The 56,287-nt window shown below is 69.0% G+C and carries 50 protein-coding genes and 1 tRNA gene (1 of these 51 cut by a window edge); 35 read left to right on the forward strand and 16 right to left on the reverse strand.

The genetic code is table 11. From position 1 onward, the window contains the following. Positions 1-91: 91 nt before the first annotated feature. The 5 genes from ACFU7D_RS01325 to ACFU7D_RS01345 all read left to right on the forward strand — a co-directional run bounded on the left by ACFU7D_RS01325 (position 92) and on the right by ACFU7D_RS01345 (position 3,741). Positions 92-994, forward strand: coding sequence for a hypothetical protein (locus tag ACFU7D_RS01325; RefSeq protein WP_378862272.1), 903 nt, complete (start codon positions 92-94; stop codon positions 992-994). Positions 995-1,017: 23 nt separating this feature from the next. Continuing rightward, positions 1,018-1,881 (forward strand): SURF1 family protein, encoded by an 864-nt coding sequence (locus ACFU7D_RS01330; RefSeq protein ID WP_378862275.1) that lies wholly within the window; start codon positions 1,018-1,020, stop codon positions 1,879-1,881. Beyond that, complete coding sequence (locus ACFU7D_RS01335) at positions 1,878-2,249, forward strand: DUF3817 domain-containing protein (protein WP_218131261.1); 372 nt, start codon at positions 1,878-1,880, stop codon at positions 2,247-2,249. The genes ACFU7D_RS01330 and ACFU7D_RS01335 overlap by 4 nt, the downstream gene beginning before the upstream one ends. A gap of 70 nt (positions 2,250-2,319) precedes the next feature. Beyond that, positions 2,320-2,829: a peptidylprolyl isomerase gene (locus ACFU7D_RS01340; protein ID WP_091044367.1), complete on the forward strand. Its 510-nt coding sequence runs from the start codon at positions 2,320-2,322 to the stop codon at positions 2,827-2,829. A 105-nt stretch (positions 2,830-2,934) separates the two neighbouring features. After that, on the forward strand, positions 2,935-3,741 hold the full coding sequence (locus ACFU7D_RS01345; RefSeq protein WP_378725071.1) for a rhomboid family intramembrane serine protease: 807 nt from the start codon (positions 2,935-2,937) through the stop codon (positions 3,739-3,741). A gap of 144 nt (positions 3,742-3,885) precedes the next feature. On the opposite strand, the gene ACFU7D_RS01350 is transcribed toward ACFU7D_RS01345, so the two are convergent. Then, positions 3,886-4,347, reverse strand: a complete 462-nt coding sequence (locus ACFU7D_RS01350) for a cell division protein CrgA (protein ID WP_378862282.1) — start codon at positions 4,345-4,347, stop codon at positions 3,886-3,888. A gap of 43 nt (positions 4,348-4,390) precedes the next feature. Here ACFU7D_RS01350 and ACFU7D_RS01355 point away from each other — a divergent pair, with 43 nt between their 5' ends. After that, entirely contained in the window at positions 4,391-5,179 is a 789-nt protein-coding gene (locus ACFU7D_RS01355; RefSeq protein WP_378862285.1) for a DUF881 domain-containing protein, read from the forward strand. Between the two features lie 25 nt (positions 5,180-5,204). Here ACFU7D_RS01355 and pknB read toward each other — a convergent pair whose 3' ends face one another. The 7 genes from pknB to ACFU7D_RS01390 are packed head-to-tail and all read right to left on the reverse strand — an operon-like array spanning position 5,205 to position 13,977. Beyond that, complete coding sequence (gene pknB, locus ACFU7D_RS01360) at positions 5,205-7,013, reverse strand: Stk1 family PASTA domain-containing Ser/Thr kinase (protein WP_378862288.1); 1,809 nt, start codon at positions 7,011-7,013, stop codon at positions 5,205-5,207. After that, complete coding sequence (locus tag ACFU7D_RS01365) at positions 7,006-8,550, reverse strand: protein kinase (protein ID WP_378862291.1); 1,545 nt, start codon at positions 8,548-8,550, stop codon at positions 7,006-7,008. Before ACFU7D_RS01365 ends, pknB begins: the two co-directional genes overlap by 8 nt. Beyond that, positions 8,547-10,016: a peptidoglycan D,D-transpeptidase FtsI family protein gene (locus ACFU7D_RS01370; protein ID WP_378862294.1), complete on the reverse strand. Its 1,470-nt coding sequence runs from the start codon at positions 10,014-10,016 to the stop codon at positions 8,547-8,549. The genes ACFU7D_RS01365 and ACFU7D_RS01370 overlap by 4 nt, the downstream gene beginning before the upstream one ends. Further along, positions 10,013-11,443, reverse strand: a complete 1,431-nt coding sequence (locus tag ACFU7D_RS01375) for an FtsW/RodA/SpoVE family cell cycle protein (RefSeq protein WP_378725060.1) — start codon at positions 11,441-11,443, stop codon at positions 10,013-10,015. The genes ACFU7D_RS01370 and ACFU7D_RS01375 overlap by 4 nt, the downstream gene beginning before the upstream one ends. Before the next feature lie 13 nt (positions 11,444-11,456). Continuing rightward, positions 11,457-12,791, reverse strand: a complete 1,335-nt coding sequence (locus ACFU7D_RS01380) for a PP2C family protein-serine/threonine phosphatase (protein WP_378862299.1) — start codon at positions 12,789-12,791, stop codon at positions 11,457-11,459. Then, on the reverse strand, positions 12,788-13,273 hold the full coding sequence (locus ACFU7D_RS01385; protein ID WP_091043923.1) for an FHA domain-containing protein: 486 nt from the start codon (positions 13,271-13,273) through the stop codon (positions 12,788-12,790). The genes ACFU7D_RS01380 and ACFU7D_RS01385 overlap by 4 nt, the downstream gene beginning before the upstream one ends. Then, positions 13,270-13,977, reverse strand: coding sequence for an FhaA domain-containing protein (locus tag ACFU7D_RS01390; protein ID WP_378725056.1), 708 nt, complete (start codon positions 13,975-13,977; stop codon positions 13,270-13,272). Before ACFU7D_RS01390 ends, ACFU7D_RS01385 begins: the two co-directional genes overlap by 4 nt. A gap of 243 nt (positions 13,978-14,220) precedes the next feature. Between ACFU7D_RS01390 and ACFU7D_RS01395 the strand changes: the two genes are divergently transcribed. Further along, positions 14,221-14,307, forward strand: a tRNA-Leu gene (locus tag ACFU7D_RS01395). 340 nt (positions 14,308-14,647) lie between these two features. Then, positions 14,648-14,941 (forward strand): hypothetical protein, encoded by a 294-nt coding sequence (locus ACFU7D_RS01400; RefSeq protein WP_378862303.1) that lies wholly within the window; start codon positions 14,648-14,650, stop codon positions 14,939-14,941. A gap of 36 nt (positions 14,942-14,977) precedes the next feature. On the opposite strand, the gene ACFU7D_RS01405 is transcribed toward ACFU7D_RS01400, so the two are convergent. From ACFU7D_RS01405 to ACFU7D_RS01415, 3 genes are all read right to left on the reverse strand, one after another. Then, entirely contained in the window at positions 14,978-15,214 is a 237-nt protein-coding gene (locus tag ACFU7D_RS01405) for a hypothetical protein (RefSeq protein ID WP_378862306.1), read from the reverse strand. A gap of 173 nt (positions 15,215-15,387) precedes the next feature. Then, positions 15,388-18,156, reverse strand: coding sequence for a hypothetical protein (locus tag ACFU7D_RS01410; RefSeq protein ID WP_378862309.1), 2,769 nt, complete (start codon positions 18,154-18,156; stop codon positions 15,388-15,390). Between the two features lie 8 nt (positions 18,157-18,164). Then, complete coding sequence (locus ACFU7D_RS01415) at positions 18,165-21,473, reverse strand: UvrD-helicase domain-containing protein (RefSeq protein WP_378862312.1); 3,309 nt, start codon at positions 21,471-21,473, stop codon at positions 18,165-18,167. Between ACFU7D_RS01415 and ACFU7D_RS01420 the strand changes: the two genes are divergently transcribed. Both ACFU7D_RS01420 and ACFU7D_RS01425 read left to right on the forward strand, forming a co-directional pair. After that, the gene (locus ACFU7D_RS01420; protein WP_378862315.1) at positions 21,472-21,630 is read left to right on the forward strand and encodes a hypothetical protein; all 159 of its coding nucleotides are present in this window, start codon (positions 21,472-21,474) and stop codon (positions 21,628-21,630) included. The two genes, ACFU7D_RS01415 and ACFU7D_RS01420, sit on opposite strands and share 2 nt — an antisense overlap. Positions 21,631-22,754: 1,124 nt before the next feature. After that, on the forward strand, positions 22,755-24,143 hold the full coding sequence (locus tag ACFU7D_RS01425; protein ID WP_378862317.1) for a DNA cytosine methyltransferase: 1,389 nt from the start codon (positions 22,755-22,757) through the stop codon (positions 24,141-24,143). 312 nt (positions 24,144-24,455) lie between these two features. Here the strand turns inward: ACFU7D_RS01425 and ACFU7D_RS01430 are convergent, their stop codons facing one another. Then, positions 24,456-25,784 (reverse strand): hypothetical protein, encoded by a 1,329-nt coding sequence (locus tag ACFU7D_RS01430; protein ID WP_378862320.1) that lies wholly within the window; start codon positions 25,782-25,784, stop codon positions 24,456-24,458. On the opposite strand from ACFU7D_RS01430, the gene ACFU7D_RS01435 reads away from it, so the two are divergent. The 3 genes from ACFU7D_RS01435 (at position 25,783) to ACFU7D_RS01445 (ending at position 29,516) form a co-directional block, all read left to right on the forward strand. Beyond that, complete coding sequence (locus tag ACFU7D_RS01435; RefSeq protein WP_378862323.1) at positions 25,783-26,163, forward strand: very short patch repair endonuclease; 381 nt, start codon at positions 25,783-25,785, stop codon at positions 26,161-26,163. The two genes, ACFU7D_RS01430 and ACFU7D_RS01435, sit on opposite strands and share 2 nt — an antisense overlap. A gap of 528 nt (positions 26,164-26,691) precedes the next feature. Further along, entirely contained in the window at positions 26,692-29,064 is a 2,373-nt protein-coding gene (locus tag ACFU7D_RS01440; RefSeq protein ID WP_378862326.1) for an arylsulfatase, read from the forward strand. Positions 29,065-29,144: 80 nt separating this feature from the next. Further along, positions 29,145-29,516 carry a DoxX family protein gene (locus ACFU7D_RS01445; protein WP_378862329.1) on the forward strand — a complete coding sequence of 124 codons (372 nt, stop codon included), beginning with the start codon at positions 29,145-29,147 and terminating at the stop codon, positions 29,514-29,516. Positions 29,517-29,519: 3 nt separating this feature from the next. Here the strand turns inward: ACFU7D_RS01445 and ACFU7D_RS01450 are convergent, their stop codons facing one another. Next, positions 29,520-31,040, reverse strand: a complete 1,521-nt coding sequence (locus ACFU7D_RS01450; protein ID WP_378862332.1) for a glycerol-3-phosphate dehydrogenase/oxidase — start codon at positions 31,038-31,040, stop codon at positions 29,520-29,522. Further along, positions 31,037-31,636, reverse strand: a complete 600-nt coding sequence (locus tag ACFU7D_RS01455) for a TetR/AcrR family transcriptional regulator (RefSeq protein WP_378862335.1) — start codon at positions 31,634-31,636, stop codon at positions 31,037-31,039. The genes ACFU7D_RS01450 and ACFU7D_RS01455 overlap by 4 nt, the downstream gene beginning before the upstream one ends. Before the next feature lie 17 nt (positions 31,637-31,653). Between ACFU7D_RS01455 and ACFU7D_RS01460 the strand changes: the two genes are divergently transcribed. From ACFU7D_RS01460 to ACFU7D_RS01485, 6 genes are all read left to right on the forward strand, one after another. Beyond that, complete coding sequence (locus ACFU7D_RS01460) at positions 31,654-33,216, forward strand: FAD-binding oxidoreductase (protein WP_378862338.1); 1,563 nt, start codon at positions 31,654-31,656, stop codon at positions 33,214-33,216. Continuing rightward, the gene (locus tag ACFU7D_RS01465) at positions 33,213-34,166 is read left to right on the forward strand and encodes a diacylglycerol/lipid kinase family protein (protein WP_378862341.1); all 954 of its coding nucleotides are present in this window, start codon (positions 33,213-33,215) and stop codon (positions 34,164-34,166) included. The genes ACFU7D_RS01460 and ACFU7D_RS01465 overlap by 4 nt, the downstream gene beginning before the upstream one ends. 9 nt (positions 34,167-34,175) lie before the next feature. Further along, the gene (locus tag ACFU7D_RS01470; protein ID WP_378862343.1) at positions 34,176-36,725 is read left to right on the forward strand and encodes a LuxR C-terminal-related transcriptional regulator; all 2,550 of its coding nucleotides are present in this window, start codon (positions 34,176-34,178) and stop codon (positions 36,723-36,725) included. A gap of 66 nt (positions 36,726-36,791) precedes the next feature. Beyond that, complete coding sequence (locus ACFU7D_RS01475; protein WP_378862346.1) at positions 36,792-37,253, forward strand: cupin domain-containing protein; 462 nt, start codon at positions 36,792-36,794, stop codon at positions 37,251-37,253. Positions 37,254-37,277: 24 nt separating this feature from the next. Next, the gene (locus ACFU7D_RS01480; RefSeq protein ID WP_378862349.1) at positions 37,278-38,471 is read left to right on the forward strand and encodes a cytochrome P450; all 1,194 of its coding nucleotides are present in this window, start codon (positions 37,278-37,280) and stop codon (positions 38,469-38,471) included. Next, positions 38,468-39,007, forward strand: a complete 540-nt coding sequence (locus tag ACFU7D_RS01485) for a TetR/AcrR family transcriptional regulator (RefSeq protein WP_378862352.1) — start codon at positions 38,468-38,470, stop codon at positions 39,005-39,007. Before ACFU7D_RS01480 ends, ACFU7D_RS01485 begins: the two co-directional genes overlap by 4 nt. A gap of 5 nt (positions 39,008-39,012) precedes the next feature. Here the strand turns inward: ACFU7D_RS01485 and ACFU7D_RS01490 are convergent, their stop codons facing one another. Further along, positions 39,013-39,951: an AraC family transcriptional regulator gene (locus ACFU7D_RS01490; RefSeq protein WP_378862355.1), complete on the reverse strand. Its 939-nt coding sequence runs from the start codon at positions 39,949-39,951 to the stop codon at positions 39,013-39,015. A 140-nt stretch (positions 39,952-40,091) separates the two neighbouring features. Here ACFU7D_RS01490 and ACFU7D_RS01495 point away from each other — a divergent pair, with 140 nt between their 5' ends. The 4 genes from ACFU7D_RS01495 to ACFU7D_RS01510 are packed head-to-tail and all read left to right on the forward strand — an operon-like array spanning position 40,092 to position 44,125. Further along, positions 40,092-41,324 (forward strand): cytochrome P450, encoded by a 1,233-nt coding sequence (locus ACFU7D_RS01495; RefSeq protein ID WP_378725025.1) that lies wholly within the window; start codon positions 40,092-40,094, stop codon positions 41,322-41,324. Between the two features lie 3 nt (positions 41,325-41,327). Next, positions 41,328-42,374, forward strand: coding sequence for a 2Fe-2S iron-sulfur cluster-binding protein (locus ACFU7D_RS01500; RefSeq protein ID WP_378862359.1), 1,047 nt, complete (start codon positions 41,328-41,330; stop codon positions 42,372-42,374). A 42-nt stretch (positions 42,375-42,416) separates the two neighbouring features. After that, a complete protein-coding gene (locus ACFU7D_RS01505; RefSeq protein ID WP_378862362.1) occupies positions 42,417-43,517 on the forward strand; it encodes an S-(hydroxymethyl)mycothiol dehydrogenase in 1,101 nt (366 codons plus the stop codon). Continuing rightward, positions 43,517-44,125 (forward strand): MBL fold metallo-hydrolase, encoded by a 609-nt coding sequence (locus ACFU7D_RS01510; protein ID WP_378862365.1) that lies wholly within the window; start codon positions 43,517-43,519, stop codon positions 44,123-44,125. Before ACFU7D_RS01505 ends, ACFU7D_RS01510 begins: the two co-directional genes overlap by 1 nt. Here ACFU7D_RS01510 and ACFU7D_RS01515 read toward each other — a convergent pair whose 3' ends face one another. Next, on the reverse strand, positions 44,126-44,716 hold the full coding sequence (locus tag ACFU7D_RS01515; protein WP_378862368.1) for a PadR family transcriptional regulator: 591 nt from the start codon (positions 44,714-44,716) through the stop codon (positions 44,126-44,128). A 16-nt stretch (positions 44,717-44,732) separates the two neighbouring features. Here ACFU7D_RS01515 and ACFU7D_RS01520 point away from each other — a divergent pair, with 16 nt between their 5' ends. The 12 genes from ACFU7D_RS01520 to ACFU7D_RS01575 all read left to right on the forward strand — a co-directional run. After that, on the forward strand, positions 44,733-45,548 hold the full coding sequence (locus tag ACFU7D_RS01520; protein WP_378862371.1) for an alpha/beta hydrolase: 816 nt from the start codon (positions 44,733-44,735) through the stop codon (positions 45,546-45,548). 102 nt (positions 45,549-45,650) lie between these two features. Then, positions 45,651-45,755: a mycofactocin precursor MftA gene (gene mftA / locus ACFU7D_RS01525; RefSeq protein ID WP_378725014.1), complete on the forward strand. Its 105-nt coding sequence runs from the start codon at positions 45,651-45,653 to the stop codon at positions 45,753-45,755. Then, positions 45,755-46,039 carry a mycofactocin biosynthesis chaperone MftB gene (mftB, locus tag ACFU7D_RS01530; RefSeq protein ID WP_091043883.1) on the forward strand — a complete coding sequence of 95 codons (285 nt, stop codon included), beginning with the start codon at positions 45,755-45,757 and terminating at the stop codon, positions 46,037-46,039. The genes mftA and mftB overlap by 1 nt, the downstream gene beginning before the upstream one ends. Next, positions 46,036-47,268 carry a mycofactocin radical SAM maturase gene (gene mftC, locus ACFU7D_RS01535; RefSeq protein WP_378862376.1) on the forward strand — a complete coding sequence of 411 codons (1,233 nt, stop codon included), beginning with the start codon at positions 46,036-46,038 and terminating at the stop codon, positions 47,266-47,268. Before mftB ends, mftC begins: the two co-directional genes overlap by 4 nt. Next, positions 47,265-48,467: a pre-mycofactocin synthase MftD gene (gene mftD, locus ACFU7D_RS01540; protein ID WP_378862378.1), complete on the forward strand. Its 1,203-nt coding sequence runs from the start codon at positions 47,265-47,267 to the stop codon at positions 48,465-48,467. Before mftC ends, mftD begins: the two co-directional genes overlap by 4 nt. Continuing rightward, positions 48,451-49,146 (forward strand): mycofactocin biosynthesis peptidyl-dipeptidase MftE, encoded by a 696-nt coding sequence (gene mftE, locus ACFU7D_RS01545; RefSeq protein WP_378862381.1) that lies wholly within the window; start codon positions 48,451-48,453, stop codon positions 49,144-49,146. Before mftD ends, mftE begins: the two co-directional genes overlap by 17 nt. Further along, entirely contained in the window at positions 49,143-50,540 is a 1,398-nt protein-coding gene (mftF, locus tag ACFU7D_RS01550; protein ID WP_378862384.1) for a mycofactocin biosynthesis glycosyltransferase MftF, read from the forward strand. The genes mftE and mftF overlap by 4 nt, the downstream gene beginning before the upstream one ends. Positions 50,541-50,637: 97 nt before the next feature. Continuing rightward, the gene (gene mdo, locus ACFU7D_RS01555) at positions 50,638-51,930 is read left to right on the forward strand and encodes an NDMA-dependent methanol dehydrogenase (RefSeq protein WP_378725002.1); all 1,293 of its coding nucleotides are present in this window, start codon (positions 50,638-50,640) and stop codon (positions 51,928-51,930) included. An 87-nt stretch (positions 51,931-52,017) separates the two neighbouring features. Beyond that, positions 52,018-53,208, forward strand: a complete 1,191-nt coding sequence (locus ACFU7D_RS01560; RefSeq protein WP_378862387.1) for an AAA family ATPase — start codon at positions 52,018-52,020, stop codon at positions 53,206-53,208. Between the two features lie 19 nt (positions 53,209-53,227). Continuing rightward, the gene (locus ACFU7D_RS01565) at positions 53,228-54,748 is read left to right on the forward strand and encodes a VWA domain-containing protein (RefSeq protein ID WP_378862390.1); all 1,521 of its coding nucleotides are present in this window, start codon (positions 53,228-53,230) and stop codon (positions 54,746-54,748) included. Then, complete coding sequence (mftM, locus tag ACFU7D_RS01570) at positions 54,745-55,665, forward strand: mycofactocin oligosaccharide methyltransferase MftM (protein WP_378862393.1); 921 nt, start codon at positions 54,745-54,747, stop codon at positions 55,663-55,665. The genes ACFU7D_RS01565 and mftM overlap by 4 nt, the downstream gene beginning before the upstream one ends. A gap of 242 nt (positions 55,666-55,907) precedes the next feature. Further along, positions 55,908-56,287, forward strand: the 5' portion of a protein-coding gene (locus ACFU7D_RS01575) for an acetate uptake transporter (RefSeq protein WP_378862396.1). Its footprint extends 226 nt past the window's final position; only the first 380 of its 606 coding nucleotides appear in the window; it begins with the start codon at positions 55,908-55,910; the stop codon falls past the right edge of the window.

Here is a 56,287-nt window from a genome sequence, read left to right on the forward strand (position 1 = left end):
GAGGATCAAGGAGGCCGCAGGCGCGTTCCGCCTGCGGCCTCCATCTATTTCGCCACCCACACCGTGACAGGGATCGGGAATACTCGTTGGGGTGAACGTGAGGCGATGGGGCATGTGCGTGCTGGCCGCAGGGCTGGCCCTTGCGCTGGCCGGCTGCGGTGACGACAGCGAGCCGAAGAAGCCGGAGGCGGCGGCGTCGGAGGACACCTACCCCGTGTACGCCGCGACCATGGACCCCGTCGAGGCAGCCATGACGTTCGTCCCCGCCGGCGCCAAGACGCTGGCGGTGACCGACTACGACGAGGTGAAGTCGCTCTTCGGGCTCGACGACATCACCAGCCGGTCGAGCCCCGCGGGCCAGAGTGACCTGTGGAACCGCGCTGACAAGGAGGCCGCCCAGGTCAGCGGTGGTCTGCTGCGTGGGGTCGACCAGCGCCTGCGCGACATCTACAAGTGGGGCGCGGCCGATGTGACCTGGGAGGCCAGGTTCACCGGCGGCGGCAAGGACGGGTACGTCATCAAGGTCTCCGACCGGGTCAAGCCGGAGAAGGCGATCAAGGCGGGCGTCGGCCCGCTGAAGGGCGCGAAGTTCGACCCGGAGACCCACCTGATCACCAAGAACACCGCGACCCCGGACGTGGAGAGCTGGGCCGCACAGGAGGTGCTGGTCGCGGTCACCGGAGGCCCCGCCACCTCGACGTACGTCGTCAAGGGCTGCGCCGCGGGCGGGCCGAAGGAGAAGACCAGGCTGGCGCCGGTCGAGGCCTACTCGGTCGAGTTCGGCGGAGGGCTGGCCACCCTGCGTCTCGGCGAGGACCGTGACGACCTGTTCTACCGGCTGAAGCTGGGCGATCAGGTCGCGGCGTACAAGGAGGTCTTCACCAACGGTGTCGCGGATCCGGCCACGGGGCGGATCGGGTTCCGGGTGGCGAGCCCGGTGACCGCCGCCACGCTCGTCACCACCGAACCCGTCCCATTCGCGGTCTGCGACTAGGCCCCCGTACTCTGGGAGCTGCTATGGCCGCCCAGACGAGTCCCCCGCGAAGTATCTTCTCCCCCAGGTTGTGGGGTGCGCACGCGCTGGTGGTGATCTTCGTGACCGGGGCGGTGCTGCTCGGGGTGTGGCAGTACCAGTCGAGCCAGCAGGACAAGCAGGACCAGGTCGCGCAGCTGGTGCATGCGAAGCCGAAGGCGTTCACTGACCTGATCGGCCCCAACGACGCCTTCCCGTGGGAGCAGATCGGCCGCCCCGTGACCGTCTCCGGGATCTGGATGCCCGAGGAGACCATCTTCATCGACGGGATGGAGCGAGGCTCTCAGGTCGGCTTCTGGGCCGTCACGCCGGTGCTCGTCGAGGACACCGAGTCGGCCGTCTACGTCGTGCGTGGCTGGACCCCCGAGGTCGGCACCGCGCCGCCCGCGCCGCGCGGTCACGTCACCGTCACCGGTTGGCTGCAGCCCAGCGACTGGACCGACGTCGCCGACGACCGCAAGTCCGACAACGTCTTCCCGCAGCTGGATGTCTCCGACCTGATCTCGCGCACGAGCTACGACCTCTACAGCGCCTACATGGTGCGCTCGCCGGCCGAGGACGACTGGCCGGCCAGCGCGATGCCGGTCAACGACGGCGCCACGGACGTCGCCGACGTGCCCGCCCCGCAGCTGCCCGAGCCGGAGGCCACGACCGGGCTGCGCAACCTCCTCTACGCGATCGAGTGGTGGCTGTTCGGCGTCTTCGCGATCTACGTGTGGTGGCGCTACGTGCGGGACACCCTGCGCCGACCCGACGACAGCGACGAGAGCGACGACGAGGACGGCGAGGACACGATGCCGACCCCTGAGAAAGCGCCTCAGGAAAGCCACGTACCCTCCAAGGCGTGAGTCTTTCCGGCAATCTGACTGCCTATCGGATCATGGCCACCATCGTGGGTGTGCTGCTCGTCGTACTGTGCCTCATCGGCCTGCCGCTCCACTACGGCTATCTGGTCAGCGATGCGGCGTGGCTGGCCAAGGACAGCGGCGCCGGCTGGCAGCTGGGTGCCGACATCTCGCAGTACCTCGGTGTCGCGCACGGCTGGCTCTACATGATCTTCCTGCTGACCGCGTTCCTGCTGTCACGCAAGGCGGCCTGGCCGATGCCCTTCACCATCGTCACCGCTCTGTGCGGCACCATCCCGGTGCTCAGCTTCTGGGCCGAGCACCGCGCCACCAAGCTGACGCGGGTCGCGATGGAGGCCTCAGCCGCCTGATCTCGACCCTCTGTGTGGGAGGATCGAGGAGTTACATCCCGTACCAATCCCAATGTCGGAAGGGCAGGTCATGGCTGACCAGAAGGCCATCCTCCACACCAATCACGGTGACATCACGATCACCTTGTTCCCCAACCATGCTCCGGAGACGGTCGCCAACTTCGTCGGCCTCGCAACGGGGACCAAGGAGTACACGGACGACGCCGGCCGCTCCGGTGTTCCCTACTACGACGGTCTCGGCTTCCACCGGGTCATCGACGGGTTCATGATCCAGGGCGGTTGCCCGCTGGGCACCGGTACGGGCGGCCCGGGCTACACCTTCAAGGACGAGCCGCACCCCGAGCTCACCTTCGACAAGCCCTACCTGCTCGCGATGGCCAACGCCGGCCCCGGCACCAACGGCTCGCAGTTCTTCATCACCACCGGCCAGGCGCCGTGGCTGAACTTCAAGCACACCATCTTCGGTGAGGTCGCCGACGAGGAGTCGAAGAAGGCCGTCGACTCGATCTCCAACACCAAGACCGGGGCGATGGACCGCCCGGTCGAGCCGGTCGTCATCGAGACCGTCGAGATCGTCTAGTTGTCCGACTCGACACCGGTCGGGGTGCCGGTCTGCTACCGCCACCCCGACCGTGAGACCCACATCAGCTGTCAGCGCTGTGGGCGTCCCATCTGCCCTGACTGCATGGCCAGCGCCTCCGTGGGCTTCCAGTGCCCCGAGTGCGTGAAGGAAGGCCACAAGTCCGTACGCCAGCCCAAGCGCTTCACCGGCGCGCGGGTGAGCTTCCGGGCGCTCCCGGTGACCTTGTCGCTCATCGGCGTCAACGTCCTGGTCTGGCTGAGCATCATCCTGACCGGTGGATCCGGGTCGAGGATCGCGGACTTCTTGGCGATCCGGTTGCAGGGCTACTGCCTCACGCCCGACGGTGGGTTCGCGGTGCCGAACGACGTCTGCCGGGCGAGCGGCTACACCTGGATGCCAGGTGTCGACGACGGCGCGTTCTGGCAGCTGCTGACCTCGACGTTCACCCACGTCTCGCTCATCCACCTGGCTGTGAACATGCTGTCGCTCTACATGCTCGGCTCGTTCCTCGAGCCGATCGTCGGCCGGCTGCGGTTCCTGGTCTTCTACCTGATCTCCGGCCTGGCGGGCTCCGCCCTGGTGGTCTGGGCGTCGGCACCGGCCGGTTCGACCGTCGGCGCCTCGGGCGCCATCTTCGGTCTCCTGGGTGTCCTGGTGGTGCTCTTCGTCAGGGCGGGCCAGTCGCTCTCTCCACTGCTGCCGGTGCTCCTGATCAACGCGGGCATCACCTTCTTCGGCAACGGCATCTCCTGGCAGGGCCACGTCGGTGGCTTCATCGGAGGTCTCGTCGTCGCGGGCATCTTCACCTCGCTCCGGGCCGACCGGAAGGCGCCGTTGCAATGGGCTGCTCTTGGTGGCTTCGCGTTGGTGCTGCTTGCCCTGATCGGCGTACGGATCGCGCTGTTCTGATGCCTTCGAGGTAGGTGTTTTCGGGGCGTTTTCACGTCGTGGACAAATCCACAGGTGTGGATGGGCCTGTGGAGAACTACACCCGTGTAACGCAAAGCGGCGCAAACCAAAGGTTTGCGCCGCTTTCGAGGTCTACCGAGAGGGTCACTCCCATTTCGTGGCGAAGGTGAAGCCCACCGCCATGAAACCGATGCCGACCAGGAGGTTCTTCTGACCCAGGTCGTTGAAGACCCAGATCTTGTCCAGGTGGTCGTTGGCGAAGATGTAGAAGACGCAGATCCAGATCAGGCCGATGACGAAGCAGCCGAGCATGCCGACGACGACGCCGCGACCGCGGCCCAGCGGTGTCTTCGGGTGGGCAGAGACGGCCAGGCCCAGGAAGAGCAGGACGAAGCCGATCAGGTAGTTCCAGTCCTCGAGCTTCTGCATGAACTTCGGCCCGGTGAAGTCGCCACCGACCTCGTTGGGGCGAACCCCGACGTAGTAGTAGGCGATCCAGCCGATGCCGAGGGCGATCAGCAACAGGGCGACCCCGAAGCGGGGAGTCAAGAGTGGCTCCTTGGGAAGGTCGAGATCACTCTTCTTCGAGAGCTTGAGCTTGGCCACGGGTGATGCTCCTCAGACAAATGTGATTGCTGCGCATACCCTAATGGTCGTGAGCTCCGGAACCCAGGGTAACCCCACCTCTAGACCAAAGCGCTGGTCCCGCCTGACCTCGTGGAGGGTCGGCACGCCCGTCGTGGTGCTGCTCTGTGGCGGCCTGCTGGCGGTGAGCTTCGTGAACGCCGACGGCACCGACCTGCGTCCGGGACGCTACGAGGACCTGGCGACCCTGGTCGACGGGGAGAGGATCCGCTACAACCGCCTCGAGGCCCAGCTGGCCGACCTGCAGAGCCAGGTGGACCATCTCACCAGCGGCGTCACCGACAAGGACGTCAAGAAGCTCCAGCACCAGTCCGCGCGGCTCGCCGACCCGGCCGGCACCTCCGACCACAGCGGCGCCGGCATGCAGATCGTCCTGGGCGACGCGCCCTCGGAGGTCCAGGAGAGCTACACGGGAGACGACCCCAACTCGCTCGTCGTGCACCAGCAGGACATCCAGGCAGTCGTGAACGCGCTCTGGGCCGGTGGCGCCGAGGCGATCACGATCGCCGGCAAGCGGATCATCACCACCACCGGCATCAAGTGCTCCGGCAGCACGGTGCAGCTCGACGGCGTCCCCTACCCCCAGCCGTACGTCATCGAGGCGGTCGGTGACCCCGACCGGCTGCAGGCCGCGATCGACCGGGACAACCACGTGCAGAACTACCAGGCCGACGCCCGCGACCCCAACGTCCAGATCGGCTGGTTCCTCAAGCCGCTGACCTATCTGACCGCTCCGGCCTACGACGGCCTGCTCGACGTGAAATACGCGAAGCCCCTGCCTCAGGAGGACTGAGGCAGGGGCTTCGGCGAGGGCCGGGCTACGGAGCCGACGGGGCGCTCGGGGGGAGCGCCGGGTCACAAGTCGGCGGGTCGCCCGGGTCGGCGGTCTGAGTGGCCGACGCCGACGGGTTGGCCGGGTCCGTCCCGGGCACGAGTGTCTGACAGCTCGGCAGGGCCTCCTCCTTCGTCGAGACGAAGATGATCACCTGGCCGTCCTGCGCGAGCGGAGTGCCCTTGGCCGGCGTCTGCTCGACGACGGTGTCCTTGGGCTTGTCCGTGTTGGGCTCGTCCTTGCGGACCGGTGTGAAGCCGGCGTTGCGGAGGATCTCCTCCGCCTGCTCGGCCGTCTTGCCGACGACGTTGGGGACCTTGTTCGGGCCCTCGGAGACGGTGAGGGTGACGACGGTCGACTTGCCGGTGGTCACGCTCTCGCCGTCGACGGGGTCGGATTCGATCACGGTGCCCTTGGCCTCGTCGGACTCCTCCGTCTCGACCTTGACCGTGAAGTTGTAGGGGTCCCCCTCGAGGAGCTCCTTGGCCGTCTTCTGTGGAGACCCGATCACGTTGGGCATCTCCCGGTTGGGCGGACCGGTGGAGACCGTCAGGGTGACGGTGCTGCCCTCCTCGACGTCCTGACCGGCGGACGGGTCCTGGGAGATCACGACGCCGACCGCGACGGTGTCGCTCGGCTCCCGCTTGACCTCAACCTTCAGCTTGGCCGCGCTCAGCTCGGTCCTCGCCTTTTGCTCGGTCAGACCGGTGACGTCGGGTGCGGGCGTGGTCTGCGGGCCGAGGGCCGCAGGCAGGTAGTAGGCACCCAGTCCGATGAGGCCGATGATGACCAGACCGAGCAGTACGAGCACCCATGGGCGCGGGCCCTGGGGCTGGTCGTCCTGAGGCGGGTAGTAGCCACCGTTGGTGGGATCGCCGTCATAGGGGCCGACCGCGCGGTTCTGGGCGACCTGGGTCTGGTCGAAGCTCGGCGGCACCGTCGCCTGGACTGGACGCCCGGCGAGGTAGCGCTCGATGTCGGTGCGCATCGCCTGCGCGGACTGGTAGCGATCCTCGACCCGCTTGGCCAGCGACTTCATCACGATCGCATCGAGCTCACGGGTCAGCGTCGGGTCATGGGCCGAGGGAGGCTGGGCCTGCTCGCGGACGTGCTGATAGGCCACCGAGACCGGCGAGTCGCCGACGAACGGCGGACGACCGGTGAGCAGCTCGTAGAGGAGGCAGCCGGCCGAGTAGACGTCGGACCGGGCGTCGACCTGCTCGCCACGGGCCTGCTCGGGGCTGAGGTACTGGGCGGTCCCGACCACCGCCGCGGTCTGGGTCATCGTGGACTGGGCGTCGTTGAGCGCCCGGGCGATGCCGAAGTCCATCACCTTCACGTCACCGGCCGGCGTCAGCATGACGTTGCCCGGCTTGATGTCGCGGTGGATGATCCCGTTGCGGTGGCTGTAGTCGAGCGCGTTGAGTACGTCGGAGCTGATCTCCAGCGCCCGCTCGGGCAAGATCTTGCGACCCTCACGGAGTACGTCGCGCAGCGTGCGGCCGGCGACGTACTCCATCACGATGTAGGGCTGGGCGACGCCGTCGTCGGACTTCTCCTCGCCGGTGTCGTAGACCGACACGATCGAGGGGTGGTTGAGCTTGGCCGAGGACTGCGCCTCGCGCCGGAAGCGCGCCTGGAAGGTCGCGTCGCTGGCGAGATCGACCCGCAGCCGCTTGATCGCGACCACGCGGCCGAGCCGGTGGTCGGTGCCCTTGCGGACCTCCGCCATGCCGCCTCGGCCCAGGAGCTCGCCGACCTCGTAGCGACCGGCGAGGAGAGCTCCCTCAGCCATTGCCGCCCCCGTTGCCGTTGCCGTTGCCGTTGGTGTTCTCGTCGCCCGGGAGCTCAGGGAAGACCCAGCCGTCGGAGGACTCTCCGTCGGTCGGCTCCTCCTCGTCGCTCTCTTCCTCGTCGGGCTCCTCGGCGGGAGGCTGCTCGACCACGGGGCGCTCGCCGTAGTAGCGGATGGTGATCGGGTCGCCCTCGTAGAGGTTGCGGGTCGGGTCGAGGCCGGAGACCGTGTCGGGCTCGTAGCTGCCGTCGTTGTCCTGGACCGCCACCTTGACCTTCAGCCCGAGGTCGCCCAGCTCGGCGCGCACCTCATCGACGTTGCGGCCGACGTAGTCGTCCTCGTTGATCTCGACGGCCTTCGGCTCCTCCTCGGGCTCCTCAGACGGAGTGGGCTTCGCGGAGGCCGATGGGGTGGTGGACGTGTCGTTGGCCGGAGTCTTCGGATCCCCGGCGAGGGTCGCGATGATCCAGATGACCGCGATGATCACGGCCACGAGCATCAGGATGACGACGATGTTGAACGGCTTCTTGTACCAGGGCTTCTGCTCGTCGTCCTCGTCGTAACGGTCGTAGGGGTCCTGGTAGCGAGGCGGAGGCGGGCCCTCGGGACCGCCGGCGGCGCCCTGCATGCCGACATAGTTCCGAGTGGGCGATGGCACCGGGTCCATGACCGACGTGGCGGTAGCGTCGCCGGGCACCGCCGCGGCGACGACGGTGGCATCGGCGTCCGGGTCGGCGGCGCCGTGACCGACCATCGCGCTGGTGAACGCGGCCGCGTCGGCGTAACGGAGGGTCGGGTCCTTCTGGAGGCTCCTCATCACGATCGCGGCCAGATCGGCCGGGACGTGGTCGGGCAGCGGCGGGACCGGGTCGTGCAGGTGGGCGATCGCGGTCGCGACCGGGGTCTCCTTCTGGAACGGCCGGTAGCCGGCCAGGCACTCGAAGGCGACCACACCGAGGGAGTAGACGTCGGAGGCCGGCGTGGCCTTCTCGCCACGGGCCTGCTCGGGGCTGAGGTACTGCGGCGTGCCCATCACCTGGCCGGTGCCGGTGATACCGGTCGAGGCCTGCGCGCGGGCGATACCGAAGTCGGTGACCTTCACCTTGCGCTGCGGGGTGATCAGGAGGTTGGCGGGCTTCACGTCACGGTGCACGATGCCGGCCCGGTGGGCGGCGGCCAGCGCGTCGCCGGCCTGACCGAGCAGGTCGCGGACGACCTCGGGGGCCAGGGGCCGCCCATCACGGATGAGCTCCGAGAGCGGCTTGTGGTCGACGAGCTCCATCACCAGGAACGGCCGCATCAGGCCGGAGGCGGTCGGCATCTCGCCGACGTCGTAGACGGCCACCACGTTGGGGTGGTGGAGCGCTGCGGCGTGCTTCGCCTCGGACTCGAACCGGGAGCGCCCGATCGGGTCCTCGGCGTGCTCGGGCTTGAGGAGCTTGATCGCGACCTCGCGGTTGAGGGTCGTGTCGGTCGCCCGCCACACCTCGCCCATCCCGCCGGTGCCGATGAGCTCGTGGAATACGTAACGACTCATGAGATCGCTGCCTCCATCATGGCCTTCGCGATTGGGCCGCCCAGCCGTCCGCCGGCGATTTCGCTGCGTTCGGTGCCGCTCTTCTGGACCATCACAGCAACCGCGATGGACGGGTTCTCCGCCGGGGCGAACGAGGTGAACCAGGCGTACGGCGGCTTGTCCGGCGTGGTCTGCGCGGTGCCGGTCTTGCCGGCGACGCTCACACCGTCGATCGATGCCGCCTCGGCGGTGCCGTTCTCGACGGTGCTGACCATCATGTCGGTCAGGATCTCGGCGGTGTCCTGCGAGACTGCGGGCTGGTTGTCGATCGTGGTCGGGTTGCCCTGGTCGATGACGTCGAGCGAGGAGGAGGTGACCCGGTCGACGAGGTAGGGCTTCATGACCTCGCCACCGTTGGCGATGCCCGCTGAGACCATCGCCATCTGCAGCGGGGTCGCGATCACGTCCTGCTGGCCGATGGCGGCACGGGCCTGCTTGGCCTTGTCGCCACCGTTGTCGGGGTACTGGCTGATCGCCAGAGGGCCGATGTCGTCGAGGTAGTCCTGGCCGAACCCGAACCCCTCGGCCTGGTCCTGCATCTCCTCGTCGGAGAGCTCCATACCGAGAGAACCGAAGGCGGTGTTGCACGAGACCTCGAGAGCGCGGGTGAGCGTGATCTCCTCGCCGCCGCAGCTGGTGCCGTTGAGGTTGGGCAGGTCGGTGTCGGTGCCGGGCAGGTCGAGCGAGGCGCCGCCGTAGACCATGCTGTCACCGTCCATGCCGAGGTTCTCGATCGCGGCCGCGGCGGTGACCAGCTTGAAGGTCGAGCCCGGCGGCAGGGCCGTCTGGATGGAGCGGTTGAGCAGCGGCTCGGCGTCGTCCTTCGAGAGCTGGTTGTAGGACTTCTGCGCCTCGCCGATGTCGTTGTTCGCCAACCGATCCGGGTTGTAGGTCGGCGTGGTGGCCATGGCCAGGATTCGGCCGGTCTTCGGCTCGATCGCCACGGCCGCGGCCTGGACGTCCTCGCCGAGAGCGGTCAGGCCCTCGTACGCAGCGTCCTGGACCTTCGGGTCGATGGTGAGCTCGACGTTGCCACCGGCCGGCTCCGAGTTGGTGACCAGGTCGACGAGCCGGTTGGTGAAGAGCTTGTTGTCCTTGCCCGACAGGACCGAGTCCTGGGAGCGCTCGATCCCGGTCTGGCCGTAGGAGTAGGACATGAAACCCGTGATCGCGGCGTACTTCTTGCCGCCGGGGTAGGTGCGCTGCCACTCGAACTTGCCGTCGCTCGGCACGCTGGTGGCGACGGCCTTCTTGCCGACCAGGATGTCGCCGCGCTGTTGCGAGTAGGCCGCCTCGGTGACCCGTCGGTTGTCAGCGCGGTCGTTGTACCAGTTGGCCTTGAAGAACTGGACGTACGTCAGGTTCAGCATCAGCGCCACGAAGAGGATCAGGCAGCCGACGCTGAGCGTGCGGATGGGGCGGTTCACTTGTTCATCGCCCCTTTGTCGAGCTTGACGATCTGGGTCTCCTCAGCGGCGAGATCTTCATCGGACGGCGCCGTCGGCAGTGGGCGGCGGGACTGGTCCGAGACGCGCAACAGCAGGGCGACGATCACCCAGTTGGCGACCAGCGAAGATCCACCATACGAGAGGAACGGTGTGGTCAGACCAGTCAGCGGGATGAGCCCGGTCACGCCGCCGACGACGACGAAGGTCTGCAGCGCGACCGAGGTGGCCAGGCCGACGGCGAGCAGCTTGCCGAAGTCGTCGCGGGCCACGATCGCCGTGCGCAGGCCGCGCTCGACGATCAGGCCGTAGCAGAGCAGCAGCGCCAGGAGCGCGGTCAGACCGAGCTCCTCACCGATCGCCGGGATGATGAAGTCTGAGTTGGCGTAGGGGATTCGCCAGGGCTCGCCGGAGCCGAAGCCGCGGCCGATCATGCCGCCCCAGGCCATCCCGAACAGGCCCTGGACGAGCTGCTCGGAGGAGGTGCCGTTGAGCGGCTCGGGGTAGTAGTCGAACGGGTTGAGCCAGGTCAGCACCCGGACACGGACATGGCTGAAGAGGCTGATCGCGGCAAAGACTCCGCCGGCGAAGAGCACGCCGCCGACGACGATCCAGCCCTTGCGCTCGGTCGCCACGTAGAGGGTCACCACGAAGAGGCCGTAGAAGAGCAGGCTGGAGCCGAGGTCGCGCTGCAGCACCAGGATCGCGAGGCTGATCACCCACATCATCAGCAGCGGGCCGAGATCGCGGCCACGGGGCAGGTCGATGCCGGCGAACCGGCGTCCGGCCAGCGCGAGGGCGTCGCGGTGGACCGCCAGATAGCCGGCGAAGCAGATCACCAGCAGCACCTTGGCGACCTCGCCGGGCTGGAAGCTGACCGGCCCGAGGTTGATCCAGATCCGGGCGCCGTTGATCTGCTTACCGATGATCGGGAGCATCGGCAGGATCAGCATGACCACCGCGCCGAGGCCGGCGGTGTAGGTGAACCGCTGCAGCATCCGGTGGTCGGGCACCACGAAGAGCGTGATCAGGAACAGCACCACGCCGATCGTCATCCAGATCAGCTGCTGGCGGGCGAAGGCGTCGGTCTCGCTCGCCCCCGCGGCCAGGTCGAGCCGGTGGATGACGGCCAGACCGAAGCCGTTGAGCATCGCCACCAGCGGAAGCAGCACCGGGTCTGCGTAGGGAGCCAGCAGACGTACGCCGATGTGGGCCGCCACCAGCAGCGCGACCAGCCAGGTGCCGTAGCCGACGATGTCGACCGGGATCTTCTCCTGCACCCCGAGGCCGACCGCGGCGTAGGCCCCGATCCCGACCGCGAGGGCCAGGATCAGCAGGACCAGCTCCGCTCCCCGCCGTGACCGGTGGACGAAGACGGGCATGGAGCTCGCCGGGGTGAAACCGCTCATGCCGCCACCTCGCTCATGACCCGCTTCCCGCGTCGGCGGCGCTCTGGTCGGCCAGGGACTGCACCTTCTCCTGGGCGCCGGCCAGGTCCTTGCTGTGGATGCCGTCCTCGAGCTGGTTCTGGTAGGTCTCGGCCAGGTCGGCGACCTTCAGGTCAGAGGTCTGGTAGGGCTCGGAGAGGTCGAGGCCGATCATCGTGGTGGGTACGCCACGGAAGATCGTGACGTTGCCCTCCTGCTCGCCGATGTACCACTGGTTCTGCGACCACACGAACGCGGTCGCGACAGCGATCCAGATGACACCAAAAAGGGCCAGCAGCCCGAAGGCCCAGCGCAGCTTCAGATACTTGACCGGCGCCTGGAGCGCGTAGCGCATCTCCTCCGGGTCGGCGGCGATCGCACCGTCGGGGATCTCTTCGTCGATCGGGTCCAGCTCGCCGGTGTCGCCCATCCGGTGACCGCGGAACAGGGCGGTCATCTGACCGGTCTTGGTGGTCTTCCGCTTGAGCTCGGCCGCCGCACCCACCATCTGGGCCTCGAGGCCAGGGGACGGGATGGTGTCGCTGGGCACCACGTCGGCGACCACGCAGGTCACGTTGTCGGTGCTGCCGGAGTCGAGGGAGACACGGACCAGCTCGACGGCTGCGTACTCGGGCGTGCCGGTGGCCAGGATGTCGGCGATCCGCGGGTCGTCGACGTAGCCGCAGACACCGTCGCTGCAGAACATCAGTCGGTCGCCGGCGGCGAGGTCGACGATGAACAGGTCGGGCTCGAGCTCGCGGGTGCCGTCGAGGGCCTTGAGGATCAGGTTGCGGTGGGGGTGGGTCTTGGCCTCCTCCTCCGTGATCCTCCCCTCGTCGAGCAGCGTCTGCACGAAGGTGTGGTCGTGGGTGACCTGGTGGATCGCGCCGTTGCGGAGCAGGTAGGCACGGCTGTCGCCGACGTGGCCGACGGTCAGCTTGGCGCCGTCGAAGAGGCCGACGGTCGAGGTCGTGCTGGTGCCGTTGAGCGTCGGGTCGTGGTCGACCAGGTGGCCGATCTCGTCGTGGGCCATGTGCAGCGCGTGGGAGACCAGGCCGATCAGGTCGTCGTCGACCAGCCCGAAGACAGGCTCCTCGTCGAGCTTGCGCAGCTGCTGGACGGCCGTGCTGGAGGCGATGTCACCGCGGGCAGCGCCGCCGACGCCGTCGCAGACGGTCAGCAGCCAGGGGCCGGCGTACCCGCTGTCCTGGTTGTCCTTGCGCACCCGGCCGACGTCCGAGACCGCCGCGTATTCGAGGCGGAAGGGTCGTCCATCGGCGGTGCCGGGGTGAGCAGCAGGGTCGGGGGTGGGGTCGGTCGCAGCGGTCACTTGCGCAGCTCCAGGATTGTCTTACCGATCCGCACCTGGGTCCCGAGAGAGATGGCGGTCGGCTGGTTGATCCGGACGGACCCGATGTAGGTGCCATTGGTCGATCCGAGGTCCTCCACGAACCACTGGTCGCCGGAGACGGCGATCCGGGCGTGGCGGGTGGAGGCGTAGTCGTCATCGAGGATGATCGCGGCATCGCTGCCGCGGCCGATGACGATGGGGGCCTGCGAGAGAGGCACGGTCACCCCGGCGTTGGAGCCGGTGGTGACGGCCACATGCGTGGGTACGCCGCGCCGCGGTGCTCTCGCCGCCGCAGCGGCCTTGCCGCGAGCCGGTGGGGCTGCGGGCTGGCCGCCGGCAGAGGCGTTGGTGACCCGCGCGCCGAACATGTCGGAGCGGATCACCGACAACGCGGCCAGCACGAAGATCCACAGGATCGCCAGATAGGCGACCCGGATGAGAAACAGGGTCAGCTCGCTCAACGGCGCTCCTCCACGATATGCGCGGTGATGACGGTGGTGCCGATGCGCACCTGAGAGCCGTCGTCCAAGGTGGCACTCGCCATCTTCTGCCCGTTGACCAGCATGCCGTTGGTCGAGCCGAGGTCATAGACCTCGACGCGCACACGGTCGCCGGCCTGCTTCGAGCGGAACTCGATGTGGCGGCGGCTGATGCCCGGGTCGTTGATGCGCAGGTCGGCGTCGGTGCCTCGACCCACGACGAGGTTGCCGTGGAGGGGGTGCCGGGTGCCGTTGATCTCCAGGTAGGCCTGCGCGCGGCTCACCTGGGTGTCGCTCATGTCTGCGCCCGAGACCGCCGCCTGGGCGCGGCTGCGCACCCGGAACCGGCCGATCGTCAGGTCCTTCGCCTCGCCGAACTCGATGCTCACGCGACCGGGGAAGACGAACCCCTGCGCCTCGGCGTGGTCCATCAGCTGGCGCTTCAGCTCTTCCTTGAGGTGGGGTCCGTAGGACTCCAGCTTGCCCAGGTCGCTGGCGGACAGCTCCACGAAGAAGTCGTTGGGGACCAGCCGCCGCTGGCGGCTGAGCACCTGGGCGTTGTTGTCGATCTCGCGCTGGAGCGCGGCGACGATCTCCACCGACTTCACCTCGGACCGGAACGCCTTCGCGAAAGCGCCTGAGATGAGCTGCTCCAACTTCTGCTCGAACTTCTGCAGGCCGCTCACGTCGTTGCGCTCCTCTCAGGTGCCGGGGTGGGCCGGTCGGGGTGGGTGGTCAGTCGCGTACGGGCACAGTGGTCCCCGCGATTCGGCCCGATCGTATCGGTGCACCCTAGGGGATCTGCCACTTCCCGCATTCTGCGTGGTTTCGATCCTCCCACGATCCGGTGACCACCAGCGTCAAGGTGGGCGGGGTGCCGTCGTTTTGGGTCGATGGGTGCGCGTCGGCTAACGTTTCCTCTGCTGCACGCGCGAGTGGCGGAATAGGCAGACGCGCACGGTTCAGGTCCGTGTGTCCGAAAGGACGTGGGGGTTCAACTCCCCCCTCGCGCACCACCACTGAAGCCCCAGGGATGCCCTGGGGCTTCGTGCATTTCAGAACCCAATTTTTCAAGAACGCGGTCGATCATCCGCCAAACGTGACGGGCGCAGCCGATTGCGACGCTCGGCGTACGTGACCGAAGACTGGAGCCCTGCGATGCCGAACCGTCCCGACACCCACGCCCGGACCATGTTGCCGATCCCGGACCGACCAGCCTCGGCCCCGGAACGACCCCGGACGACCCGGACGACCCGGAAGGCACCGCGACCTGCATGCGCAAGCCGGGCCGGGTCAAGGCACCATTCCCCGGCGTTCCGGCCCCGATCCGGCTGATTCGGACCTAGTGTGCGGCGCATGAGTAAGGAATCCGAAATCACAGCGATCGCGCGCCTCGTAGGCATCCCTGACCCCGGACTCGGTGTGGGCTCGTCGGTACCGAAGGCACTCTTCGACGGGGTCTGTCATCGGTTGCGGATCGACGCCAGCGGGACAATGCCCCAGCAGGCGCAGCGGATCGTGACCGCCGCGAACCTTCGTTATCGCTCCGACTTCTTTGACAGCCGAGGAACGCCCTCCCGGGGCGGTTCAACTGTCACGCTGGAGGGACTGCAGCAGCTCAAGACGGCGGTTCAAATCCTGCTGAACTGACTGACGGTGTGGGGTCGGCCTGGACGGCCCACCGTGTCAGCTGTCGCTGAGTTCCTTCACCGCCTCGATCAGCACGTGGAGCCCCGGGAGCGTGATGGTCGAGCCGCCTCCAGAAGCCGTGTGCCGACTGTCGCACTCGTCCGTCCAGGTCAGACCGGTGGTCTCGGCGACGCGCTGGCCGACGACGGGCATCGGGCCGCTGTCGACGCCGGCGAAGCGGGTCAGCCGGTCGAAGAGCTCGGCCGGCAAACTGCTACCGATGCCGACCTTCATGCGCTCGGCGCGCCGATGAGGTCGCAAAGGCGGTCCACGGCCTCCTGCTCGGTCTGCGCCTCCGACGCGCTCGTCACGGCTCGATCCCAGAGAGGGTGGGCCACGATTGCAGAGAGTGGCGATCACGTGCAGGCGGATGTGCCGCGACTTTCGGCGGGACTCGGGAGTGGTTCCTAGTCGCGGCGGGCGGCGAGGCAACGATCACGAACCGGGCAATGGCGGCATACCTCGGGATCGTCTGCGCCAGGCGGCAGGAACTGCAACCTTTCCGGGGCAAGGAGGTCTGCTTCCGGGGCCTGGGGAGGGCGCTTCCGCCGATGGTCCCCAGCGGTCCGAAACGCGGCCTGGTAGCCGGCTGGCCTACTGGTGAGAGTCAGGTTCCACTCGTCGGCCGTGTTGCTCCCTGGGTAGATCACTGCCTTGGCCTCGCTGCTGCTGCGCTCGCCTCTCGTGAACTGCCGCCAGAGGTCGTCGCACAGTCGCCGCGCCTGATCCTCCGCCTCACCGTTTCTGCGCATCGCGCCCAGCACGTTCCCGTAGAGCATGGCGTGGTGGTGTGGGCTCCGGAAGGCGGGCGTATCCCCGAGGAGCCACTGGAGCGCGAACCGTCGGGGGCACGCGTGAGCGACGGCGGTCGCCCTAGCGTCGAGCGAGGCGACAGCAGAGTCGAGGTCCGGAGCGCCGGGCGAAGGTGGAGGCTGTAGGACCTCTCGTAGTGCTGGATGCTGTGCTGGTCCCTGCCAAGGATGGATGCTCACGCCGCCCACGAACTCCGCCACTCGCTCGTCCGCGCCCGCCGGTTCGGTGATCAGCGTGACTAGGGAGGAGGCGTGGTGCAGATCTCCATCGAGCTCTTTGATCCAGCTGAGGGTCAGCGGATGTGCCGTCGCCTCTGGTTCCGTTAGTTCGGGGACTCCGTCGAGGCCCAGATGGAGTAGATAGAGGTCGCCTTGACCCGCGTCTTGAGAGCGGGTCCTCAAGATGCCGAGGCTGATCTCGTGGGCGTCGCGGGAGACCGCATTAACGTCGCTTTCCCTCAGGGGCCATCCCAGCCCACCTACCCGCGACGGGAACGACGTTTCGGAGAGGTTGGCGAGGTGCAGGGGGCGATGCGATGCGGCGAATCCAAGAGCATCAAGACTTCTCAACGGGCGGACGAGGCTGTCGTCATCTTCGCTGTCATGCCCTGCTGTGTCGAAGTCCGGCTTACGCCCTAGTACCATCTGGACGATCTCGATGACTTCGTCAACGTGGACAACTGTGTCACCTAGGTCGCCGAAACTGTTGAACTTGGACCGCACCTCTTGGGCTTCAGCTGCAGGAAGATCGCGGAGGCCACGTTCCATCCGGTCACGCAGAGTGCTCAGGTGCACATCGAAGGTGGCGCTTTCTTGGGCGACTGTTTCGTTGAGGAGCGTCACTACGGCTTGAACGGCGTCCCGCACGAATGCAGCCTCTTCGACCGACAGGTCAGCCCACGGCAGCATTCGCACCTGATTGTCGAGTTGCCTTGCGATGCGCTCACGGTCGTCCTCGTCGAGGCGGCGGGCACCGCGAGCGGCGACCTCGTCGACGATGAGCCGATGCAGAGCTTCCGCACGCGTAATCCACTGGTCAACTGTGTCGCAGCCGTCGAAGAACTGAATGCAGCGTCGGAGCGCCGCAAGTGCTCGGGTGTCACCGCTACCGGGGACATCGAGGTATCCACTCGAGACAATGTCGAGCAGCCGCTCACTGCTTAGGCGTAGCCGCGGGTGGGCCCCGACGGTCGGGTGGATGCACCTGTGCAATCCGAGGAGGAACGACCCGACCGGCAGTTCGCTCAGGTCGACCGATCCGCTTGCCTGATCGCGATCGAGACGCCGAACTAATCGAGCCAGCGCCTTCGAAGCGGCGCCGTAGAAGAGACTGCCAGGACTCTCTGTGCCTTTGTCCCGCGTCGCTGCCCAGTGGCGCGCGAACTCCGCCGCGTTCCGGTAGGAGACCACCTCCGCCTGGTGCGCGAGCGCCTTTGAGTCAACCGGCTGGCCCGTGAGGGCTGCGCGGTACGCATCGGCGCAAACGGTCGGACGTGGCCTGGCGCTGCGGTACTCGACCGGAGGCATCTGCCAGTCGTTCTCGGTGAAGAACCGCCGCCACGTCTTGAAGGCAGGACTGCGTCCATCGTCGTGCACGACGAAGATCTGGTCCACCTCATGCAGTCCCGCAAGAAGCTGGAACAACTGCCACTGCGGCGGCGTATAGAAGTAGAACCCATGGTGCACGAGGGTGCGGCGTGCGCCGTTCTCGAGGGGCCCGAAGCCTGCTTGTAGTGCGTCACGCAGGAACTGTGCAACGTCCCGGCCGCGAGCCGACCTGCCGGTAGCCACCTCGACAGGGTCAATCCAGAGCGCGTCGCGAAGCGTCGTGAAGGCCGGCACTTCGGCTTCGACCTGAGCCCAGCCCCGTATTGCTGCCTCGGGCAACTGACTGGTCGGGGTAAAGTCAGCGGGCCTCATTCCGGCTGCTGCCAGCGCTGTGATGGTTCTGAGAAACTCCCGCCGGTTCCTTAGGAGTATTGTTCCCTCCTGGAGCGGGAGTGTCCCTAGCCGTACGGCGCTCTGAAGCGCGTTGCCCATAAGGAACTCGAGCCGGAACTGGCACCATCCCGCACGCTCCCTCCACTGGCGGCGCGCCTTCTGATACTCCTCCGGACTGCGGGAGAGGACATTCTGGCCAGGGAAACCCTCGACACCTTGGCTGAGGCCATGTGGGCGTGCCGGAAGGACGATCAGGTCGAGCAGGGCTGCAATCGGCAAGGCGACCCTGCCGGTTTCCTGCATCACGCGAGACAGTGACACCGTGGCGGTCACGTGGTTGGCCTGGCTCCAGGACGTACCCGCTTCAAAGAGCACCGTGGCTAGGTCGTCTCTTCGAACAGAGGGGACGGCGATTGCGCTCATCTGGCCCATCAGGAGCCTCCGGGCGTTGAAAGTAGTTCGGACCACGAGTTCGGTACCTGCGGCGTGTGTCCGGCGGGCTTGCGGAAGGCTCGCACTTCGAGCCGCGCCCGGGTCATGGCGACGTACAGGAGACGGACTTCTTCGAGCATTGCCTCACGTTCGTTCTCCTGGTCGTCGGCCCCGTCCTGCGCGTAGTTGGCGAATACCTCTGCCTGTCCGGGCGGGGACCAGCGCCAGAGGAGTGCCGCCTTCGTGCCGGGTCGTCGAAGCACTGACACTTCGGTCCGGCCCTTCCTCGGCTGGTTGCGGATGAACGGCTTGGTAGTGAATGGCAGCACAACTCGGTGGTACTCGAGGCCCTTCGCCTTGTGGACGCTCAGTGCGACAGTCACCCCGTCTGCCGTGAGCGTGGCCTGCTCGTACGGCTCGTCCTCGTCGGTATTGGTGGCGATCTGAAGCCGAAGCCACTCGAGGACCTGGAGCGGCGAGGCTGACCCGTCGTCGAACGTGTTGCTGATCAGCGTGATGAGGTGGTTGAGGCAGTTTGAGTACCGGCCGCGCTCCTCGTCTTTCTCGCCCGGGCGCTCGACGGCGTCGGGAGCGAACCAGGCGACGCAGTCCACCAGGAGCCCGACTATGGAGCTGCGCGTCAGGTGTCGCTGCAGTATCGCGAGCCGGTCACTGAGCCCGCGCAGGTCGCCCGTGCTCAGCCGAGCAGATGAGGCCAAGGTGCCGAAGCGCGACCGCCAGTCGATTGGCGCAGCTTGGGCGTTGCGCCAAGCCTCCGCCGCGTCCTCGGGGAGGACATCTGGGGGCTCGGAGGCAAGGACCCCGGCGCCCCATCGGGACTCGGCCAGTTGCAGCAGCGCGGCCGGGTCGCCGGGCGCCATCAACACCTCCAGCAGTGCGCGCGCCTCAACGACCGCCGGGCTGCGGAAGAACTCGCCGCCGACGTAGACCAGGCAGTGGCCGCCGCGCTTGTGGATGGACTCCTGGACGAGCCTGGCCTGCCAGTTCTCCCGGCACAGGATTGCCAGAGAATTGGCCTTGTGAGCGGCTCGCCAGGAGCTGATGACATCGGCGGCCTGATCAGCGGCATACTGGTCGGGCCACCATGATCGGTCCGTGAAGTGCACCGGAGTGCTGCGATCTCCGCGGCCCGTGTTCCCAGCGTGGAGTTGGTCGTCCGGCTGGTATTCCAGCCACTTGCTCTGTCCCCAATAGCGGAAGAACGGGTGCAGGCTGTTCAGCAGCCGCTCACCGGAACGGAAGTTGCGGATCAGACCGTAGGGCTGGAACGGCGTGAGTCCAAGGTCGTCGACCCTCTCAGCGAGTTCCGAGAAGGCGTTGCCCGCTGCCCCGCGGAAGCGGTAAATCCCTTGCTTGACGTCGCCGACCACGAACATGCTGGCGCCGGTCTGCTGATGGATCTCGAGGAAGAGACTGATCTGCAGCGCGTCAGTGTCTTGGAACTCATCGACGAAGATATGCCGGAATGTGGGCAGGCGGTCACCCGATGTCGCGGCGGTTGACACTGCAAGCGGGACTAACCCTGACGTCGGGACCACCTGCTCGTCGCGGCAGAGTTCGCCGAATGCCTGTGCAACGTCCTCGAGGGTCGCTCGCGTCATGTCGAGTACCTCGGTTCTGAGCCGGTCCCCGTGTGGAGTTCCCCAGTCGAAGGGCGGGGGGTCGCCGCCGTCCAGTTGCATGAGCGGCAGGCCGTTGTTCTCCAGTCCTGCCCAGACAGACTCGAGATGGTCTTCCCAGGCGTAGGCGGCCGGCACTCGGCGTGCGTCTGCGGCGCCCATGGCGCGGTTGAGGGCCGCTAAGTCCGCGGACAACCGTTCCTGCAGCAGTCTGCGGAATGGCATCGTGAGCTGGCCGACGCGGAAGTTCGGCGCATAGCCGACCGCTTCTCCGGTCTGCTGCAACGTCTGTTTGGCGAACGTGTGGATGGTGCTGATACTTGCGGTGCTGAGTTGCAGCATCCAAGCGACAACCGGCGGCACGCAGTAGCGACAGAGTCGCTGGCGAAGCATGAGGGTGCGGCCCAAGCGCGCGCGCATCTGCAGGGCCGCTTCCCGCGTGAATGTCACGAAGGCGAAGTGCTCCGGGGTGAGCTCGCCCGCCTCGGCCGATCCGTGCGCAGCTGACCGTTGGGTGGAGAGCAGGAAGACCATCCGCTCACTCATCGTCTCGGTCTTGCCTGTTCCGGCGCCGGCCCGGACCAGTACATTCTCGGCCCGGGGCGCGTGGACGACCCGCCACTGGCCGTAGTTGAGCCCGCCTGCATCCTGGGCGCGGGCCATCGCAGCTTCGAAGATGGATAGCTGCCCTGGACTTAGCTGACCGTCGACGGCCCAATGCACCTCCTCAGGGAGCCCTGTCACGACCGCGTCCTCGAGCAATCGTGCGCCGCGGAAGGCTTCGAGCTGCTGCGCTGGAACGCTGCTGCTGAGCGGTCGGTCGGATACCAGGAAGACTCGGACGCCGTAGTCAATGAGGGCCAGGACATCGTCAGCGTGCTCTCCGAGTGGCCCCAACCTGGTCACGCTGTACTGCGGCACCGGGGTGAGACCGAGCCTGTGGCAGGCTGCCGCCAAGCCGGCAGCGTGCGTCTCGTCGATGAAGCGGCGGGCGACTTCATCCTCCCGTGCTGCCTGCGCCGACGGTCCTGGACCGTCTTCGGAGGCCGGGGCAGGCCAGCGCCGCCTACGCTCTGCGCGCTCCAACGCTGCGTCGTCCAACCACTCGCCAGAGCCCTCGTCCGCGAGGATCGGCGTGTTGGTCTGCGAGGTGCTTAGTGGAGGGCCGGGTACCTCGGTCATCGCGCTGACGGGCCAGACCCAGGCGGTGATCCTCTCGCCATCCCGACCGGTTCGAGTGTCCTCGTGGCCAGCGTCGCGAAGCTCGCGCATGCTCGCGCGCAGCCATCGTCCATGGGCATTCGTAGCGGTGGGTGCCTCGAACAAGATGAGGTTGACCGGCATCTGGGTGGCACGCGCCAATCGGCGATAGTCGTTGAAGGCAGCACGTTCCATCCAGTGCTGCCGGACTCCGGTGAGCGGGTCGACGTCGGCGGCTGACCGGTACTTGACCTCCCAGTACTCGGTGACGCCTGCCTTCGCAGCCGCGATGTCGGGTTGCCGAACAGAAGGCCCGGGGGTGTAGGCAAGAGGCGCCAGTGTCGTCGTGGCGTTGCCCACTGCCCCCGACAGCAGGTGAACCGTGTAGCCCATCTGGTTGAGCCAGTCGGCCCAGGCGCGTTCACATTCGTGCCAAGGGGCGTCAGTGTCGTCGAAGCTACTGTTCATGTGGCTCTTCCTCGGTGGTGAAGCCGTGTTCGGTTGCGAGCGATCTCAGATCGGTCTCGAGGTCTACAAGGGTGAACCCGCCCGGGTGTTCACCGTTCGCGAGAAGGTCACGCCACGCTGCGAAGACACCATGCCGCAGTGTGCTGGGCATCAGTGACGTCATGCCCCACCGGGCAAGTACCTCGGACTCAGCGGTGAAGGTCTCACGCAGAACCGCGTAGCGCGCCTCGTAATCGGACCGGGGGGACGAGGGCACGGAGGAGGCGGAGGTTGTCCCGTTGTGGGCTGTTGACCTCCTTGAGTCGCCCCCACGGGCGGAAGAGTCCGCCCGATCTGGCCGGCGACCCGTCGCTGCGCTGGGCGCGGCCGGCCCACCAGATCGCAGCAGGCGAGTCACCAGGTCGCGGACGTCGTTCGCAGCGGGGTGCTTGCCTCGGTGTCGCATCTCCTCCTGGATCTGCGACAGGACCGTCACATTGTCGGGTTCGCGACGGGCGAGGCTCTCTAGTTCATCGCTCCTGAGGCGCTTGTATGGCCGAACCTCCACTACTCCGGCGCGCCGTATACGCCGCCACCCCCCCCGTTTCTCGGCGTGTTGATTCGCCCGATTGTAGAAGGTTCGGCTGAGCGGCGTCGGCGAATCTGCTACGCACCAGCAGCGTTGCGTCGGTCAGCCCGAAAGGTCCCGAGCGCCGAGTGGCTGGAGGAACGCAACTCCCAGTCGGCGGCCGTGCAGGTTGAGGCCCGGGACGTCGGAGTCTCGCTGGGCGGTCGGGCGACCGGCGTGCCCGAGATGGTCGACGTCTACTGCGATCCCACCGTCATCGACTTTGCGCTCAAAGCCCTCGCGCCATCGAGAAGATCTCGTTCCCTAAGGTTTGCCGCGACCACCGCTTCGCCCTCGACGGCGACGACTTCCTCGCCACCCTCGTCGAGGTCCCCGACATCGACGGCACCTTCCTCGAGTTCGAGACCATCGCGCTAGCCGCCGACGTCGATCGCGCTCTTGACGTGGCGCAATCAGTGCTGCGCCGGCTCGGGATCGGCGAGGACGACCTCACGACCGAGACGTACACCGATGCCGTCGCTGCGGCCCGTAGAGACGTCAGCCCAGACCCCATCGAGTAGCTCAGTCCCGGTGCTGGAGGCGGGCTGCCCGATCGGCGCAGGCCGGGCATGGGAGTGACGCTCGGAGGTCTCGACAGCGGCTCCGTGACGTCGCTCCGGTAACACGCGCCTGATGAAGTTGCGTCGAACATAAGCTCTAGCTAAGCTTCATATGTGACCAAGACGCCGGCCTTCCGCTTCATTGACCTCTTCGCTGGTGTCGGTGGCTTCCATGCCGCCCTCAAGGCCTACGGGGGCGACTGTGTGTACTCCGTCGAGATCGACCCGGCGGCCGCGTCGGTCTACCGTCGCAACTGGGGAGGCGACCCTCTTGGTGACATTGCCCAGGATGCAAACGACGACGTAATGAAGGTTCCGGCACACGAGGTTCTGGCTGCTGGTTTCCCCTGTCAGCCGTTCTCCAAGTCAGGTTTCCAGCGCGGCATGGATGAGACTCGGGGAACGCTCTACTGGAACATCCTGAAGATCATCGAGAAGCGCAAGCCCAAGATCGTGCTCCTGGAGAACGTCAGAAATCTGGCCGGTCCCCGCCACTTGCATGAGTGGCAGGTAATCATCGAGACGCTGCGCGAGCAGGGGTACCGGGTCTCAGACACTCCTGCAATCTTCTCGCCGCACATGTTGCCCCCGGAGCGTGGTGGGCGTCCTCAGGTCCGCGAGCGGGTGTTCATCACCGCAACCCACAATCCGGCTGGCCTGGGCGATGACATCGAGGTGCCACCGGCGCCGCGGCCGGGAGGCGTGGACGGATTCGACCCGAAGGCCGAGTGGCATCTTGAGGACCTACTCGACGACACCCACAACATCCCGGGATGCAATCTCACAGATGCCGAGCGTCTATGGATCGACGCCTGGGACGAGTGGGTCCAGCGCTGGTACGAGGCAACCGAAGGGCGCAGGCCGCCTGGTTTCCCGATCTGGGCTGACTCGTGGACGGATTTCGATGGTGTGGTCGGGAACTTTGGATTCGTACCTGAGTGGGACGATCTGATGGCCGCGGACCCGAATCTGCCGAGGTGGAAGGCAGGACATCTTGCGAAGAACTACGCCCTGTACGCCGAGCATCGCGACTGGATTGATCCGTGGGCTACCAGGAGTGGCCTCTACACCAGCCGCTTCCCCGCCTCGCGTCGCAAGCTCGAATGGCAGGCGCAGGACACTCCCCGACTGTGGGACACGGTCATGCACCTTCGGCCCAGCGGAATCAGGGCCAAGCGACCGACCTACCTTCCGGCTTTGGTGGCCATCACCCAGACGTCGATCGTCGGTCCCCGTGAGCGCAGGCTCTCGCCTCGCGAGACCGCTCGTCTCCAGGGTTTGCCTGACTGGTTCGACTTCGGTCACCAGCGACCGGCCGCGACGTATAAGCAAATGGGCAACGGCGTGAACGTCAGCGCGGTTTGGCACGTTCTCCGTGAGGTCGTGCAGCGCGATGAGGACATCCTCAAGCACACCAAGGCGGGACTCTCGATCCTCGACGCGGTGCTGACGGCGCCGCTGTCACCGGATGGCGTCCTCGAGGCGATGGTTCCGAGCGACTAGATTCTCTTGACGCTTGGTGGACGCCAGTTGACGTCACCCGGCTCTCACGGGTATGAGTCTGAATTCCCCGGATGTCGGGTCGAGTCGTCGTCTTCCCCGAACTGCATGCCCGCCCCAGATGCCCAAAATGCACTGGCAGGGATGGGGCTCTGCCCAACCGGGCCGACCCGCGAGCCATGATGACGTGCTCACGGGTCCGCTGCGTTCCCTTAGCCTCGCGATCGGGAGGCTGCTTCCCCATGACCCGGTTGGTGCAGATTTCGAGGAACTCTGAAACTTCGGCAAGAATCTTCTGCTTGGTCGTTACGAGACCTATCCCGCAAGTGTCTTCGTATAGATCAGGAAGTTGTCGATGTCCCTTTTCTTGATGGATACCTTGGCCTTGCGTGGCTTTCCGTCGGGCTGCCGGAAATCCTTCTGGAAGTCCTTGAGTACCAGGCTGACGTTCGCCTGGTTCACCTCAAGGATCTTCACACCCACGAACCGCACGGCCTCCTTGAACTTTGCGGCATAGGAAAGCGGGTCATAGACCTTGCTCCGACCGACATGCCCGACAGACCGTCGCCAGTCGTTCCAGGCGATCGTCGTCACGTTGTAGTTATCGCGTCCGTGCCATGTCTCGTGCTCGTAGATCACGTACCAGAAGCGGCCGTACTTCTCGAGACAGCGTAAGAAGTTTTCCTTGTCATTGCCCGGTGACTCGTTGACAGCGACGTTAGAGGCCTTGAGATCGCCGTAATGCTCAAGCACAACGTCATCGAGGAATCGCAGATCGTAGTCGAACTCGCCCCTCCGCTTCTCCTTTTGCACGACGACGCGGTTGGTGAGGTGGTGCTCGGCCAGATATCGGCTCAGTCGGAACTCGACGTAGAATCCCGCCCATTCGTTCTGGAACCGGTCCGGCCAGTTCGAGGCATGCATCTCCTGGACGGCTTCCAAACCGTCAATGCGCTGGCCGTCGAGAAACACCGTGCTGAATCGGTCGATGACCTCAACGTGCGGATTCCTCTCCTCGTAGCCGGACCGTAAGTAGCGCTCGAACTGGTCGGCCCGCACGCTGGCGAGGCGGTTTCCGTTCTTGTCGTCGCGCGAGAACTGCCCGAGCGTCTGGGCTTGGAACAGGTCGTTGGTGTACACCCACGCGGACGAGTTGTTGGCCTTGTTTCGCACGTAGGTGCGTGCGTCGTAGTCGACAAAGATCGTGACATCGCCGTAGTGGTAGATCCCTACGAACCGCGGCCTCAGGCCGTCGTCGACAGCTTGCTGGTGGGCACCGACCCAGGAGTTCGGAATTTGGATGCGCTTCTTGAACGCGGCATGCGGGCCGCCCATATGGGTGATCTGCTTCTTGAAGATCACCTGGTCGCGGAAGCGCACAACCCGCACTCCGGCGTAAACTTCGGCTCGGGCTCCCGCAGTGAGGGCGTTGAGCAACAACTCGTTCTTCCGCGCCTCGCTCAGTGTCGTGTCAGGGTGCTGGATGACAGAGCCGTCGGGCAGTATCTGATCGACGTCGAGTATTCCCACTCCGGCTTTGTACCGCATCTGCTCGATGATGGTGGTCGATTTGCTGCGATGGCAAGGTGGCCGGGTGAGCAGATACGAACCCTGGGCCTCTTCCCCGGCCGTACGCGCCACCATGCAGGGAAACCGGCGGCGTGACACCGCGCCCGAACTAGCTGTGCGCCGCGCCGTGCACGCCCTCGGGCTCCGCTATCGGGTGGACGCACGGCCGCTGTCAGACTTGAACCGCCGGGCCGACCTAGTGTTCACGCGCACGAGGGTCGCGGTGTTCGTTGACGGCTGTTATTGGCATGGCTGCCCCGACCATGGCACCACTGCGCAGACCAACGCCGGGTACTGGGGGCCGAAGATTGCGCGGAACCGCGAGCGAGATGCCGAGACCGATCGGATTCTCGCTGATGCGGGTTGGCAGGTCGTGCGAGTCTGGGAGCACGAGGACCCTGCCGAGGTAGCGCTCGCCATCTTTGCCGCAGTCCGATCTGATGCGCAGCAATAGGGGTGGAGCAAACCACTGGACGATAGACTTCAGCCCTGCGTGTGACCGCCAACGCACTGTGCGGGTGAACTCGGACGCGGCACGGCGGGCAGGGAGTTCAGCCTGCCCGGACTTGGAGAGATCAGGGCTGCCGGCCTTGAGGTCGCGATCCAGTCACCGAACCGCGTGCCCGACCAACCTGTCGTAGATGCGTTCCGCCTCCAGTGAGGGAGCCGTCGGCGATTTCGACATTCATCTCGACTATGTAAAGCGGGTTCACGGCGCGCCTGACTTTGCACTGACACTCAGAACCCATGAGTACCCGGGGCCCACGCCGCACGGGAACCACCTACCTGCTCGTCGGAAGGGTGGTTTCTCGCCTACCCATCCTCGACTTCTACCGAGCCACCAGCAGGACCGGTGTAACGGGATCAAGCCGACCGGACGAGAAGCGAGCCGATGCAGACCGACGAATACCCGGTAAAGGGGATATGGCGCGGGCGGGAAATTGCGACGCTGGACGTACGCCAACGATTGGAGCCGCTCGCGATGCCGAACCGTCCCGACACCCACGCCCGGACCATGTTGCCGATCCCGGACCGACCAGCTTCGGGGCACACGACGTACGACGCCAAGGATCCCGACACCGCCTACCCACCGATCGAGCCGCTGCTCCCGCCGGACGGCGCGCCCAACGTGCTCGTCGTACTTCTCGACGACGTCGGCTTCGGAGCATCGAGCGCGTTCGGAGGGCCCTGTTCCACGCCGGTCGCCGAGCGGCTGGCCGCCAACGGCCTGCGCTACAACCGGTTCCACACCACGGCGTTGTGCGCCCCGACGAGGCAGGCCCTGCTGACCGGCCGCAATCATCACTCCGTCGGCATGGGCAGCATCACCGAGACGGCCACCTCGGCGCCTGGCAACAGCTCGGTGCGGCCCAACACCAAGGCCCCGCTCGCGATGACCCTCAAGCTCAACGGGTACTCGACGGCACAGTTCGGGAAGTGCCACGAGGTCCCGGTCTGGCAGACCTCGCCGCTCGGCCCGTTCGACGCCTGGCCATCGGCCGGTGGCGGGTTCGAGACGTTCTACGGATTCATCGGCGGCGAGAACAACCAGTGGGACCCGGCGCTCTACGAGGGCACCACCCCGATCGAGCCGCCGGCGACGGCCGAGGAGGGCTATCACCTCACCGAGGACCTGGCCGACCACGCGTGTGCCTGGATCCGTCAGCAGAAGGCGTTGATGCCCGACCGGCCGTTCTTCGCCTACTTCGCACCGGGCGCGACCCATGCTCCCCATCACGTCCCCCAGGAGTGGATCGACAAGTACGCCGGGAGGTTCGACGACGGCTGGGACGTCCAACGGGAGCGCACCTTCGCGCGGCAGAAGGAGCTCGGGGTCATCCCGGCCGACGCCGAGCTGACCGCCCGCCACGAGGAGATCCCCGCATGGGACGACATGCCGGACGAGCTCAAGCCCGTGCTCGCCCGTCAGATGGAGGTCTACGCCGGCTTCCTGGAGCACACCGACCACCACGTCGGCCGCGTGATCGACACGATCGCCGACCTCGGCGTACTCGACAACACCATCGTCTACTACATCGTCGGCGACAACGGCGCCTCGGCCGAGGGCACCGTCAACGGAGCCTTCAACGAGATGGCCAACTTCAACGGCATGGCCGCGTTGGAGACCCCGGACTTCATGCGGGCGAAGATGGACGAGTTCGGCTCACCCAGCTCCTACAACCACTACTCGGTCGGCTGGGCGTGGGCGATGAACTCGCCGCTGCAGTGGACCAAGCAGGTCGCGTCGCATTGGGGCGGGACCCGTAACGGCACCATCGTGCACTGGCCCGAGCGGATCGACGACCCGGGCTCGGTGCGTTCCCAGTTCACCCACGTGATCGACCTGGCGCCGACCATCCTCGAAGCGGCAGGACTGCCCGAGCCGGCCATGGTCAACGGCGTCCAGCAGTCGCCGATGGAGGGGACCAGCATGCTCTACACGTTCCGCGGCGCGAACGAGCCGGAGCGCCACGATCTGCAGTACTTCGAGATGTTCGCCAACCGCGGCGTCTACCACAAGGGCTGGAGCGCGGTCACCAAGCACCGCACCCCGTGGGTGATGGTCGGCGGGGACCTGCCGGCGTTCGACGACGACGTGTGGGAGCTCTACGACGGCGACACGGACTTCAGCCAGGCGAGGGATCTCTCGGCGGAGCACCCCGAGAAGCTGGCCCAGCTGCAGCGGCTCTGGCTGATCGAGGCCGTCAAGTACGGCGTGCTCCCGATGGACGACCGCACCGCCGAGCGGATCGAGCCCGCCATGGCCGGCAGGCCGACGCTCGTCCATGGCAGGACCCAGCTCTTCTTTCCCGGCATGGGCCGGCTCTCGGAGAACAGCGTGGTCAGCATCAAGAACAAGTCGTTCTCCGTCACCGCCGAGGTGACGATCCCCGACACCGGTGCCGAGGGCGTGATCATCGCCCAGGGCGGCCGGTTCGGCGGCTGGACGTTCTTCGCCCGCGACGGAAGGCTCAAGTTCGTCTACAACGTGCTCGGCATCCAGCAGTTCCGCGTCGTCTCGGAATCGCTGCTCGCCGCTGGGACCCGTCAGGTCCGGATGGAGTTCGCGTACGACGGTGGTGGGCTCGCCAAAGGGGGCGGCGTCACGCTCTACGACGACGGCAAGCCGGTCGGCTCGGGCCGGGTGGAGGCGACCCAGCCGATGGTCTTCTCGGCCGACGAGACCACCGACATCGGCTACGAGTCCGGTACGACCGTCTCCTCGGACTACACCAGCCGGACCAGCCGGTTCACGGGCAAGATCGCGTGGGTCCAGATCGACCTCGGGGACGACGTCCACGACCACTACATCGACCCGGAAGAGCGATTCAGGATCGCCATGGCACGCCAGTAGCCGCTGCGCCGCGATGTCACAGATCCACCAGCTGTCCCGTCTGAGGGTGAAATCGGGAATCGACTGGACCTGGAGACAACATGAACATCGCCCTCTGGATCGTCGCCGGCGTATTCGCGTTCGGCTACATCGCTGGCGGCATCGTCAAGCTGAGGATGCCTTACGAGAAGTACGCCGCGAAGCTGCACTGGCCCGAAGACTTCACCCCCGGCAACGTGCGGTTCATGGGCGTCGTGGAGGTCCTCGGTGGCATCGGGCTGGTCCTGCCGGGGCTGGTGAACGTGGCGCCGGTGCTGGTGCCGGTCGCGGCGTCGTGCATGGCGCTCTACATGGCCGGAGCGGTCACCGAGCGGATCCGGCGGGCGGAGTACAAGGAGCTGCTCGGTGACCTGGTGTTCCTGGCGGCGATGGTCTTCGTCGCCTGGGGGCGTTTCGCGATCGAGCCGTTCTAGCGGCTAGGAGGTCGCGTGGGTCAGCGCGAGCGCCCGCTGTGCCAGGGGCACGGCGGCCGCCCGGTCCTCGGGCACGAGCCCGACCCGGGTACGCCGATCGAGGAGGTCGTCGAGGTCGGCGGCCCCCTCGTGCGTGACCCCGAAGACGAGCTCGGCCAGGGTGACGCCGCCAGGACCGGGCGTTACCAGGTCGTCCTCCGGGAGACCGGTGGCCCGGACGGCCTCATCGATGACGGACCTCGCCTCGGTGCCGAAGCGGCGGACCAGGCGCGTGGGCTCATCGATCTGCTCGAGGACGTCGCGGGGTGCGGCGCCGAGCAACGGCAGGTCCCGGGTCCGGCAGGGGATGCCGGTCAGACCGGTCGCGTCGATCGCGTCCTCGGCCATCTGCCGGTAGGTGGTGAGCTTGCCGCCCACGACGGTCACGACACCGGTGCGGGAGGTGAGCACGGCGTGCTTGCGCGAGAGGTCGGCGGTGGAGCCGTCAGCCTCCAGCAGCGGCCGGAGCCCGGCGAAGGCGCCGACCACGTCGGAGCGCTTGACGGGGCGCTCCAGGGCCGGCGCGAGTACGTCGAGCAGGAAACCGATCTCGCCTTCGGTCGGCTGAGGTACGTCCGGGATCGGGCCGTCGACCGGTTCGTCGGTCAGGCCGACATAGATGGTGCCCTCCGGCTGCGGGATCGCGAACACGAACCGGCTGGTGCTGCCGGGCACCGGAACGGTCAGCACGGTGCGTAGACCGGGGATGCTGTCGGCCCGAAGCACCAGGTGGGTGCCCCGGCTGGGCCGCAGCCGCACCTCCTCGACAAGGTCGCCGGCCCACACGCCGGTCGCGTTCACGACCCCGCGAGTGCGTACGGTCCGGGTGGCGCCGGTGCGCTCGTCGCGTAGGGCCACGTGGGTCGAGGTGGCCTCCAGCACGCGGACCCGGGTGTGGACGTGGGCGCCGTACGACGACGCCGTCCGCGCCAGGCAGGTGACCAGCCGGGCGTCGTCCTCGAGCTGCCCGTCCCAGTTGATCAGGCCCCCTCGCAACCCGGCCGAACGCAGCCCGGGCGCGAGCTGCTGGGCCTCGGTGCGGGTGACTCGGCGGGGGCGCGGGAGCGTCTCGCGGCTGGTGCGCGCGCTGAGCCGGAGCAGGTCGCCGGTGCCGAACCCGGCGGCGGCCAGGGCGGCCTGGGTGAACGAGACGTTGCTCGTCAACGGGAGCAGCCAAGGCAGTGGACGGGTCAGGTGGGGCGCGGTGCGCTCCATCAGGATGCCGCGCTCGACCGCGCTCTCGTGGGCGATGCCGAACTGCAGGGCGGCGAGGTAGCGCAGGCCGCCGTGGACCAGCTTGCTGGACCAGCGGGAGGTGCCGAACGCGACGTCGTGCGCGTCGACCGCGAGCACCCTGAGGCCGCGGGAGGCGGCGTCGAGCGCGGCGCCGGCACCGGTGACGCCGAGGCCGACGACGACCAGGTCGACGTCGTCGGGGATGTGACCGGAGGGGTGATCGAAGCCGTGGGCGATGCGATCGGTCATGGTGCCAGATACCTCCGGACGAGCTCGATGAGCTCCTGGTCGAGCGCGTCGGTCGTGACCCGGTCGTCGGTCATGGTGCCGACCGAGATCGCGTAGCCGTGGGTCGCCAGGACGATCCCGCGGGCGAGCGTCTCCGGGTCGCCGGTGCGTACGGTGCCGTCTGCCTGGGCTCGGGTGATCTCCTTGACGAGGACGTCGAGGATGGCGTCCTGGGAACGGCCGCGACGGTGGAGCAGGTAGGGCAGCAGCCACTCCGGGTCGAGGTCGACGGCGCGCCGGAACAGCTCGTCGCGCCGCACCGCGGCGACCGCGCCCGCGACTCCGGTCGCGATCCGCTCGGGTCCGCCGGCCGATTCGGCGACGTCGGGCAGGACGGTGGCGATGAGCTCGGCCGACTCGTTGGTCATCAGGTCGGCGAAGAGCGTCGCCATGTCCGGGTAGGTCCGATAGACGGTCATCCGGGACACCCCGGCCCGGTGGGCGACATCGGTGAGGGTCGTCCGCTTCCAGCCGACGGCGAGTACGCACTCGCGGGCGGCCGCGAGCAGCCGGTCGGCGGTCGACAGCCCCTGGTCGTTGTTACGTTCGGACGTCATGTGTAACACTGTAACGCATGATCCTCGAGATGCACCCTCAGCGCTGGGGCGACCCGGCCCACGCCGCGCCTCTGCCCGAGTCGGTCAAGGGCCTCGTCGACGCCTTCATCGGCACCCGCGACACCCCGGCGGTCGACCAGGTCCGGATCCCAGCGCCCGGCCTGAGCGCCTCCCTGCTCGACGGGCTGCGCGCGCTGGTCGGTGAGGACGAGGTCCTGACCGACGACGACACCCGTCGGCTCCGCACCCGCGGGAAGTCGACCCCTGACCTGCTCCGGGCACGCGCCGGGGACCTGGCCGATGCACCCGACGCGGTCGTCCGACCGGGCTCGCACGAGGACGTCGAGGCGCTGCTCGCCTGGGCGGTCGAGCACCGGGTCGCGGTGGTTCCCTTCGGGGGCGGGACCAGCGTGACCGGTGGCCTGGCCGCGCGGCGAGACGGCTTCGCCGGTCTGATCAGCCTGGACCTGGTGCGCCTCGACCGGCTGCTCTCCGTCGACCCGGTCTCGATGACCGCCGTCCTCCAGCCCGGCATGCGCGGCCCGGCGGCCGAGGCCGCCCTGGCCGAGCACGGCCTGACGCTCGGACACTTCCCGCAGTCCTTCGAGTACGCCTCCATCGGCGGCTTCGCCGCGACCCGGTCCAGCGGGCAGTCGTCGGCGGGCTTCGGCCGCTTCGACGACATGGTCGTCGGCCTGCGGGTCGCGACCCCGATCGGCGAGCTCGTGCTCGGGTCCTCGCCCGCCAACGCCGCCGGCCCCGACCTTCGGCAGGTCGTGCTCGGCTCTGAAGGCACCCTGGGCGTCATCACCGAGGTCACGGTCCGGGTCCGCCCGGTGGCCGCGGAGAAGGCGTACGAGGCGTGGTCGTTCGCGACGTTCGCCGAAGGCGCCGAGGCTATGCGGACCCTGGCGCAGTCCGGCGGGCTGCCGACGGTGATCCGCCTCTCGGACGAGGCCGAGACGATGGTCAACCTGGCGAGCCAGAGCGACATCGGTGGCGAGGGCGTCACCGGATGCGTGCTGATCGTCGGCCACGAGGGGGCCTCCGTCGCCGCGCGCCGCGCCGAGGTGGCCGCCGTGCTCGAGGCGGCGGGTGGCACGAACCTGGGCGAGGAGCGCGGCCTGGCCTGGGCCGAGGGACGGTTCCACGCTCCGTACCTGCGCGACTCGATGCTCGACGCCGGTGTCCTCGTGGAGACCCTGGAGACCGCGACCTTCTGGTCCAACCGGGAGCGGCTCTACGGGGCCGTGAAGAGCGCGCTGGAGACCTCGCTCGGCGAGGGTGCGCTCGTGCTCTGCCACATCTCGCACGTCTATGAGACCGGCTGCTCGCTCTACTTCACCGTCGCCGCCCGGCAGACCGAGGACCCGTTGGCGCAGTGGCTGGCCGCGAAGGCCGCCGCCTCCGACGCCATGATCGAGTCCGGCGGGACCATCACCCACCACCACGCGGTCGGCACCGACCACAAGCCGTGGCTGACCCGGGAGATCGGACCGGTCGGCGTCGCCATGCTGCAGGGGCTGAAGGGCGCGGTCGACCCCACCGGCGTACTCAACCCAGGAGTGCTGATCCCGTGACCAGCGCCGGTGAGCGTGCGTTCTCGTTCCTGGTCAACCCGGTCTCCGGCGGCGGCGCGGCTCCGGCCGCGGTCGTCCCCGTGGCGCGGATCCTGCGAGATGCCGGTGCGCAGGTCGAGGTGATCTACTCGTCGAGCCCGCGCGCGACCCACGACGTCGTCGAGGCGGCCGTGGACCGGGGCGAGATCGTGGTCTCGGTCGGCGGCGACGGGATGCTGTCCTCGATCGCCGGCCAGGTCGCCTCCCGCGGCGGAACGCTCGGCATCCTCCCGGCCGGCCGTGGCAACGACTTCGCCCGCATGCTCGCGCTGCCCTCGTCCGCTGCTGAGGTGGCCGACCTGCTGCTCCGCGGGACGGCGCGCCCCGTCGACCTGCTCTCGTTGAGGCTCGGCGACTCTGCGCCCCGGGTGGTCGCCGGATCGGTGTACGCCGGGGTCGACGCCGTCGCCGGAGAGATCGTGGACCGCGTCCGCCGGATCCCCAAGGGGCTGCAGTATCCGTACGCCGCGGCCCACGCGCTGGCGACGTACAAGCCGGTCTCCGGAACGGTGGTCGTCGACGAGTTGGTCCTCGAGGTCCAGGCGGCGACCGTGGTCGTCGCGAACTCCGCCTACTACGGCTCGGGGATGAAGATCGCCCCGGCCGCCCGGGTCGACGACGGGCTTCTCGACGTGCTGATCATCGAGGCCGCCTCTCGGCGTCAGCTGCTCCGATCGCTGCCCAAGGTCTACGACGGCTCCCATGTCGCGCTTCCGGAGGTGACGGTGCTGCGGGGTCGCGCGGTCGAGCTCAGCGGCACCCCGTCCGTACCGATGGGAGCCGATGGCGAACCGATGGGGCACCTTCCGGCGGGCCCGGCCTCCGCGGCACGGATCGAGGTCCTCCCGGGGGCGCTCAGCATCCTGAGGCCCACGATTTTGAGTGATGCGCCGGCGCAGCCGAGTCGTTAGCCTGACGGGATGGAGCGGCTGTGGCCGCTGACCGGGCGGGACGAGGAGCTGCGGAGGGTCGCGGCGGCGATCCGGGCCGGTTCGGCGGGCGTCATCGTTGCGGGTCCGGCGGGGGTGGGGAAGACCCGGCTCGCCCGCGAGGCGCTGGCTTCCGCGGAGCGAGGAGCGACGGTCGTCCTCGCCCAGGGCAGTACGGCCGCCCGGACGTTCCCGCTGGGTGCGTTCGCCGGGCTGCTCGACGCGCGACCCGGGGAGGCCGCCGAGACGATCGGACGGGCGCTGGAACAGCTCACTCAGAAGCTGCCGCTCGTGCTGGCGGTCGACGACGCCCACCTGCTCGACGAGCACTCGGCGATCGTGGTGCATCGCGTGGTGGCGCGCCGGCTGGCGCCGGTGCTGGTCACTCTGCGTACGGGGGAGGCTGCGCCCGACATCGTGACGTCGCTGTGGAAGGACGAGCACCTGCCGCGTCTGGACCTGGCGCCGCTGGATGCCGAGGAGAGCACCGAGCTGATCGCGCGGGTGCTCGGCGGTCCGGTGGACACCGCGTCCGCGCACCGGCTGTGGACGCTGACCGAGGGCAGCCCGCTGTTCCTGCGGCACCTGCTGGCCGGCGAGGTGTCCGCGGGACGGTTCACGGCGGCGTCCGGGATCTGGCGCTGGACCAGCGAGCCGGCGATCTCACCGGAGCTCGCCGGCCTGCTGGAGCGCGAGATCGGCGACCTCGCGGCGGGGGTGCAGGACGTCGTCGACATGGTCGCCCTGGCTGAGCCGGTGGCGGTCCCGACCCTGTCCGCACTGACCTCTGCGGCGGACGTCGAGGAGGCGGAGAGCCGTGGGCTGGTGCGTACCGACGGCCTGGTCGCCCGGCTGGCGCACCCCCTCTACGGCGAGGTACGCCGCGCCGCGATGGGCACGCTGCGCGCCCGCCGCCTCCGCGGCCGGGTGGCACAGACTCTGGACCCGGAGCCGGATCCGATCCCTAGAGCCGTGCTCACCCTCGACTCCGACCTGCCACCGGAGCCGGCGCTGTTCCTGGCGGCCGCCGAGGCCGCGACCCGGATGTACGACCTCCCGCTGGCCGAGCGACTCGCGCGGGCGGCCGCTGCCACCGGCGACCTCGCCGCCAGGGTCGTGCACGGCGCCGCACTCTCCTGGCTCAGCCGGGGCGAGGAGGCCGAGGCGATCCACGAGGACATCGTCGCCACCGCGTCCGACCCGGGCGTGCTCGCGATGGTGCAGCTCCATCGCACCGGCAACCTGCTCTTCACGATGGCCAGGCCCGCCGAGGCCCATCAGGCGCTGGCCGCGGCCGAGGCCACCGGGGCCGCCCCGGCTCACGTCGCGGCCATGTCGCTCGTCCTGGGGCTGGTGGACGGGGAGACCTCCACCGTGCTCGCCCGTGCGCCGCAGCTGCTGCGGAGCGAGCTTCCCGACGATCTGGCCGCCATCCTGGCCGCCACCTCGGCATCCGCGGCGGCCGCCGTCACCGGCGAGCACGGGCTCCTCGACGAGGCCGCCGTCGTGGGTGGGCTGACCGCCGACCGGGTGCCGACCGTCATCCCCGGCTTCGGGCTCGCCGACTTCCAGGTGCTCGGGCACCGTCTCGCCGGCACCCCCGACCGGGGCGCGGACCTGGCCCGGAGGATGCGAGCGGCATCGGCCGACCTTCCCGGACCGGCGAGGCTCATGGGACTCGTCGTCGCGGGGCACGCCGCCCTCGCCGAGGGTCGGCTGCGCGACGCACTGGTCTCGCTGCGCGAGGCGTGGGCCGGGCTGGACGGCTCGGGCCACGAGTTCGCCTTCCGGTGTCGTACGTTGCTGGCCACCGCCCTCGCGCAGGCCGGTCTTCCTGAGGAGGCCGCGCCGCTCCTGGCCGGGATCGCTGCCGGGCACCATCCGGCGTACCGGCTCTATCTGCCCGACGACCGGCTCGCGCTGGCGTGGGGTGCCGCGGCCGAGGGGTGGACGACGGAGGCGATCGGGCACGCTGTCGCCACGGCTGACCTCGCTCGCGAGGCGGGTTCGCCCGCGTACGAGGTCCTGGCCTGGCAGACCGCGGTCCAGCTCGGTGACACGACCATGGCGCCGGCCCACCGGCTCGCGCCGCTCGCCGGGCTGTGCCCTCGCGCCGAGGCGGCCCTGGTCCACGCCCGAGCGTGGGCGGACGAGGACGGCGACGCGCTTCTCCGGGTGGCCCATGCGTGGGCCCGGCTCGGTGATCTCGTCGCCGCGGGCGATGCGGCGGCGCAGGCCGCCGACGTGCAGCGCCGCGCGGGACGGCAGGGATCGGGCATGACCGCGGCGGCCGCCGCGGCGAAGCTGGCCGAGAGGTCAGGTGCTCGCACCCCGGCGCTGGTGATCGCGGCCCGGCCGCTGCCGCTGACGGCCCGCGAGCGCGAGATCGCCGCGCTGGCCGCCCGAGGGTTGTCGAACAGGGACATCGCGGCGCGACTGACCCTGTCGGTGCGCACCGTCGAGGGGCACCTCTACCGGGTCGGCCACAAGCTCGGAGTCTCGGAGCGAGCCGCGCTGGCGGACCCTCTCGGAGTCGAGTAGCGCACTACTCGCACCACTCCGGATCCAGCGGCGGATGCTGAGAAGCACCCAACCGAAGGAGGAGTCATGAGCACCACCTACGTCCGGCCCGACGAGGGCCGGCACACCCCGATGGTCGACGGCGACCACATCGCGAAGGCCACCGTCAAGGACGCCCAGGGGGCCTTCGAGGTCTTCGAGGTCATCGCACCCGCCGCCCCGATGACGCCGCCGCACGTCTCGCCGTGGAGCGGGGTGCTGTACCTGCTCGAGGGCCGCATCACGGCGTACGTCGACGACACGTCCTACGACGTCGAGCCCGGCGGACTGGTCGTCTTCCCCGCCGGCACCCCCGCCACCTTCGAGGTCGTCGGCGACTCGGCCCGGGCCCTCGCGATCACCACCGGCGACGGCGCCGGCAAGTTCTTCGCCGACTTCGCCGCCTCCGTCCCCGCGGACCTCCCGGTCGCTGACTCGATGGCCGCGATCCTGACGGTCACCGAGCGCCACGGCGTCGCTCTCGCGGGAACACAGCCGTTGACAAACTAGCGTCCTGTGTTGATCCTGTGAGACATGACAAGCGATGTGTCTCACGGGATCGCCGCGTACGTCCCTCCGACCGGGCCCTCCTGGGCCGACCCGTGGCCGATGTACGCCGCGCTGCGCGAGCACGACCCGGTCCACCACGTCGCTCGGGGCGACTACTGGGTCCTGACCAGGCACGACGACGTCTACACGGCGGTGCGCGACCACGAGACCTTCAGCTCGACCGGAGGGCTGACGACGGCTCATGACGAGCTCGAGCGGATCGGGCTGGCCGACAACCCGCCGATGGTGATGACCGATCCGCCGGCCCATTCGGCCTTCCGGAAGCTGGTGAACCGGGGGTTCACGCCGAAGCAGGTCGAGGACGTGACTCCTCGGGTGACGCAGTTCGTCATCGAGCGCATCGCCGCGGTCAGGGATGCCGGGGGCGGCGACATCGTCCAGGAACTGTTCAAGCCGCTGCCGAGCATGGTCGTCGCCCATTACCTCGGTGTGCCCGAGGTGGACTGGGGCCGGTTCGACGTGTGGACCGACGCGATCGTGACGGCCAACGCGGCGCAGGACGAGAGCATCGGAGCAGGTGCCGCCGCCGAGCTGATGGGCTACTTCGCCGAGCTGATCGAGCGGCGCCGGAGAGAGCCCGCCGAGGACACCGTCTCCCACCTCGTCGCCGCCGGCGAGGCCGACGACGACGCCGGCCTGCTCCGGGTGCTCGCGTTCGCCTTCACCATGGTCGCGGGCGGCAACGACACGACGACCGGGCTGCTCGGTGGCGGACTGCCGCTGCTGGCGGACCGCCCCGACCAGCGCGAGCTCGCCCGCGACGACGTCCCGGCCGCGGTCGAGGAGCTGCTCCGGCTCACCTCACCTGTCCAGGGACTCGCGCGGACGACCACCCGCGACGTCACCCTCCACGGCACCACGATCCCCGCGGGCAAGAAGGTCCTGCTCTGCTACGCCGCCGCGAACCGGGACCCGCGTGCGTTCGGCGCCGACGCCGAGGAGCTCGACGTCACCCGCAACCCCCGGCAGATCCTGACCTTCGCCCACGGCGCGCATCACTGCCTGGGTGCCGCGGCCGCCCGGATGATGGGCCGGGTGACGCTCACCGAGATACTCACCCGGATGCCGTCCTTCACCGTCGACCACGACTCCCTGGCTTGGGCGCCGGGGAGCTACGTACGCAGGCCGGTCAGCCTCCACGTCGAGGTGACCGGATGAGCTGGCTGGAGGCGGAGCGGACCGAGCTCGCCGCCGAACGGATCCTCGACGCCGCGGGCGCCCTCTTCGCGGAGCGAGGCGTCGACAAGCCGGGCATGGACGAGGTGGCCCGCGCGGCCGGCTGCTCGCGGGCGACCCTGTATCGCTACTTCGAGAACCGGCAGGCGCTGATCCACGCCTTCGCCCATCGCGAGGCGCGGCTCATCACCCAGCAGGTCGCCCGGGCGACGACCGATGTGTCCGATCCCCGCCGTCGCGTGGTCGAGGCCGTGATCTCCTGCCTCGCCGCCGTGCGCGAGCGCCCCCACCTCGCCGCCTGGTACGCCGGTGACAGCACCCTGCTGCGCGAGGTGCTCCACGACTCCCCGATCATCCGCGGATCCGCGGAGAGCTATCTCGCCGCCGGCGCCACCGACCCCGACCTCGCCGACTGGGTCCTGCGCATCATCCTGTCGTTCCTCGTCAGCCCCGGCGCCGACGAAGAAGCAGAGCGTCGCCAGCTGGAGCGGTTCCTCGTGGTGCCGCCGAGCAGCTAGACCCGTCAGCGGCGGACGGCCGACGGCGCGGTGCCGTACCTGCGCCGATGGGCGGCGGCGAAGCGGCTCGCGGAGGAGAAGCCCCAGCGCGCGGCGACGTCACCGACGCTGAGCGCAGGGTCGGTGGTGAGGTCGGCGTGGGCGCGCTGGAGCCTGATGTCGAGGAGATACTGGGAGGGCGTGCTCCCCAGCCACTGCTGAAACCCCTCCTGCAGCCGGCGGGCGCTGGTGCCGGCGAGCGCGGCCATGTCGGCGGCGGTCCAGGCCCGGGCGGGGTCGTCGTGGAGGGCCTCGACCACGCGCCGGATCGACCGCGGCCGGGCAGCCGCGGTGACGCCGCCGTCGGGGCAGCACATCTCCATCAGGCCCGCGGCGACCGCGCCGGCGAGCTGACGGCGTACGAGCTCGCTGTCGGCGAAGAGGTCCGGGTCGTGCAGGTTGGCGGCCAGGCTGGTGGTCAGGTGATGCCACGCGCGACCGCGGCCGGACTCCAGCGACAGCTGCTCCGGGAGGAGGGCCCGGGCGTTGACGCGGTCGGTGCCCAGGATCCGCTCGGTCTCGATCTCCAGCCAGTCGCTGTCGAACTTCACGCCGAGCACGGTGCAGGTCGCGTCCCAGTGGCTGATCAGGGACGGGGTGTCGGCCCGGAAGACGGTGCCCTGGCCGACCACCGAGGTGAGCTCGCCGAACCGGCCGCGGCTCTCCAGGTGGCCGGTGATCGGCATGTTCACCTCGTACGCGCTCGGGTAGTCGCACTCGATCGCGACGTCCGCGCCCCAGCCGACGTGGCCGATCAGGACCGGCCCGAGATCCAGCGTACGCAGCGTCAGCCGCGGCTCGTGCGCGCCGCCGACCGGCCGGAGCTCGTGCGGGAAGTACGCCTGGGCCACGACGCGCGAGGCCTGCCCCCAGTCCCGGGGAGCGGCTCGCCTACGACCGGACATGCCGCAGAGCGTACCTGAGACGGCCGTCACAGATTGGTCGCGTTCAGGGTGCCGAACCCGCGCAATCCGTGTCGCCCGGGCGCGAGGACCGACCTACTTTCGACTCCTGTTCGGAACCTCCCACTCCCCGAGGAGCACCCATGACGACCACGCAGCAACCCGGCAAGCAGGACCTCTCCTGGCTCGACGACGTGACGATGACCGAGCTCGAGCGGAACCCCTACCCGACCTATGAGCGCCTACGCAGCGAGGCGCCGCTCGCCTTCGTCCCGGTGCTCGGTTCCTATGTCGCCTCCACCGCGGAGATCTGCCGCGAGGTCGCCACCAGCCCCGACTTCGAGGCGGTGATCACCCCTGCCGGCGGACGTACGTTCGGGCACCCGGCGATCATCGGCGTCAACGGCGACATCCATGCCGACCTGCGCGGCATGGTCGAGCCCCAGCTCCAGCCGGCCGAGGTCGACAGCTGGGTGGACGACCTGGTCCGTCCGATCGCCCGGAACTACGTCGAGCAGTTCGAGGACCGCGGCCGCGCCGAGCTGGTCGCGGAGTACTGCGAGCCCGTCTCCGTACGCTCGCTCGGCGATCTGCTGGGGCTGCAGTCGGTCTCCTCCGACAAGCTCCGCGAGTGGTTCCACAAGCTGAGCGTCTCGTTCACCAACGCCGCGGTCGACGAGAACGGGGAGTTCACCAACCCCGACGGGTTCACCCCCGGTGACGAGGCCAGGGCCGAGATCCAGGCGGTCGTCGACCCGCTGATCGACCGGTGGATCGAGCACCCGGAGAACACCGCGATCTCGCACTGGCTCCACGACGGCATGCCGCCGGGGAAGACCCGCGACCGCGCGTACATCTACCCCACCATCTACGTCTACCTGCTGGGTGCGATGCAGGAGCCCGGCCACGGGATGGCCTCGACGCTCGTCGGGCTCTTCAGCCGTCCCGAGCAGATGGAGGAGGTCGTCGACGACCCCTCGCTCCTGCCGCGGGCCATCTCCGAGGGCATGCGCTGGACCTCGCCGATCTGGTCGGCGACCGCGCGGATCAGCACCAAGCCGGTCACCGTCGCCGGCATCGACCTGCCCGCCGGGACGCCGGTGATCCTCTCCTACGGCTCCGCGAACCACGACTCCGGAAAATACGATGCGCCCACGGCGTACGACCTGCACCGGCCGCCGCTGCCGCACCTCGCCTTCGGTGCCGGCAACCACGCGTGCGCCGGCATCTACTACGCCAACCAGGTGATGCGGATCGGGCTCGAGGAGCTCTTCGAGGCGATCCCCAACCTGGAGCGCGACACCGGCGAGGGCGTCGAGTTCTGGGGCTGGGGATTCCGCGGCCCCACCAGCCTGCACGGCACCTGGGAGGTCTGAGCCGTGTCTGCCGCGATCAGTGTCTCCGGCCGCCGCGTCGAGTGTGCCGAGGACCAGTCGATCCTGGAGGCGTTCCTCCGTGCCGGCGTCTGGATGCCCAACTCCTGCAACCAGGGCACCTGCGGCACCTGCAAGCTGCAGGTCCTGTGCGGCGAGGTCGACCACCGCGACTCGCCGCTCGAGACGTTGACCGCGGACGAGCGCGCGAGCGGTCTGGCGCTGGCCTGCCAGGCCCGGCCGCTCGTGGAGACCGAGGTCGCGCTGCATGGCTCGGAGATGGGACGTACGACGCACGTGCTCCGCGACCTCACCGCCACCGTCGTGGGGGTCGAGGACATCGCCCGGGACACCCGGCGGATCCTGCTCGGCCTCGAGGAGCCGCTCGCCTTCTCGGCGGGGCAGTACGTCGAGCTGCTCGTCCCCGGTACCGCCGAGCGCCGGCCGTATTCGCTGGCCAACACCGCCGAGGAGGACAAGGTCCTCGAGCTCCACGTCCGCCGCGTCCCCGGTGGCGTGGCCAGCGAGTGGCTCTTCGGGCCGGTCGCCGTCGGTGACCGGGTCGAGGTGTGCGGTCCGCTCGGCGACTTCCACGTGCCGGACGCGGACGACGACGAGGGCGAGCCGATGGTGCTCATCGGTGGCGGCACCGGTCTGGCGCCGTTGCTCGGCATCGCCCGCACGGCTCTCGCCCGCCACCCCGATCGGACGGCGGTCCTCTACTACGGCGTACGCACCGAGGCGGACCTCTACGACACCGACCGTCTCGCGGAGCTGGCCGAGAGGTATCGGGGCTTCAGCTTCGTGACCGTGCTGTCCCGGGAGACGCGCCCCGGTCACCGCGGCGGCTACGCGCCCGACGCGTTCGTCGAGGACATCGCGAGCGCGCGGGGCTGGTCCGGCTGGCTGTGCGGCTCTCCGGCGCTGGTCGAGGCCGGGGTCAAGGCGTTCAAGCGGCGCCGGATGGCACCCCGGCTGATCCACCGGGAGAAGTTCGAGCCAGCGACGCCGAGACCGGCCCTTGCCGAGATATATCAGGAACCCCCAGGATAATCAGGAGCAACCGGAAGCCTCCGGTGCCTCGAGAGGAGAGAAATGCAGCAGGTCAAGGCCGTCATCGCCCGTGCCAAGGGAGCTCCGGTGGAGCTGGTGACGATCAACGTGCCCGATCCCGGCCCGGGTGAGGCGGTGGTGAAGATCCAGTCGTGCGGGGTGTGTCACACCGACCTGCACTACCGCGAGGGCGGGATCAACGACGAGTTCCCGTTCCTGCTGGGCCACGAGGCGGCCGGTGTGGTCGAGGCGGTCGGTCCCGACGTCACCGCGGTGGTGCCCGGTGACTTCGTGGTGCTCAACTGGCGTGCGGTCTGCGGCAGCTGCCGGGCGTGCAACCGAGGCGAGCCGCAGTACTGCTTCGCCACCTTCAACGCCACCCAGAAGATGACCCTCGAGGACGGCACCGAGCTCTCGCCCGCGCTGGGCATCGGCGCCTTCGCGGAGAAGACCCTGGTCGCGGCGGGTCAGTGCACGAAGGTCGACCCGGAGGCCCGGCCCGCGGCCGTCGGCCTGCTCGGCTGTGGCGTGATGGCCGGTATCGGTGCCGCCATCAACACCGGCGGCGCGACCCGCGGCAGGTCGGTGGCCGTCATCGGGTGCGGTGGCGTCGGGGTGGCAGCGATCGCCGGCGCCGTGCTGGCCGGGTCGAGCCCGGTCATCGCCGTCGACATCGACGCCAAGAAGCTCGAGCGCGCCGCTGCCATGGGCGCGACCCACACCGTGGACTCCTCGCAGACCGATCCGGTCGAGGAGATCCGGCGGATCTGCTCGGAGACGTACGCAGGTGCCGAAGGTGCCGACATCGTCGTCGAGGCGGTCGGTCGCCCGGAGACCTGGAAGCAGGCCTTCTACGCCCGCGACCTGGCGGGCACGGTCGTGCTCGTCGGAGTGCCCACGCCCGACATGGCGGTGCCCGAGATCCCGCTCCTGGACGTCTTCGGTCGCGGTGGCGCACTCAAGTCCAGCTGGTACGGCGACTGTCTCCCCAGCCGCGACTTCCCGATGCTGGTCGACCTCTACCGTCAGGGCCGTCTCGACCTGGACGCCTTCGTGAGCGAGGAGATCGGGATCGAGGACATCGAGGCCGCCTTCGAGAAGATGCACCTTGGCGAGGTCCTGCGCTCGGTGGTGGTGCTCTGATGGCCGTACGCGTGGACCACGGCGTCACGAGCGGCACCTTCAGCCTCGACGGCGAGACGCACCAGGTGGACAACAACGTCTGGGTGATCGGCGACGACCAGGAGTGCCTGGTCATCGACGCACCGCACTCGGTCGAGGACATCTTGGCGGTGGTGGACGGTCGCCGCGTGAAGGCGATCGTCTGCACCCACGCCCATGACGACCACGTACGCGTGGCGCCGGCGTTGCGCGAGGCCGTCCGGGCCCCGATCCTGCTCCATCCCGACGACCGGCCGCTGTGGGAGCTCACCCACCCCGATGAGCTGTGGGACGCGGACCTCTCCGACGGGCAGGTCATCGAGATCGGCGACACCGCACTGACCGTCCTGCACACGCCCGGTCACGCGCCGGGGGCGGTCTGTCTGTCGGTGCCGTCGCTGGGGTGCGTCTTCACCGGCGACACCCTGTTCCAGGGCGGTCCCGGGGCGACCGGGCGCTCCTTCAGCGACCGGCCCACCATCGAGTCGTCGATCCGGGCCAAGCTGTTCACCCTTCCCGGCGAGACGGTCGTTCACACCGGGCACGGTGACGACACCACGATCGCCGCCGAGGTCTCCGGCCTGGGTTGATCAGGCCCCGGGCCGCCCGTGTCGCTCGGCGGCCGCGAGCTCGGCGCGTATCCAGGCGCACCACTCGAGTGCCGTACGCCGTGACCGGATGCCGCCTTCGAGCGTGATCCGGCTGGCGAACAGCGGGTTCGAGGGATCGCGGGCGCCCGGGTCGTCGGAGATCTCGGCGAGCTCCTCGAGGTAGCGGTCGAGGACGCCCTGGTGGACCGCCTCGAGCCGACCGACCAGCTCGGTGGCGGCGTCGGGCTCGACGGTCCAGATGGACCACAGCCGGAGGACCTCCAGGTCTCGGACCGGCTGTGGCTCGAGGTCGCCGACGACCCATGCCGCCAGTGCGTCCCGACCGGCCGAGGCGATCCGGTAGCGCTTCGTCGGTCGGGGCCCGGCGCCCTCGATGACCTCGTGCTCGACCAGGCCGGCGGCGTCGAGGCGGTTCAGCTCCGGGTAGATCTGGGAGTGGCGGGCGGTCCAGAAGTAGCCGATCGGCTGGCGCATCCGCTGCGCGACCTCGTAGCCGGTGCTCGCGCGCCGAGCCAGCAGGCCGAGGATTGCGAAGCCGAGGTTGGAAGCGGTCACCCCTGGGTCTGGCATATGTCAATATTGACATATGCGGAGCGTGAAGGGTGTAGCGGCCGGGGTGGCGATCCTCGGCGTGCTGATGGCCGGGTGCGGGGCGGAGAACGGTGCTGAGGACGGGGGCGCCGGGCAGGCGAAGGAGTCGGGTCCCCTGCTGCCGACGGACGGGCCGTACCTCCAGGGCGAGCTCGGCGGTTGCTTCCTGCCCGAGACCGACGCCGGGGTGGAGCCGATGCAGGTCGCCGGCAAGGACCTCGAGCTGCCGGCCATCCGGTTCTCGCCTCCGGAGGACCGGGCTCCGTCGGCGGTGCTGGTGATGCTCCATCAGACCGACGGGGACCGCTGCGGGTGGGGTGACTTCGCGATCCTGGCAGCTCTCCAGGGCGTCGCCGGCCTCTCGTTCGACCAGTGCGGTTACGGCGGCGCGGATTGCACGATCGAGGATCCCGACGACCCGGTCCCGCAGGTGGAGGCGGCGCTGGCCGAGGTCGAGAAGCAGTGGCCGGGCGCGCCGGTCGTGCTGGTCGGCGCTTCGATGGGAGGCAGCCAGACCGTACGCGCCGTCGCCGCAGGCGTCGACGTCGACGGTTGGGTCGACCTGTCGGGGCCGTCGAACTGGGCCGGCGTCGATCTGGCGTCGGTCGCCGACTCGATCAGCACGCCGGGCCTGGTCGCCATCGCCGAGGACACCGACGGTGCCGAGGAGGCGGACGCCGCCCAGGCGCTGGCGCAGGCCACGTCCTCGGAGTTCGTGCCCGCCGAGGCGGGGCATGGCTGGGAGCTGGTGGTCGAGGAGGGCCGGCTCTCGCCGCTCGGTCAGCAGATCGTCGCGTACGCCACGAGCTGATTCTCCTCCCTGATCCTGCCCGCAAGACTCTCCGATCGGGGAGGTTGCTCGGCTCACGCCGTGATTAACGTGCGAACGGTCACCCCGTGAGAGGAGCAGCAGATGGAACCCCAGAACGAGTCGAACCCGACCGACATCGCCACCGACGTCGCCACCGAGGACCTCATCGAGGAGGTCTCGATCGACGGAATGTGCGGCGTCTACTGATGCCCGATCGCATGCTCGAGGAGCCGTGGACACTCTCGCCCTCGGTGGCGCTGCGTCCTGAGCCCTTCGGGGCTCTCGCCTACCACTTCGGCAACCGGAAGCTGACCTTCCTCAAGCGGCCGGAGCTGGTCGAGGTGGTCCGGCTCCTCGAGCAGCACCCTCGTCTCGGCAGCGCGCTCGACGCCGCAGGCATCCCGCCGGAGCAGCACGACGCGTACGCAGCGGCGCTCCGCGCCCTCGCCGAGACCGACATGATCCGCCCCCGCCATGAGGAGGCAGCGTGACCCTCGCACCAGAACGCCCCACCACTCCCACGGGCCGTCCCGCAGGCGGCAGTCTCGTCGAGCAGTTCGAGTTCGGCCTCGACGCCCCGATCTGCCTGACCTGGGAGCTGACGTACGCCTGCAACCTCGAGTGCGCCCACTGCCTGTCGAGCTCGGGCCGGCGCGACCCGCGCGAGCTCAGCACCGAGCAGTGCAAGGCCGTCATCGACGAGCTGCAGCGGATGCAGATCTTCTACGTCAACATCGGCGGCGGCGAGCCGACGATCCGCCCCGACTTCTGGGAGCTCGTGGAGTACGCCGTCGACCACCAGGTCGGCGTGAAGTTCTCCACCAACGGCTTCCGGATCACTCCCGAGCGCGCGGCCTTCCTGGCCTCGACGGACTATGTCGACGTACAGATCTCGCTGGACGGCGCGACGGCGGAGGTCAACGACCGGGTCCGTGGAGCGGGTTCGTACGACACCGCGCTCAAGGCCCTGAGGAACCTCCGCGACGCCGGTTTCTCCGACGCCAAGATCTCCGTCGTCTGCACCCGGGAGAACATCGGCCAGCTCGACGACTTCAAGGCCATCGCGGACGAGTACGGCGCCACCCTGCGCCTCACCCGGCTGCGCCCGTCGGGTCGCGGCGCCGACGTCTGGGACGAGCTGCACCCGCTACCCGAGCAGCAGCGTGAGCTCTACGACTGGCTGATGGCTCATGGCGAGGACGTGCTCACCGGCGACTCGTTCTTCCACCTGGCAGCCTACGGCGAGTCCCTGCCGGGCCTCAACCTGTGCGGGGCCGGAAGGGTGGTCTGCCTGATCGACCCGATCGGCGACGTCTACGCCTGTCCGTTCGCGATCCACGACCAGTTCCTGGCCGGCAACCTGCTCGGTGAGGGAGGGTTCAAGGAGGTGTGGCAGTCCTCGCCGCTGTTCACCGAGCTGCGCTCGCCGCAGACCGGCGGAGCCTGCACGAAGTGCCAGCACTTCGACGCCTGCCGTGGAGGCTGCATGGCCGCCAAGTTCTTCACCGGGCTGCCGCTGGACGGACCGGACCCGGAGTGCGTCCAGGGCTACGGCGAGACGGCGCTGGCCGGCGACCGGCTCGTGCCGCAGGCGAGTCAGGACCACTCCCGCAGCCAGGCCAGCCGCAACGCACCGGTGCTGCTGAACCTCGGCACCACCCGGCGGCGCCCCGTCTCCGCCTGCAACGAGGACCCGCTCGCCGGAGGTGAGCTGTCGTGAGGCTCGCGAACCCCTGGAAGAAGAACCCGTGGTTCGAGTCGGTCGCGGTGGCTCAGGAACGGGCCCGCCGCCGGCTGCCGAAGCCGGTCTACGGCGCGCTCGTGGCCGGCTCCGAGCGAGGCCAGAGCATGACCGACAACCAGGACGCCTTCGCCGAGCTCGGCTGGGCACCGCACGTCGTCGGCCAGCACGCCAAGCGTGACCTGGGGACGACCGTCTTCGGCCACTCCGTGCCGCTGCCGGTCCTGATCAGCCCCACCGGGGTCCAGGCCGTCGACCCCGACGGCGAGGTCGCGGTCGCCCGGGCCGCCGCGGCCCGCGGCACGATCATGGGCCTGTCCAACTTCGCCTCGAGGTCGGTGGAGGACGTGACGGCGACGGGCGCGACCACGTTCTTCCAGATGTACTGGACCGGCGACCGCGACACGATCGTCCAGCGGATGCAGCGGGCGCACGCCGCCGGCGCCCAGGGCCTGATCGCCACGCTCGACTGGTCCTTCTCGATGGGTCGCGACTGGGGCAGCCCGGAGATCCCGGAGAAGGTCGACCTGCGCACGGTGATGCGGCTGGCGCCGCAGGTGGCGGCCCGGCCCCGGTGGGCGTGGCAGTTCGGGCGGACCGGCTCGTTCCCCGATCTCACCGCCCCGAACCTCGCCCCGCCGGGCGGCAGCGCCCCGACGTTCTTCGGTGCCTACTACGAGTGGATGACCACCCCGCCGCCGAGCTGGGAGGATGTCGCCTGGATGCGCGAGCAGTGGCACCAGATCAGTGGCACCCCGTTCGTGCTGAAGGGCGTGTGCCGGGTCGACGACGCGCTCCGTGCGGTCGATGCGGGGGTCGCGGGCATCTCCGTGTCCAACCACGGCGGGAACAACCTCGACGGCACCCCGGCCGCGATCCGGATGGTCAAGCCGATCGCCGACCGCGTCGGCGACCAGGTCGACGTGGTGATGGACGGAGGCGTACGCCGCGGCTCCGACGTCGTCAAGGCGCTCGCGCTCGGTGCGAAGGCGGTGCTGATCGGCCGTGCCTATCTGTGGGGCCTGGCCGCCAACGGTCAGGCCGGGGTCGAGAACGTCCTCGACGTGCTGAGCGGTGGCATCGACTCCGCGCTGCGGGGGCTCGCTCTCGGGTCGGTCACCGAGCTGCGGCCCGAGCACCTGCTCGTCCCGGAGGGCTTCCATGTACGCACTGGGTGACGCCACCTGGCCGCAGGTCGGCAGCGGGTCGGTCCTGCTGGTGCCCGTCGGGTCGCTGGAGCAGCACGGACCGCACCTTCCCCTCGACACCGACACGACGATCGCGACGGCGGTCACGCAGGGAGTGGCCGAACGGCTCGCGGAGCAGGGTGTCCAGAGCTGGACGGCGCCACCGATCGCGATCGGCTCCAGCGGCGAGCACCAGTCGTTCGCCGGCACCGTGTCGATCGGCAGCGACGCGCTCCATCTGGTCGTCGTCGAGCTGGTCCGCTCGGCCCGCACCTGGGCCGAACGGGTGGTGCTCGTCAACGGCCACGGCGGCAACGCCGCCGCCCTGACCAGCGCGGTCAACCAGCTCGCCTTCGAACGCCAGCAGGCGTGCTGGTTGCCGTGCCGCACCGAGGACTTCGACCTGCACGCCGGCCGCACCGAGACGTCCCTGATGCTGCACCTGCGGCCCGAATCGGTGCGTCTGGAGCTGGCCGAGCCGGGCGACACCCGACCACTCGCCGAGATCCTCCCGCTCATGCGGACGGGCGGGGTCGCGGCGGTCTCCGCCAACGGCGTCCTCGGCGATCCGACCGGGTCCACCGCGGCCCAGGGAGCGGAGGCGCTCGCCACGATGATCGAGCAGACCACCATGGACGTGCTGGCGCCCGGTGGCGTGGCCGTGGGGTGAGATACCCGATCGGCTTCCGGGTCCGGCTCCGGGAGGACGTACGCCGCATCGACCGGCGGCTGCTGGTCGGTGGCTCGCCGCTGCGGGCCGTCCGGCTCACGGACGCGGCGCTGGCGCTCCTGCGGACCGGCGAGGTCACGGTCGTCGACGCGGCCACCGAGGCCCTCGCCGCCAGGCTCGTCGACGGCAACCTGGCCGATCCAGTGCTCACCGGTCTCGGGGTGGACCCGGCCGAGCTCACCGTCGTGATCCCGGTGCGTGACCGGCCCGACCAGCTCGACCGCGCCCTCGCCTCGCTGGGAGCACTCCATCGCATCGTCGTCGACGACGCCTCCCTCGATCCCGATGCCGTCGCGAGGGTCGCCAACCGGCACGGCGCCCATCTCGTGCAGCTGCCGGAGAACGTCGGCCCCGCCGGCGCCCGCAACGCCGGCCTGCGGGTCGTCCGCACCCCGTACGTCGCCTTCGTCGACTCCGACGTCACGGTCGAGGCGAGCATGCTCCTGGCCCTCACCCGCCACTTCGCCGACAGCCGCGTCGCGCTGGTGGCGCCGCTGGTCCGTAGCCGCGCCCGGAGCCGGGCGCCGCGGTGGTTCGAGCGCTTCGACGAGGACGACTCCTCCCTAGCCCTCGGCACCCGTGCCTGCGTCGTACGCCCCGGGGCCGCGGTGGGCTGGCTGCCCAGCGCCTGCCTGGTGGGACGTACGGATCGGCTCGGGGCGGGGTTCGAGGAGTCGATGCGGGTGGGCGAGGACGTCGATCTGGTCTGGCGGCTGGTCGAGGCGGGGGAGGTCGTCCGCTACGACCCGGAGCAGGTGGCCTGGCACGACACCCGCACCACGGTCCTCGGCTGGCTGGGCCGCAAGTACCTCTACGGCACCGGCGGCGCCGACCTCGCCGTGAGACACGGCCGCAAGGGCGCGCCGGCGGTGATGACGGTGAGCATGGCGGCCACCGCGGCCGCCCTGATGGTGCACCGCCGGTGGTCTCTCCCGGTCGCCGCGGCGGGGATCGCCTACGGCACGCTCTCGCTGCGAAAGCGGCTGCCGGAGACCCCCGGACGGGACCGGCTCGCGGTCCAGCTCTGCGCCCAGGGTCTCGGCTGGACGGTCCGCCAGCAGGCCGCGCTGCTCCTGCGGCACTGGTGGCCGCTGACCCTGATCCTGGCCCCGCACAGCGCCCTGGTCCGGCGCGCCCTCGCCGCCTCGCTGGTCGTCGACGTGGTCGTCGCCCAGGTCGACAACCCTGGCACGAGATACCGGCCGCTGGCCCGGCGCCTCGACGACATGGCGTACGGCACGGGGCTGTGGGCCGGTGCGCTCAGAGCGCGTTCGATCACCTGTCTGCTGCCGCGCCGACCCGGGCAGGGAGCACCTCTCCCAACGGGTAGGTAGGCCCCTCCCGGGCCGGCCTGTTTCCCGTTCCTCGCCTGTTCGCGGCTCTGTCGGCGTACCTAATGTGCTGAGCGTCACACACCAACGGAGGTTTGCCATGCAGGTCGACGAACTACTCAAGCCCTTCCCGATCAAGGAGTTCCACCCGTTCCCCCGAGCCCTCATGGGCCCCGGCGCTCACGAGATGATCGGGCCCGAGGCCCTCAAGATGGGCTTCCGCAAGACCTTGGTGATGACGTCCGGCCTGCGCGGCACGGACATCGTCAACAAGATCGTCGAGTCGATGAAGTACCACGGCCTCGAGGTCGTCGTGTACGACAAGGTCGAGTCCAACCCCAAGGACTACAACGTCATGGACTCGGTGAAGCTCTACCAGGAGAACGAGTGCGACTCGTTCGTCTCCATCGGCGGCGGCTCGTCGCACGATGCCTGTAAGGGCGCGCGCATCTCGGTCGCCCACGACGGCCGCAACGTCAACGAGTTCGAGGGCTTCAACATGTCCGAGAACCCGAAGAACCCGCCGCACATCGCCGTCTCGACCACGGCCGGCACCGGGTCCGAGACGTCCTGGGCGTACGTCATCACCGACACCACCACCGACCCGGACAACCCGCACAAGTACGTCGCGTTCGACGACGCCTCGGTCGCCAGCCTGGCGATCGACGACCCGGTGCTCTACTTCGACTGCCCGGTCGACTACACCGCTCAGTGCGGCTTCGACGTCCTGGCGCACGCCAGCGAGCCGTACGTCTCCCGGATCAACTTCCAGCCCTCGCTCGGCAACGCGCTGCACGCGATCAAGCTGACCTCGGAGAACCTGCGGCAGGCGGTCTGGAACGGTCAGGACCTCGGCGGCCGCGAGGGGATGATGTACGCGCAGTACATCGCCGCCCAGGCGTTCAACTCCGGCGGCCTCGGCATCATCCACTCGATCAGCCACGCCATCAGCGCGTTCTACGACACCCACCACGGCCTCAACAACGCGATCGCGCTGCCGCGGGTGTGGGCGTTCAACATGCCGACGCACTACAAGCGGTTCGCCGACATCGCCCGCGCGATGGGCGTCGACACCCACGGCATGACCGACGTGCAGGCCGCCGACGCGGCGCTCGCCGCGGCCATCCGGCTGCTGCGCGACGTCGGCATCACCGAGCGGTTCGTGGACGTCACGAAGGACACGTACTCGAAGAACCGGCTCGGCCAGGGTCCGACCGCCTACTACGAGAACGCCCCGACGATCCTCGGCGACGCCGCGGACGTCGACCGGATCACCCACCACGTCCTCGGTGACGCCTGCACGCCGGGCAACGCCAAGGAGTGCACGTTCGAGACCGTACGTCCGGTGGTCGACCACTGCCTGAACGGCGACCTGGACGACCTGCTCGGCTGATCGTCTCCCCCTCGTGGCGGGTCCGGCCCACTGAGATCACCAGCCGGACCCGCCACCTCGCCCCACCCACCACCTCGAGGAGTGCACGTGTCGACCACCACCGAACCGATCCAGGGCTTCACCGACGTCGAGGACACCCGCGCCCAGCTGGCGGCGTGCGGCTACCTCGCCGACGACCGGCTCGCCACCACGGTCTTCCTGCAGACGCGGCTGGAGAAGCCGGTCCTGCTCGAGGGCCCGGCGGGCGTCGGCAAGACGCAGCTGGCGGAGAGCCTCGCCGCCGCGACCGGGCGGCGCCTGATCCGGCTGCAGTGCTACGAGGGCCAGGACGAGACGAAGGCGCTCTACGAGTGGGACTACGGCAAGCAGATGCTCTACACCCAGATCCTGCGCGAGAAGATCGGCCAGGTCGTCGAGGACGCGGCCGACCTGAACGAGGCCGTCGAACGGATCGCCAAGCAGGACTCGGTCTTCTTCTCCCAGCGCTTCCTGGCCGCCCGGCCGCTGCTCGAGGCGATCGACTCCGACACCCCGGTCGTGCTCCTCATCGACGAGGTCGACCGGGCCGACGAGGCCCTGGAGGCGGTGCTGCTCGAGCTGCTCGCCGAGTTCCAGATCTCCATCCCCGAGATCGGCACCGTGACCGCCAGGACGATGCCGTACGTCGTCCTGACCTCGAACAACACCCGCGATCTATCCGCCGCGCTCAAGCGCCGGTGCCTGCACCTCTTCCTCGACTACCCCGACGCGGCCCGTGAGCTGGAGATCATCCGGTCCAAGGAGACCGGGCTCGTCGACTCGCTCGCGGCGCGGCTCGTCGACATCGTCCGCGGCATCCGCGAGCTCGAGCTGCGCAAGGCGCCCAGCATCTCCGAGACCGTCGACTGGGCCCGCACGCTGGCGGTGCTCGGCGTCGAGGAGCTCACCGCCGACGTGCTCTCCACGACGCTCAACGTGGTCGTGAAGTACGAGCGCGACCTGAAGCGGGTCATGGAGGCATTGCCGCGGCTCGTCGACCCGAACGCCGAGGTGCCCGACCACCTGCACGGCCACGGGCATGGTCACGGGCACGGTCATGGCCACTCCCACGCCGCAGCCGAGGACCGTGTCGAGGACGACGTCGACGGTCGCGCCGAGCGGAAGGCGAAGGACCAGCCCGGCCGGCACAACGCGGGCTACTACGGCGGTGCCGGCGGCACCGGGCCGCGTACGGCCCCGTCGGTCTCGACGAGTCAGGGCAGCCGGGCGTTCCCCTCGGCCCGCAAGCGCCCGGTCTGAGCCAGGATCGAGGCCCGACATGGAGACCGCACTGCACCGCTTCATCCGGCTGCTCCGGCTCTACGGCGTACGCGTGAGCACCGCCGAGGTGATCGACGCGATGCACGCGGTCGCGCAGCCCGGGGTGCTCGAGCAGCGCCACGTGCTTCACGCCGCACTGACCGCGAGCCTGGTCAAGGACCGCCGCGATCTGGCCATGTTCGACCTGGTCTTCGACCGGTTCTTCGGGCTGCGGCCGGTGGTCGAGGAGGAGGACGAGCACGGCCACACCCACGACGACCTCTCCGACGACGGCGAGCTCACCGACTTCACGCTCTCCGAGGAGCCGGGCGAGGTGCCGGAGGACGGCCACAGCCACGGCAAGCCGGACGAAATCAAGGAGTACTTCAAGCCCGAGGACATGGCCCAGCGCTACAACCTCCACCAGGAGGCGAACAAGATCGACATCGCCGCGCTCACCGACGAGATCGTGCTCTCCAACGACCCGAAGTCGAGCCCAGGGGAGGCCGCCCGCGTCCAGCTCTCGACCAGCCGGATGCACAACCCCGGCAACCCGGGTGACCTGATCCGCGACGCCGGGATGCAGCTCGAGACGGAGCTGTCGGTGCAGGAGGAGATCGCGCTGCTGAGCTGGCTCGAGGAGCGCGATCCCGAGAGCGGAGGCGACGACGACGAGGCCCTCGCGGAGCTCCGCAAGGCGCTCTCGCCGTGGCTGGCCACGCTGCCCGAGCGGATCCGGGACCACCTCGAGCGGCTGATGAGCATGGAGCGTGAGATCGAGTCCCGGGAGATCCGGGCGGCGCAGGCCGAGACCGTGGCCGAGCACGACCGCGCCGCGTTGGAGGAGTCGCTGCGGCGGCTGCTCCGGAAGCTCCACGGCGCCCCGCGCCCGCGGCGTACGGTCGCCGCCCGGGGCATCGTCGACGGCCGCCGGACGATGCGCACCAACATGAAGTACGACGGCGTCCCGTTCCGCCCGGTGACCGTCGCGAAGGCGCACGACCGGCCCCGGCTGCTCGTCCTCTGCGACGTCTCCCTGTCCGTACGCTCCACCGCCCGCTTCACGCTGCACCTGCTGCACAGCCTGCAGTCGGTCGCCACCTCGGTCCGGTCCTTCGCGTTCGTGAAGGACCTGGTGGAGATCACCGACCTGTTCGCCGAGCACCGGATCGAGGACGCGCTGTCCCTGGTGCTGGCGGGCCTGCCGGCCGGAGGCGTGCTCGACGTGGACGCGGACTCGGACTACGGCGCCAGCTTCGAGCAGTTCCTCGAGCAGTTCGGCTCGGCCGTCAACCGGCGCACCACGCTGGTGATCCTCGGTGACGGCCGCGGCAACGGCAAGGATCCCGGCTTCGCCGCCTTCGAGGAGCTCACCCGGCGCGCCCGGTCGACGATCTGGCTCACCCCCGAGCCGCGCTACTCGTGGGCGCTCGGTGGCTGTGATCTGCCGGAGTACGCGGAGTGGTGCGACAAGGTCCAGGTCGTCCGGAACCTGCGCGGGCTGGACAACGTCACCCAGGCGATGTCGGTCGGCCGATGACCACACCGCCCAGCCGCCTGGCGGTGATCGACGCGCTGCGGCCGGGCCCCGAGGCCGGGGTCTACCAGGACGGGGTGGTGAGCGTCCGGTCCTGGCAGGGCACCCGCCCGCGGCGCCAGCTCGGGACGATCCGCACTCGCCACTTCGACGTGCACCGCGAGGGGGACCAGGTCCACCTGATCCACTGCCTGCGTACGGACCAGATCGACGACGACCTCTCCGGTCTGCTGGCCGAGGAGCTGTTCCAGCCGGGCTGGCTCCGTGGCCCGGACCTGTTCGAGCGGCTCTTCACCGGCGTCGTGGTCAGCAGCGCTCCCGATCCGGAGCAGGCCTGGTCCGCGTTCTACCGCAACACCCTGCGGCGCGTGGAGCAAGAACTGCGCCGGCCCGGCGGCGCCGGCGCTCCTCACGGAACCGTCGCCGAGTACGCCCCCGTCTACCGCTTCGTCGAGCAGCAGCTCGCGAGCGGCTCCGTCCTGGAGGTGGGCTGCTGCTTCGGGTTCCTCGCGCTCCGGCTGGCCTCCGCCGGATGGCAGGTGACCGCCTCGGACATCTCCGCCGGCACCGTCGCGCTGCTGAACGCCGCGGCAGCCCGGCTCGACATCCCCCTGGCCGCACGCGCGGCGGACGCCACGAGGTTGCCGTGGCAGGGCGGCGCGGCCGACAACGTGCTCCTGATCCACCTGCTCGAGCACCTCGAGCCCGACCTCGGCGACCGGGCGGTCGCGGAGGCGATCCGGGTGGCGCGACGCCGCGTGGTGATCGCCGTACCTCTCGAGGACGAGCCCGACGAGACCTGGGGACACGTCCGGACGGTGTCGCTGGAGGACCTCGCCGCGTGGGGCGCGGCCTCGGGACGCCCGCACCGGGTGATCGAGCACCACGGCGGCTGGCTGATCATCGACACCGACCGCTGATCGTTCCTCACCGGTCGACCTGTCCGTCGACGACGCGCACTCGCAGCCATCCTCCTGTCGCCGCGTCAGTCCTGGTCAGAGCCCGGTCCGACCTGTCCGTCGGCCGTACGCGACGGCGCTGGAGACCTACCCGAGGGCAGGTGTGCGACCGCCCACTCGGCGGGTCCGTGGGTGTGTCGTACGTCACTACTTTGTGAGAACCGTGGCCCAGCCGGACGACGGTTGAATCCCTGGAGGAACTGATGACGAACACATCCATCGATGCAGAGGTACCGACCACTCGAGCCGTCGCGCCGGCGACGTGGGGCGACCCGTTCCCGCTCGGTCTGGCCAGCTTCGGGATCTCGGCGCTCGTCCTGGCCACCGTGATGTCGGGGATCGTGGACGCTGCCGCGCTGCCGGCAGTCCTGCCCCTCGCGCTGGCGCTGGGCTTCGCGACCGAGCTGGTGGCCGGCCTGGTCCACTTCCGGCGAGGTGAGACGTTCCCGGCGCTGGTGTTCACCGCGTACGCCGGGTTCTGGCTCTCCTACGCTTTGCTCGTGCAGTTCTACGGCCCGATGGTGACCGCGGGCGGGGCGGCGATCACGGGGATGTTCCTGCTGGCCTGGGCGGTGTTCACCAC

The sequence above is a fragment of the Nocardioides sp. NPDC057577 genome (assembly GCF_042801335.1).
In the GTDB taxonomy this organism is placed as follows: domain Bacteria; phylum Actinomycetota; class Actinomycetes; order Propionibacteriales; family Nocardioidaceae; genus Nocardioides.

What these genes read in the sequence shown, in the direction of transcription:
- ACFU7D_RS01345 (WP_378725071.1), top strand. Translation starts at nt 2,935, where the DNA reads ATGGCCAGCGCCTCCGTGGGCTTCCAGTGCCCCGAGTGCGTGAAGGAA.
- ACFU7D_RS01420 (WP_378862315.1), top strand. Translation starts at nt 21,472, where the DNA reads ATGTGGCTCTTCCTCGGTGGTGAAGCCGTGTTCGGTTGCGAGCGATCT.
- ACFU7D_RS01435 (WP_378862323.1), top strand. Translation starts at nt 25,783, where the DNA reads ATGCAGGGAAACCGGCGGCGTGACACCGCGCCCGAACTAGCTGTGCGC.
- mftB (WP_091043883.1), top strand. Translation starts at nt 45,755, where the DNA reads ATGCCCGATCGCATGCTCGAGGAGCCGTGGACACTCTCGCCCTCGGTG.
- ACFU7D_RS01485 (WP_378862352.1), top strand. Translation starts at nt 38,468, where the DNA reads ATGAGCTGGCTGGAGGCGGAGCGGACCGAGCTCGCCGCCGAACGGATC.
- ACFU7D_RS01460 (WP_378862338.1), top strand. Translation starts at nt 31,654, where the DNA reads ATGATCCTCGAGATGCACCCTCAGCGCTGGGGCGACCCGGCCCACGCC.
- ACFU7D_RS01495 (WP_378725025.1), top strand. Translation starts at nt 40,092, where the DNA reads ATGACGACCACGCAGCAACCCGGCAAGCAGGACCTCTCCTGGCTCGAC.
- ACFU7D_RS01450 (WP_378862332.1), bottom strand. Translation starts at nt 31,040, where the DNA reads ATGACCGATCGCATCGCCCACGGCTTCGATCACCCCTCCGGTCACATC.
- ACFU7D_RS01355 (WP_378862285.1), top strand. Translation starts at nt 4,391, where the DNA reads ATGGTCGTGAGCTCCGGAACCCAGGGTAACCCCACCTCTAGACCAAAG.
- ACFU7D_RS01455 (WP_378862335.1), bottom strand. Translation starts at nt 31,636, where the DNA reads ATGACGTCCGAACGTAACAACGACCAGGGGCTGTCGACCGCCGACCGG.
- ACFU7D_RS01430 (WP_378862320.1), bottom strand. Translation starts at nt 25,784, where the DNA reads ATGGTGGCGCGTACGGCCGGGGAAGAGGCCCAGGGTTCGTATCTGCTC.
- mdo (WP_378725002.1), top strand. Translation starts at nt 50,638, where the DNA reads ATGCAGGTCGACGAACTACTCAAGCCCTTCCCGATCAAGGAGTTCCAC.
- mftA (WP_378725014.1), top strand. Translation starts at nt 45,651, where the DNA reads ATGGAACCCCAGAACGAGTCGAACCCGACCGACATCGCCACCGACGTC.
- ACFU7D_RS01410 (WP_378862309.1), bottom strand. Translation starts at nt 18,156, where the DNA reads ATGAGCGCAATCGCCGTCCCCTCTGTTCGAAGAGACGACCTAGCCACG.
- ACFU7D_RS01340 (WP_091044367.1), top strand. Translation starts at nt 2,320, where the DNA reads ATGGCTGACCAGAAGGCCATCCTCCACACCAATCACGGTGACATCACG.
- ACFU7D_RS01470 (WP_378862343.1), top strand. Translation starts at nt 34,176, where the DNA reads ATGGAGCGGCTGTGGCCGCTGACCGGGCGGGACGAGGAGCTGCGGAGG.
- ACFU7D_RS01490 (WP_378862355.1), bottom strand. Translation starts at nt 39,951, where the DNA reads ATGTCCGGTCGTAGGCGAGCCGCTCCCCGGGACTGGGGGCAGGCCTCG.
- ACFU7D_RS01375 (WP_378725060.1), bottom strand. Translation starts at nt 11,443, where the DNA reads ATGAGCGGTTTCACCCCGGCGAGCTCCATGCCCGTCTTCGTCCACCGG.
- ACFU7D_RS01415 (WP_378862312.1), bottom strand. Translation starts at nt 21,473, where the DNA reads ATGAACAGTAGCTTCGACGACACTGACGCCCCTTGGCACGAATGTGAA.
- ACFU7D_RS01505 (WP_378862362.1), top strand. Translation starts at nt 42,417, where the DNA reads ATGCAGCAGGTCAAGGCCGTCATCGCCCGTGCCAAGGGAGCTCCGGTG.
- mftE (WP_378862381.1), top strand. Translation starts at nt 48,451, where the DNA reads ATGTACGCACTGGGTGACGCCACCTGGCCGCAGGTCGGCAGCGGGTCG.
- ACFU7D_RS01565 (WP_378862390.1), top strand. Translation starts at nt 53,228, where the DNA reads ATGGAGACCGCACTGCACCGCTTCATCCGGCTGCTCCGGCTCTACGGC.
- ACFU7D_RS01520 (WP_378862371.1), top strand. Translation starts at nt 44,733, where the DNA reads ATGCGGAGCGTGAAGGGTGTAGCGGCCGGGGTGGCGATCCTCGGCGTG.
- ACFU7D_RS01330 (WP_378862275.1), top strand. Translation starts at nt 1,018, where the DNA reads ATGGCCGCCCAGACGAGTCCCCCGCGAAGTATCTTCTCCCCCAGGTTG.
- ACFU7D_RS01440 (WP_378862326.1), top strand. Translation starts at nt 26,692, where the DNA reads ATGCCGAACCGTCCCGACACCCACGCCCGGACCATGTTGCCGATCCCG.
- ACFU7D_RS01405 (WP_378862306.1), bottom strand. Translation starts at nt 15,214, where the DNA reads ATGAAGGTCGGCATCGGTAGCAGTTTGCCGGCCGAGCTCTTCGACCGG.
- ACFU7D_RS01510 (WP_378862365.1), top strand. Translation starts at nt 43,517, where the DNA reads ATGGCCGTACGCGTGGACCACGGCGTCACGAGCGGCACCTTCAGCCTC.
- ACFU7D_RS01445 (WP_378862329.1), top strand. Translation starts at nt 29,145, where the DNA reads ATGAACATCGCCCTCTGGATCGTCGCCGGCGTATTCGCGTTCGGCTAC.
- mftM (WP_378862393.1), top strand. Translation starts at nt 54,745, where the DNA reads ATGACCACACCGCCCAGCCGCCTGGCGGTGATCGACGCGCTGCGGCCG.
- pknB (WP_378862288.1), bottom strand. Translation starts at nt 7,013, where the DNA reads ATGGCTGAGGGAGCTCTCCTCGCCGGTCGCTACGAGGTCGGCGAGCTC.
- ACFU7D_RS01365 (WP_378862291.1), bottom strand. Translation starts at nt 8,550, where the DNA reads ATGAGTCGTTACGTATTCCACGAGCTCATCGGCACCGGCGGGATGGGC.
- ACFU7D_RS01515 (WP_378862368.1), bottom strand. Translation starts at nt 44,716, where the DNA reads ATGCCAGACCCAGGGGTGACCGCTTCCAACCTCGGCTTCGCAATCCTC.
- ACFU7D_RS01475 (WP_378862346.1), top strand. Translation starts at nt 36,792, where the DNA reads ATGAGCACCACCTACGTCCGGCCCGACGAGGGCCGGCACACCCCGATG.
- ACFU7D_RS01400 (WP_378862303.1), top strand. Translation starts at nt 14,648, where the DNA reads ATGAGTAAGGAATCCGAAATCACAGCGATCGCGCGCCTCGTAGGCATC.
- ACFU7D_RS01480 (WP_378862349.1), top strand. Translation starts at nt 37,278, where the DNA reads ATGACAAGCGATGTGTCTCACGGGATCGCCGCGTACGTCCCTCCGACC.